This window comes from Streptomyces sp. NBC_01716, from assembly GCF_036248275.1.
In the GTDB taxonomy this organism is placed as follows: Bacteria; Actinomycetota; Actinomycetes; order Streptomycetales; family Streptomycetaceae; genus Streptomyces.
On the sequence record NZ_CP109181.1, the window covers coordinates 8,305,744 to 8,361,555 of the forward strand.

Annotated in this window: 52 protein-coding genes and 3 pseudogenes (2 of these 55 cut by a window edge); 27 read left to right on the plus strand and 28 right to left on the minus strand. The window is 70.2% G+C overall.

Annotated features, from left to right (window positions below; translation table 11 throughout):
* The 4 genes from OIE74_RS36895 to OIE74_RS36910 all read left to right on the plus strand — a co-directional run.
* Positions 1-1,200, plus strand: partial view of a ricin-type beta-trefoil lectin domain protein gene (locus tag OIE74_RS36895; RefSeq protein WP_443076397.1) — the 3' portion only. 141 nt of this gene lie to the left of the window's left edge; 1,200 of the gene's 1,341 nt are visible here — the last part of the coding sequence; its start codon lies beyond the left edge, outside the window; its stop codon occupies positions 1,198-1,200.
* Positions 1,201-1,411: 211 nt separating this feature from the next.
* Positions 1,412-2,197, plus strand: a complete 786-nt coding sequence (locus OIE74_RS36900) for an SDR family NAD(P)-dependent oxidoreductase (RefSeq protein ID WP_329391687.1) — start codon at positions 1,412-1,414, stop codon at positions 2,195-2,197.
* Positions 2,198-2,230: 33 nt separating this feature from the next.
* Entirely contained in the window at positions 2,231-2,734 is a 504-nt protein-coding gene (locus OIE74_RS36905) for a 2,4'-dihydroxyacetophenone dioxygenase family protein (protein WP_329391689.1), read from the plus strand.
* An 81-nt stretch (positions 2,735-2,815) separates the two neighbouring features.
* Positions 2,816-3,784 carry a LysR family transcriptional regulator gene (locus OIE74_RS36910; RefSeq protein ID WP_329391691.1) on the plus strand — a complete coding sequence of 323 codons (969 nt, stop codon included), beginning with the start codon at positions 2,816-2,818 and terminating at the stop codon, positions 3,782-3,784.
* Positions 3,785-3,896: 112 nt separating this feature from the next.
* Here OIE74_RS36910 and OIE74_RS36915 read toward each other — a convergent pair whose 3' ends face one another.
* Complete coding sequence (locus OIE74_RS36915) at positions 3,897-4,829, minus strand: LysR family transcriptional regulator (protein ID WP_329391692.1); 933 nt, start codon at positions 4,827-4,829, stop codon at positions 3,897-3,899.
* A gap of 238 nt (positions 4,830-5,067) precedes the next feature.
* On the opposite strand from OIE74_RS36915, the gene OIE74_RS36920 reads away from it, so the two are divergent.
* From OIE74_RS36920 to OIE74_RS36935, 4 genes are read left to right on the plus strand one after another with little or no spacing between them, the layout of a single operon-like run.
* On the plus strand, positions 5,068-6,408 hold the full coding sequence (locus OIE74_RS36920; RefSeq protein WP_329391694.1) for an MFS transporter: 1,341 nt from the start codon (positions 5,068-5,070) through the stop codon (positions 6,406-6,408).
* Positions 6,405-7,061: an RraA family protein gene (locus OIE74_RS36925; protein WP_329391696.1), complete on the plus strand. Its 657-nt coding sequence runs from the start codon at positions 6,405-6,407 to the stop codon at positions 7,059-7,061. Before OIE74_RS36920 ends, OIE74_RS36925 begins: the two co-directional genes overlap by 4 nt.
* A 4-nt stretch (positions 7,062-7,065) precedes the next feature.
* A complete protein-coding gene (locus tag OIE74_RS36930; RefSeq protein WP_329391698.1) occupies positions 7,066-7,419 on the plus strand; it encodes a PfkB family carbohydrate kinase in 354 nt (117 codons plus the stop codon).
* A gap of 59 nt (positions 7,420-7,478) precedes the next feature.
* The gene (locus tag OIE74_RS36935; protein ID WP_329392565.1) at positions 7,479-8,015 is read left to right on the plus strand and encodes a carbohydrate kinase family protein; all 537 of its coding nucleotides are present in this window, start codon (positions 7,479-7,481) and stop codon (positions 8,013-8,015) included.
* Positions 8,016-8,104: 89 nt separating this feature from the next.
* Here the strand turns inward: OIE74_RS36935 and OIE74_RS36940 are convergent, their stop codons facing one another.
* The 5 genes from OIE74_RS36940 to OIE74_RS36960 form a co-directional block, all read right to left on the minus strand.
* Positions 8,105-9,448 carry an amidohydrolase/deacetylase family metallohydrolase gene (locus tag OIE74_RS36940; protein WP_329391700.1) on the minus strand — a complete coding sequence of 448 codons (1,344 nt, stop codon included), beginning with the start codon at positions 9,446-9,448 and terminating at the stop codon, positions 8,105-8,107.
* 94 nt (positions 9,449-9,542) lie between these two features.
* Positions 9,543-10,013 carry a RidA family protein gene (locus OIE74_RS36945; protein ID WP_329391702.1) on the minus strand — a complete coding sequence of 157 codons (471 nt, stop codon included), beginning with the start codon at positions 10,011-10,013 and terminating at the stop codon, positions 9,543-9,545.
* A 129-nt stretch (positions 10,014-10,142) separates the two neighbouring features.
* Entirely contained in the window at positions 10,143-11,741 is a 1,599-nt protein-coding gene (locus tag OIE74_RS36950) for an aminotransferase class V-fold PLP-dependent enzyme (RefSeq protein ID WP_329391704.1), read from the minus strand.
* A 270-nt stretch (positions 11,742-12,011) separates the two neighbouring features.
* Positions 12,012-12,509: a hypothetical protein gene (locus OIE74_RS36955; RefSeq protein WP_329391706.1), complete on the minus strand. Its 498-nt coding sequence runs from the start codon at positions 12,507-12,509 to the stop codon at positions 12,012-12,014.
* A 296-nt stretch (positions 12,510-12,805) separates the two neighbouring features.
* Complete coding sequence (locus OIE74_RS36960) at positions 12,806-13,432, minus strand: hypothetical protein (protein ID WP_329391708.1); 627 nt, start codon at positions 13,430-13,432, stop codon at positions 12,806-12,808.
* A gap of 125 nt (positions 13,433-13,557) precedes the next feature.
* On the opposite strand from OIE74_RS36960, the gene OIE74_RS36965 reads away from it, so the two are divergent.
* The 5 genes and pseudogenes from OIE74_RS36965 to OIE74_RS36985 all read left to right on the plus strand — a co-directional run.
* Positions 13,558-14,313, plus strand: a complete 756-nt coding sequence (locus OIE74_RS36965) for a VOC family protein (protein ID WP_329391710.1) — start codon at positions 13,558-13,560, stop codon at positions 14,311-14,313.
* A 131-nt stretch (positions 14,314-14,444) separates the two neighbouring features.
* On the plus strand, positions 14,445-14,807 hold the full coding sequence (locus OIE74_RS36970) for a VOC family protein (RefSeq protein WP_329391712.1): 363 nt from the start codon (positions 14,445-14,447) through the stop codon (positions 14,805-14,807).
* A 94-nt stretch (positions 14,808-14,901) separates the two neighbouring features.
* The gene (locus OIE74_RS36975) at positions 14,902-15,885 is read left to right on the plus strand and encodes an aldo/keto reductase (protein ID WP_329391714.1); all 984 of its coding nucleotides are present in this window, start codon (positions 14,902-14,904) and stop codon (positions 15,883-15,885) included.
* Between the two features lie 44 nt (positions 15,886-15,929).
* Entirely contained in the window at positions 15,930-16,358 is a 429-nt protein-coding gene (locus OIE74_RS36980; protein WP_329391716.1) for a pyridoxamine 5'-phosphate oxidase family protein, read from the plus strand.
* 61 nt (positions 16,359-16,419) lie between these two features.
* Positions 16,420-16,802 (plus strand): annotated as a pseudogene (locus OIE74_RS36985) (GNAT family N-acetyltransferase); the annotation flags it as partial.
* Here the strand turns inward: OIE74_RS36985 and OIE74_RS36990 are convergent.
* The 7 genes from OIE74_RS36990 to OIE74_RS37020 form a co-directional block, all read right to left on the minus strand.
* A complete protein-coding gene (locus OIE74_RS36990) occupies positions 16,792-18,072 on the minus strand; it encodes an SGNH/GDSL hydrolase family protein (protein ID WP_329391718.1) in 1,281 nt (426 codons plus the stop codon). The pseudogene OIE74_RS36985 and the gene OIE74_RS36990 overlap by 11 nt on opposite strands.
* Positions 18,069-20,435: a glycosyl hydrolase family 95 catalytic domain-containing protein gene (locus OIE74_RS36995; protein WP_329392566.1), complete on the minus strand. Its 2,367-nt coding sequence runs from the start codon at positions 20,433-20,435 to the stop codon at positions 18,069-18,071. The genes OIE74_RS36990 and OIE74_RS36995 overlap by 4 nt, the downstream gene beginning before the upstream one ends.
* 181 nt (positions 20,436-20,616) lie before the next feature.
* On the minus strand, positions 20,617-22,470 hold the full coding sequence (locus OIE74_RS37000) for an alpha-galactosidase D (RefSeq protein ID WP_329391720.1): 1,854 nt from the start codon (positions 22,468-22,470) through the stop codon (positions 20,617-20,619).
* Positions 22,471-22,545: 75 nt separating this feature from the next.
* A complete protein-coding gene (locus OIE74_RS37005; RefSeq protein WP_443076326.1) occupies positions 22,546-23,466 on the minus strand; it encodes a carbohydrate ABC transporter permease in 921 nt (306 codons plus the stop codon).
* Positions 23,463-24,437, minus strand: a complete 975-nt coding sequence (locus OIE74_RS37010; protein WP_329391723.1) for a carbohydrate ABC transporter permease — start codon at positions 24,435-24,437, stop codon at positions 23,463-23,465. The genes OIE74_RS37005 and OIE74_RS37010 overlap by 4 nt, the downstream gene beginning before the upstream one ends.
* Positions 24,438-24,494: 57 nt before the next feature.
* Entirely contained in the window at positions 24,495-25,808 is a 1,314-nt protein-coding gene (locus OIE74_RS37015; protein WP_329391725.1) for an ABC transporter substrate-binding protein, read from the minus strand.
* A gap of 8 nt (positions 25,809-25,816) precedes the next feature.
* Positions 25,817-26,992 carry an ROK family transcriptional regulator gene (locus OIE74_RS37020; RefSeq protein WP_329391727.1) on the minus strand — a complete coding sequence of 392 codons (1,176 nt, stop codon included), beginning with the start codon at positions 26,990-26,992 and terminating at the stop codon, positions 25,817-25,819.
* Between the two features lie 181 nt (positions 26,993-27,173).
* Between OIE74_RS37020 and OIE74_RS37025 the strand changes: the two genes are divergently transcribed.
* On the plus strand, positions 27,174-29,312 hold the full coding sequence (locus tag OIE74_RS37025; RefSeq protein WP_329391729.1) for an alpha-galactosidase: 2,139 nt from the start codon (positions 27,174-27,176) through the stop codon (positions 29,310-29,312).
* A gap of 43 nt (positions 29,313-29,355) precedes the next feature.
* Here the strand turns inward: OIE74_RS37025 and OIE74_RS37030 are convergent, their stop codons facing one another.
* The 4 genes from OIE74_RS37030 to OIE74_RS37045 form a co-directional block, all read right to left on the minus strand.
* Positions 29,356-29,898, minus strand: a complete 543-nt coding sequence (locus tag OIE74_RS37030; RefSeq protein WP_329392568.1) for a TetR/AcrR family transcriptional regulator — start codon at positions 29,896-29,898, stop codon at positions 29,356-29,358.
* Between the two features lie 22 nt (positions 29,899-29,920).
* Positions 29,921-30,757 carry an alpha/beta fold hydrolase gene (locus OIE74_RS37035; protein ID WP_329391731.1) on the minus strand — a complete coding sequence of 279 codons (837 nt, stop codon included), beginning with the start codon at positions 30,755-30,757 and terminating at the stop codon, positions 29,921-29,923.
* Between the two features lie 107 nt (positions 30,758-30,864).
* Positions 30,865-31,056, minus strand: a complete 192-nt coding sequence (locus tag OIE74_RS37040) for a DUF1918 domain-containing protein (RefSeq protein WP_329391733.1) — start codon at positions 31,054-31,056, stop codon at positions 30,865-30,867.
* 17 nt (positions 31,057-31,073) lie between these two features.
* Positions 31,074-31,265, minus strand: coding sequence for a DUF1059 domain-containing protein (locus OIE74_RS37045; RefSeq protein ID WP_329391736.1), 192 nt, complete (start codon positions 31,263-31,265; stop codon positions 31,074-31,076).
* Positions 31,266-31,395: 130 nt separating this feature from the next.
* Here OIE74_RS37045 and OIE74_RS37050 point away from each other — a divergent pair, with 130 nt between their 5' ends.
* Positions 31,396-31,842, plus strand: coding sequence for a hypothetical protein (locus OIE74_RS37050; protein WP_329391738.1), 447 nt, complete (start codon positions 31,396-31,398; stop codon positions 31,840-31,842).
* Between the two features lie 165 nt (positions 31,843-32,007).
* Entirely contained in the window at positions 32,008-32,637 is a 630-nt protein-coding gene (locus OIE74_RS37055) for a DUF6629 family protein (protein WP_329391740.1), read from the plus strand.
* A 9-nt stretch (positions 32,638-32,646) separates the two neighbouring features.
* Here the strand turns inward: OIE74_RS37055 and OIE74_RS37060 are convergent, their stop codons facing one another.
* Positions 32,647-33,411 (minus strand): class I SAM-dependent methyltransferase, encoded by a 765-nt coding sequence (locus OIE74_RS37060; protein ID WP_329391742.1) that lies wholly within the window; start codon positions 33,409-33,411, stop codon positions 32,647-32,649.
* A gap of 325 nt (positions 33,412-33,736) precedes the next feature.
* Between OIE74_RS37060 and OIE74_RS37065 the strand changes: the two genes are divergently transcribed.
* Positions 33,737-33,940, plus strand: coding sequence for a cold-shock protein (locus tag OIE74_RS37065; RefSeq protein WP_023543681.1), 204 nt, complete (start codon positions 33,737-33,739; stop codon positions 33,938-33,940).
* Positions 33,941-34,022: 82 nt separating this feature from the next.
* Here OIE74_RS37065 and OIE74_RS37070 read toward each other — a convergent pair whose 3' ends face one another.
* Positions 34,023-34,367 carry a PRC-barrel domain containing protein gene (locus OIE74_RS37070; RefSeq protein WP_329391745.1) on the minus strand — a complete coding sequence of 115 codons (345 nt, stop codon included), beginning with the start codon at positions 34,365-34,367 and terminating at the stop codon, positions 34,023-34,025.
* A gap of 210 nt (positions 34,368-34,577) precedes the next feature.
* Here OIE74_RS37070 and OIE74_RS37075 point away from each other — a divergent pair, with 210 nt between their 5' ends.
* On the plus strand, positions 34,578-35,075 hold the full coding sequence (locus tag OIE74_RS37075) for a hypothetical protein (RefSeq protein ID WP_329391747.1): 498 nt from the start codon (positions 34,578-34,580) through the stop codon (positions 35,073-35,075).
* Here OIE74_RS37075 and OIE74_RS37080 read toward each other — a convergent pair whose 3' ends face one another.
* Entirely contained in the window at positions 35,076-36,164 is a 1,089-nt protein-coding gene (locus OIE74_RS37080) for a mandelate racemase/muconate lactonizing enzyme family protein (RefSeq protein WP_329391749.1), read from the minus strand. It abuts the gene before it with no gap.
* A 56-nt stretch (positions 36,165-36,220) separates the two neighbouring features.
* Positions 36,221-37,579: a sugar porter family MFS transporter gene (locus OIE74_RS37085; RefSeq protein ID WP_329391751.1), complete on the minus strand. Its 1,359-nt coding sequence runs from the start codon at positions 37,577-37,579 to the stop codon at positions 36,221-36,223.
* A 189-nt stretch (positions 37,580-37,768) separates the two neighbouring features.
* Here OIE74_RS37085 and OIE74_RS37090 point away from each other — a divergent pair, with 189 nt between their 5' ends.
* The 4 genes from OIE74_RS37090 (at position 37,769) to OIE74_RS37105 (ending at position 42,121) form a co-directional block, all read left to right on the plus strand.
* Complete coding sequence (locus OIE74_RS37090; protein ID WP_329391753.1) at positions 37,769-38,092, plus strand: L-rhamnose mutarotase; 324 nt, start codon at positions 37,769-37,771, stop codon at positions 38,090-38,092.
* An 80-nt stretch (positions 38,093-38,172) separates the two neighbouring features.
* On the plus strand, positions 38,173-38,886 hold the full coding sequence (locus OIE74_RS37095; protein WP_443076327.1) for a GntR family transcriptional regulator: 714 nt from the start codon (positions 38,173-38,175) through the stop codon (positions 38,884-38,886).
* A gap of 342 nt (positions 38,887-39,228) precedes the next feature.
* A complete protein-coding gene (locus tag OIE74_RS37100; protein WP_329391755.1) occupies positions 39,229-40,899 on the plus strand; it encodes a glycoside hydrolase family 13 protein in 1,671 nt (556 codons plus the stop codon).
* A 301-nt stretch (positions 40,900-41,200) separates the two neighbouring features.
* A complete protein-coding gene (locus tag OIE74_RS37105) occupies positions 41,201-42,121 on the plus strand; it encodes a PRC and DUF2382 domain-containing protein (protein ID WP_329391757.1) in 921 nt (306 codons plus the stop codon).
* Between the two features lie 99 nt (positions 42,122-42,220).
* On the opposite strand, the gene OIE74_RS37110 is transcribed toward OIE74_RS37105, so the two are convergent.
* A complete protein-coding gene (locus OIE74_RS37110; protein WP_329391759.1) occupies positions 42,221-43,417 on the minus strand; it encodes a PP2C family protein-serine/threonine phosphatase in 1,197 nt (398 codons plus the stop codon).
* Positions 43,418-43,577: 160 nt separating this feature from the next.
* Here OIE74_RS37110 and OIE74_RS37115 point away from each other — a divergent pair, with 160 nt between their 5' ends.
* A complete protein-coding gene (locus tag OIE74_RS37115) occupies positions 43,578-43,862 on the plus strand; it encodes a hypothetical protein (protein ID WP_329391761.1) in 285 nt (94 codons plus the stop codon).
* 73 nt (positions 43,863-43,935) lie between these two features.
* On the opposite strand, the gene OIE74_RS37120 is transcribed toward OIE74_RS37115, so the two are convergent.
* Positions 43,936-44,880, minus strand: a complete 945-nt coding sequence (locus OIE74_RS37120) for a TauD/TfdA dioxygenase family protein (RefSeq protein WP_329392570.1) — start codon at positions 44,878-44,880, stop codon at positions 43,936-43,938.
* 364 nt (positions 44,881-45,244) lie between these two features.
* On the opposite strand from OIE74_RS37120, the gene OIE74_RS37125 reads away from it, so the two are divergent.
* Complete coding sequence (locus OIE74_RS37125) at positions 45,245-46,027, plus strand: phosphodiesterase (protein ID WP_329391763.1); 783 nt, start codon at positions 45,245-45,247, stop codon at positions 46,025-46,027.
* A gap of 21 nt (positions 46,028-46,048) precedes the next feature.
* Here OIE74_RS37125 and OIE74_RS37130 read toward each other — a convergent pair whose 3' ends face one another.
* Positions 46,049-46,912 carry an NmrA family NAD(P)-binding protein gene (locus OIE74_RS37130; protein WP_329391765.1) on the minus strand — a complete coding sequence of 288 codons (864 nt, stop codon included), beginning with the start codon at positions 46,910-46,912 and terminating at the stop codon, positions 46,049-46,051.
* 97 nt (positions 46,913-47,009) lie between these two features.
* Here OIE74_RS37130 and OIE74_RS37135 point away from each other — a divergent pair, with 97 nt between their 5' ends.
* Entirely contained in the window at positions 47,010-47,747 is a 738-nt protein-coding gene (locus OIE74_RS37135) for a TetR/AcrR family transcriptional regulator (RefSeq protein WP_329391768.1), read from the plus strand.
* Positions 47,748-47,783: 36 nt separating this feature from the next.
* Here the strand turns inward: OIE74_RS37135 and OIE74_RS37140 are convergent, their stop codons facing one another.
* The 4 genes and pseudogenes from OIE74_RS37140 to OIE74_RS37155 all read right to left on the minus strand — a co-directional run bounded on the left by OIE74_RS37140 (position 47,784) and on the right by OIE74_RS37155 (position 54,401).
* The gene (locus tag OIE74_RS37140; RefSeq protein WP_329392571.1) at positions 47,784-49,232 is read right to left on the minus strand and encodes a rhamnulokinase; all 1,449 of its coding nucleotides are present in this window, start codon (positions 49,230-49,232) and stop codon (positions 47,784-47,786) included.
* Between the two features lie 153 nt (positions 49,233-49,385).
* On the minus strand, positions 49,386-51,443 hold the full coding sequence (locus OIE74_RS37145; protein WP_329391770.1) for a bifunctional aldolase/short-chain dehydrogenase: 2,058 nt from the start codon (positions 51,441-51,443) through the stop codon (positions 49,386-49,388).
* Positions 51,444-51,594: 151 nt separating this feature from the next.
* Positions 51,595-52,420 (minus strand): annotated as a pseudogene (locus tag OIE74_RS37150) (nucleotidyltransferase domain-containing protein).
* 136 nt (positions 52,421-52,556) lie between these two features.
* Positions 52,557-54,401, minus strand: a complete 1,845-nt coding sequence (locus OIE74_RS37155) for a hypothetical protein (protein WP_329391773.1) — start codon at positions 54,399-54,401, stop codon at positions 52,557-52,559.
* 349 nt (positions 54,402-54,750) lie between these two features.
* On the opposite strand from OIE74_RS37155, the pseudogene OIE74_RS37160 reads away from it, so the two are divergent.
* A pseudogene (locus OIE74_RS37160) lies at positions 54,751-55,146 on the plus strand (hypothetical protein); the annotation flags it as partial.
* A 411-nt stretch (positions 55,147-55,557) separates the two neighbouring features.
* Positions 55,558-55,812: the 5' portion of a nitroreductase family deazaflavin-dependent oxidoreductase gene (locus OIE74_RS37165; protein ID WP_329391776.1), read on the plus strand. Its footprint extends 150 nt past the window's final position; the window shows 255 of its 405 coding nt (coding positions 1-255); its start codon is at positions 55,558-55,560; its stop codon lies beyond the right edge, outside the window.

The following is a 55,812-nucleotide window of genomic DNA, read 5'->3' on the forward strand; positions in this document are numbered from 1 at the left end:
CTGTACGACTGCAACGGCAGCGGCGCCCAGCAGTGGGACGTCGCCTCCGACGGCACCATCCGCGCGCTGGGCAAGTGTCTGGACGTCAAGGACAACGGCACGGTGAACGGTTCCGTCCTCCAGCTCTGGTCGTGCACCGGCGCCGCGAACCAGAAGTGGACCGTCTCGGCGGCCCGCGACATCGTCAACACCCAGGCGGACAAGTGCCTGGACGTCACCGGCAACACCTCGGCCAACGGCACCAGGCTCCAGCTGTGGACCTGCACCGGCGCCGCGAACCAGAAGTGGACCGCGCCCTCCGGCGGCGGCGGGAACCCCGACCCCGGCGGCGCGCCCATGGCCGTCGCGCCGTACATCTACAACGGCTGGGGCAGCCCGCCCAGCCCCGCCACCGTCCAGAACGCCACCGGCGTCAAGTGGTTCACCCTCGCCTTCGTCCTCAGCAACGGGTACTGCGACCCGCAGTGGGACGGCGGCCGGCCGCTGACCGGGGGAGTGGACCAGCAGACGATCAACACCGTGCGCGCGGGCGGCGGCGACGTCATCCCGTCCTTCGGCGGCTGGAGCGGCAACAAGCTGGAGAGCTCCTGCGGCAGCGCGGGTGAGCTGGCCGCCGCGTACCAGAAGGTCATCAACGCGTACGGTCTGAAGGCGATCGACATCGACATCGAGGCCGCCGCGTACGACAGCCCCACCGTCCAGCAGCGCACCGTCGACGCGCTCAGGACGATCCGGGCCAACAACCCAGGCATCAAGATCTACATCACGTTCGGCACCGGCCAGAACGGCCCCGACACCAGCCTGATCAACCGCGCGGCCTCCTCCGGCCTCACGGTCGACAGCTGGACGATCATGCCGTTCAACTTCGGCGGCAACGGCCAGAACATGGGCGCGCTGTCCGTCCGCGCGGCCGAGGGCCTGAAGACCGCGGTCAAGAACGCCTACGGCTACGGCGACGACGAGGCCTACCGCAAGACAGGCATCTCCTCGATGAACGGCGTCACGGATGTCGGCGAGACCATCACCGTCGCCGACTTCCGCACGATCCTCGCCTACGCGCAGCAGCGTCACCTCGCCCGGCTGACCTTCTGGTCGGTCAACCGCGACCGGCCGTGCACCGGCGGCGGCGCCGACACCTGCTCCGGCGTCGGCCAGGCGGCGTGGGACTTCACCCGCGTACTGGCGCAGTACCGGGGCTGACCCGGCCCCCGATGCCCGGCGACCCCGCCGTGGCCACCCGCCCCGGACACCGATCACCCACGGTGTCCGGGGCGGTTCGCGTTCCCGGGCCGGACCGGACCGGCGGAATCGAATGGGGGTCATCCTCCTCCCGCATGATCGAAGGCTCCGCGCCGCGAAAGCTGTTGGAATCGGATCCGTAACGTCGTGTTTCCGTGCGGAGGGAATGGCAGTGAGCGAGGAGCACCTTGCGCGACCGGTGGGTCACGACGGAGAGCGCGACAGGGCGCACGACACGTCGCGCGCCCCGACCGGGGACCGGCGCACGGTCGTCGTCACCGGCGGCACCAGCGGTATCGGCGCCGCCGTCGCCGAGCGCTTCGCCACCGCGGGCGCCCGCGTTATCGCCGCCGGGCTCGACGCCGGCGGCGCGGCCGGGAGGCTGCCCGAATCGGTCCGCCGCGTCGAGATGGACCTGACTCAGGACCGCGCACTCGAAGACCTCCTCGGCGGAATCGAGCGGCTCGACGTCCTCGTCAACGCGGCCGGTGTGATCGCCCGGGGCCGCGAGTACGAACCCGAGGTCTTCGCCCATGTCGTCGACGTCAACCTCACCGGCACCATGCGCGCCTGCGTCGCCTCGCACGACCTGCTGCGCCGCTCGGGCGGCTGCGTCGTCAACGTCGCCTCCATGCTGAGCTTCTTCGGCGGCCCCCGGGTGCCCGCCTACACGGCCAGCAAGGGCGGTATCACCCAGCTCACCAAGGCGCTCGCCGTCGCCTGGGCGGGGGACGGCATCCGCGTCAACGCGGTGGCGCCGGGATGGATCCGTACGGCCCTGACGGCGGACCTGCGGGCCGACGACGAGGTGGCCCGGCGGATCATCGACCGGACCCCGCTGGGGCGTTGGGGCGAGCCGGCCGACGTGGCCGGCGCCGTGACGTTCCTCTGCGGCGAGGACGCGCGGTTCGTCACCGGAGCCGTACTCCCCGTCGACGGCGGATATCTCGCCGCCTGAACTGCCGGCTCCCCACCCCCAGGAGGAGAGAAGATGACCGACCCGCAAGGCCCCGTGATCCCCCTGTCCACCATGGTCCCGGAGGAGATCGCCGTCGCCGCCCTGCCCGACGACGACCGGATCTGGGTGCCGCAGGCTCCCCACGTCTGGTTCCGCCCGCTGATGTTCAACACCGTCACCGGCCAGTGGTGCAATCTCCTCAAGGTCACGGCGGCGGGGATCGTTTCACGCCACCGGCACCCCGGAGTCGTCTTCGGCTACGTCATCAAGGGCAAGTGGCACTACCACGAGCACGACTGGGTCGCCGAGGCAGGACACTTCGTCTACGAGCCCCCGGGCGAGATCCATACGCTGGCCGTGCCGGCGGACTGCGACGAGATGATCACGTTCTTCAACATCACCGGGGCGATGGCGTATGTCGACGACAACGGGGTCCAGACCGGCTACGAGGACACCTTCACAAAGATCGACATGTGTCGTGCCCACTACACGGAAAATGGTCTCGGCGCCGACTACGTGAATCGGTTCATTCGCTGAACAAACCCTCCATAGCCCCCGTGACCTGCGAGGTAGGCTCCCCTGCCTAGGTGAAGACCTAGGTGAAGGGACGGGGACTCAATGGACATCGGGAGCGTCTACCACTACCGGATCGACTGGATCGCCAGCTTTGTGGCCGTGGCCCACCACGGCGGATTCTCCGCCGCTGCGAAGGCCCTCTACCGCTCACAACCCAGAGTCAGCAGCCATGTCGCGGAGCTGGAACGGCTCCTCGGCACCCGGCTGCTCGACCGCTCCGTGCAGCCCGCCGTCCTCACTCCCGAGGGCCGCGGGCTGCTGCCGCACGCCGAGGAGATCCTGCGCCGGCTCAATGTCCTGGCCGACCTCACCGGAGGGACGATTTCCGGACAGGTCAGACTCGGGGCATACCCGAGCGCTGCCTCGTACCTCTATCCACTGGCCGTACGCGCCCTGCGGATCACCCACCCCCAGGTGCGGCTCGTGCTGCGCGAGGGACCCAGCGTCGCGCTCGGCACCGATCTCGTGAGCGGCGACCTCGACCTCGCGATACGCCCCCTCCATCCGCTCATCAACTCCGATCTGGTCGCCAGCCGGGTGCTCTGGCGCGAGCCCCTCGTCGCCGTCTTCCGCGCCGACCATCCGCTCGCGCGCGTCGGGTCCGTACGCCTCGCGCAGACCGCGATGCTCCCGGTGATCAGCATCGGCGAGAGCGGCGAGGGCCAGGCCCGCCAGTACGAGACCAACCTCGCCTTCGCCAACGCCGGACTCAACCCGGTCATCGCGGCCCAGACGAACCAGCCGCAGACCCTCATCTCCCTCGTACGCCACGGACTTGGCGTCGGCATCACCAACAGCCTCGCCATGACGACCGCGAACACCGAGGGCGTGGCACTGGTCCCCATCGCCGATCCGCAGTGCGAGCGCGCCGTCGCCGCCTGGTGGCGCGCCGGACCGGTCGTCTCACCCGCCGTCGAGGCCGTGCGCGAGGTCATCGGGAAACTGCCGATGCCGCGGTGGCCGTGGGGCGAGGAAGCCGAGTGCGGGCGTACCGCGAAAGCGGGGCGGTGAAACCAGGGCGGTGAAAGCGGGCCGTTGAAACGCGTGCCGGCCCGCATCCCGTTATTCGTTCTCCGAATACCCCGCCTTCGATATCCGAATTGACCGGCGCGGCCCGCGTGGATTACGTCAGCCGCTGAGTACCGGCCGGAATGGGCGCTTCGAGGATTTCCCTCAACAGCGTACGCGCCGCCGGAATCAGCGGCCGATTGGCATCCCAGTGCACCGCGACCCGGCGCCCGCACGCGGCGTCGAGACGCCGGATCGTCACGTCCCTGGTGTCCGCCGTCGACACCGCGAGATGGTTGGTGACCCCCACCCCGAGCCGGCTGCGGACGAGCGAGACGAGCGTCTGCGGCTGGTTCGTCGCCTGTACGGCCTCCGGCTCGAAACCCTGCTCCCGGAAGACCTTGTATGTCTCGAAACCGGGCACGTCCGGTGAGCCGAGCCGCCCGATGGTGATCAGCGGATAGGCCGCGACGGCCGAGACGGGAAGCGGGTCCGGCAGCTCGTCCAGCGGGTGCCCGAGCGGCAGGACGACCGCGAGGGACTCCTGCCAGAGCGCCCGCAGCCGCACCGTGTCACCGACAGGCGGGGCCATGGGCCGCAGGTAGATGTCTATTTCGCCGTGCGAGAGCGCCGAGTCAAGCTCCAGCGTCGACCGTTCGACGAGCACCACCTTGATGGACGGCCGGCTTACCGCGAGATGCTCCAGCAGACCGGGCACGAACGCGGCGCTGGCACTCGGATAGCTCCCCAGCGTCACGACACCCCTGGCCGAATCGCGACGGGTGGCCATCGCCTCCTCCGCCGTCCCGAGCCGGTACAGAATCGCGCGGGCGTGACCGGCGAGCACCTCACCCGCCTCCGTCAGCCGCACCGGCCGCTTGCTCCGGTCGAAGAGCGGCACCCCGGCCTCCCGCTCCAGCGCTGCCACATGCATGCTCACCCGCGGCTGGGAGCGGTGAACGGCCTCGGCAGCGGCACTGAAACTCCCCGTGTCGATGACTCCGAGGAATGAGACAAACCATTCGAGACGAACTTCTGGTCGCAGCATGCCCCTTGCTGTACGCGAGCCGACAGCGGGCAACAAGGTCCGTCGACCGAAGCGAATGAGACGCAATCCGTTTTCCGAATACCCGTATGTGCAACTCGCCCTTCACGCAGGGGATACCGGACTCATACGCTCACGCCACTACCGGGATCAACCAGAGGAGCCCCCACCTCCCGCCCCGGCGACCGATGACTCCCGCCACTGCTCACGTGCACGGACGACGCACGTTCGAGGAGCATTCATGACCGTATCCCCACCCGTCCCGGGCACACCGGCGGGACGTGTCAGATGGACCATGATCTGGCTGGCCTTCGGGGCCGTCACGATCAACTACATGGACCGCGCCAACCTCGGTGTGGCACTGCCCTACATCACCAAGGACCTCGACATATCCAAGACCGCGACCGGGCTGCTGCTCGGCGCGTTCTTCTGGACGTACGCGGCGTTCCTGCCCGGCGCCGGCTGGCTGGTCGACCGCTACGGCCCGCGCCGGATGATGGCCTTCGCCGTCGCCGCCTGGTCGATCGCCACCATGCTGGTCGGCGCGGTCACCGGATTCCTGGTGCTCCTTCTCGTACGCCTGGTGCTCGGAGCCGTCGAGTCGCCCGCCTACCCGTCCAGTTCACAGATCGTCTCGCGCTGGTTCCCGGTGCGCGAACGCGGGATGGCCGCCTCGATCTTCGACAGCGGCGGCCGGGCGGGCACCGCCTTCGCGCTGCCCGTCACCACCGTGGTGATCGCCTGGCTCGGCTGGCGCGGCTCGTTCGTCGCCGCGGGGATCGTCGGTCTCTGCTTCACCGCCTTCTGGCTGAAGTTCTACCGCGACCCCGACGAACACCCCAGGCTGGGCGCCGAGGAGCGCGCGTACATCCGCGCGGGCGGCGCGAACGAGGCGGACCCGACGGTGCCCGCCATGCCCTGGAAGGAGCTGTTCCGCTACCGCACGGTGTGGGGCATGGTCCTCGGCTTCTTCTGTCTCTCCTTCGTGCTGTACTTCTTCATCACCTGGTTCCCGTCCTACCTGGTGGACGAGCGGGACTTCGATCTGCTCAAGCTCGGCTTCTTCGGGATGATCCCGGCACTGGTGTCGATGCCCGCCCAGTGGGCCGGCGGCTGGGTGCAGACCCGGCTGATCAACCAGGGGCGCAGCGTCACGTACGCGCGTAAGTTCCCCATCGTCACCGGGCTGATCCTCTCCTCCGTGATCGTCCTCGCCGGACTCGTCGAGAGCGCCTACCTCGCGCTCGCACTGCTCGCCGTCTCCCAGGCGTCGCTGTGCTTCGCCGCGTCGAGCCTGTGGGCGCTGCCCGCCGACGTCGCGCCGACCCCGGCCAACGTCGGTTCGCTCGCGGGCATCCAGGGCTTCGCCTCCAACGCCGCCGGGGCGCTCAGCCCGGTCGTGGTCGGTGTCCTCCTGGACGCCTTCGGAGGCTCGTACTTCGTACCCCTGGCGACCGCCGCCGCCGTGTCCCTGCTCGGCGCACTCGTCTACGGCGTCGTCATGAAGCACGTGGTGCCGCTCGGCACCGAGCCGGGATCCGCGATCCCGGACCCCGGGAAAAAGACTGGAGAACCCATATGACCAGCTACTCCGAGGCGACCCTTGAGGCCTACAGGTCCCTTGCCACCGCGTCGGTCGCGGACGCCGTCGAACAGCACGGCGCGCGCGGCTATCTCGAAGGAGCTGTCCACCAGGTCGTACCGGGATCGAGGACGCTGGCCGGACCGGCGGTGACGGTCCGGGAGGTGCCCGACCCCGAACTGGAGCCGCCGGTACACGCGTTGGCCGCCATCGACGAGTCCCCGGCCGGCAGCGTCGTGTGCATCGACGCGGGCGCCGCCGACGTCGCCGTGTGGGGCGGGCTGATGACCGCGGGCGCCGTCGCCAGGAAGCTGGCGGGCTGCGTCCTCGACGGCGGGGTGCGCGATGTCACCGAGATCCGCAGGGACTTCCCCGACTTCCCGGTGTACGCCCGGCACGCCGTGCCCGCGACCACACTGGGGCGCTACCGCACGGTTTCGCTCAATGAGCCCGTCGTACTGGGCGGAGTGACCGTACGCCCCGGGGACCTCATCGTCGCCGACCGCGACGGGGTCGTCCGCGTCCCGAAGGACCTCGTCGGCGAAGTCCTCGCCACCGCGCAGGACATCGAGAACCGCGAGAAGGAACAGACCGCGCTGATCCTGTCGTCGGGATCGCTGCGCGACGGCCTCGCCAAGTACAACCGGATCTGACGCGATGCCGGACACCGACCCCTCGGTGCTCTCCATGGGGGAGCCGCTCATCGAATTCAACGCGGCGGCCGAGGGGGCGCTGGAAAGCTCCACCGCCTTCCACACCGGCTTCGGCGGCGACACCTCCAACATGGCGATCGCCGCCCGCCGTTCGGGCGCGAGCACCGGCTACATCACCCGCGTCGGCGACGACGCCTTCGGCCGGGCACTGGCCGAACTGTTGCGCCGGGAGGGCGTCGACACCACCCATGTCGTCGCCGAACCCGGCGGCGCGACCGGCATCTACTTCATCACCCGGCACGGCGACGGCAGGCACGCCTCACCTACCGCCGCGCCGGGTCACCGGCGAGCCGCCTGACTCCCGGGGACGTTCCGGAGCGGGCGGTCGCCGCCGCCAGGCTGCTGCACATCAGCGGCATCACCCAGGCGATCAGCCCATCCGCCTGCGACGCGGCCTTCCACGCCATGGAGACCGCCCGCGCGCACGCCACGCTCGTCTCGTACGACCCCAACCACCGGCCCGCCCTGTGGCCGGCGGCCCGCGCCCGCGCCGTCGTCATGCGCAGCGCCGAGCTGGCCGACATCGTCCTGCCCAACCTGGACGAGGGCCGGCTCCTCACCGGCGCGCACGAACCCGCCGACGTGCTCGGGGAGTTCGCCGCGCGCGGCCCCGCGATCGTCGCCCTGAAGATGGGCGCCGAGGGAGTGCTGCTCTTCGCGGAGGGACGCACCACCCAAGTGCCGGCCCACCCGGTCGTGCCCACGGACGCGACCGGCGCCGGCGACACCTTCGACGGCGCCTTCGCCGCGCGGCTGCTCGACGGGGACTCCCCGCTGGAGGCGGCACACTACGCGGTGATCGCGGCGGCGCTCACCACGACCGGCCACGGCGCGGTGGGCCCCATCCCGGACCGGGAGACCGTCCACGGCCACGCCGGTCATCTCCGTCCCTGACGCTCCCCCTGATCCCGGAAGCACGGGACAGAACAGAGCCGCTCCCGGCCTTCGCGGCCGGGAGCGGCTCTGTCGTTCCGTCAGGCGGGTTACGGGGCCGCGTGCTCCTCGTTGCTCTTGTCACCCACGGCGCCCGGTGTCCACGGCTTCGCCGTCCGGCCGTTGAGGTCCCAGACGACCTCACCCGCGCGCACCGTCAGCTCGGTGACCAGCTTCTCCTTGCCGTCGACCCGCAGGCCGAAGCTGTCCGCGTACCCGAACCTGCCCTTCTCCAGGCCGAAGACCGCGATGTCGGCCGGTGAGCCGACGGACAGATTGCCGAGGTCCTTGCGGCCCAGCGCCTGCGCGGGCTTCCAGGTGGACTCCTCGATGACGTCCTTGAGCGGCTGGCCCATCGTGAGGAACTTGGACATGACGTTGGACATGTCCTTCATGCCCGCGTTCATGCTGTCCGTGTGCAGGTCCGTGGAGATGCTGTCGGGCCAGAAGCCCTCCTTCTTGCCCTCCATGGCGACGTTCCAGTCGAAGCTTCCGCCGCCGTGGCCGACGTCGAAGAGGACGCCGCGGTCGCGGCCCGCCTGGAGCGCCGGGTTGAGCTTGCCGTCGTCACCGAGCTCGTGGCGCAGCCCGGAGTAGACGTGGGAGTAGATGTCACCCGGGCGGAGCCTCTTGGTGAGCAGTTCCTCGATGCTCCGCTCCGGGCTGTCCGACCCGAAGTCGATCATCGCGGGCACACCGGCCATCTCGCCGGCCTTCATCGAGCGCTCGACGGGCTCCCAGGAGGGACCGTTGTAGTGGGCCGTCTTGATACCCCTGATGATCTCGGGGTACTTCTTGGCGACCTCGGCGGCCTCCTCCGCACTCATGTCGCCGAGGTCCTGCTCCTTGTCACCGCCGGCCATGCCCTTGCCGACGATGTTCAGCATCGCCAGCACCCGGGTCTTGGAGGTGTCGACGATGTTCTTCTTGAACAGTTCGAAGTTCTCGGCGCCGGACGAACCGGTGTCGAGCGCCGTGGTCACCCCGGCCCGGAAGGTGAATCCGTCCGGCGGCAGACCGAGCACACCGTTCGCGTAGGCCTCCTGGTCACCCCGGAACAGATGGGTGTGCATGTCAATGAAGCCGGGGGCCAGGTACTTGCCCTTGATGTCGACCGTCTTCTTGGCGCGGGACGGGTCGATCTTCGATCCGACGGCGGCTATCAAGCCGTCCTTGACGGCGATGTCCATGACCCTGTCGCGGTCGTTCTTGGGGTCGATGACATGACCCCTTCGCAGCAGGAGGTCGTAGGTGACCGCGGACGCCGAGGCGTCCGGGCCCGGTGCCGGGTCGTCCGATGACCGGCCGGTGGCGCTGCTGGCGGCCGACGCGCCTGCCACGAGGGTGAGAACCGCGGGGAGTACGGCCCAGGGGGCCCGTGATCTCAGTGTCATGCCAACCCCAATTTCGTCCGGTGACGCGAAGTACGAGCGGTGGTGGTTCGAGCGGTGGTGAGGTGTGCGGCGGTGGTACGAGCGGTGGTGGGGCTCATCGCACGGCGATGCAGTCGATCTCGACGAGGGAGTCCCCGGGGATACCGGCCTGCGCGGCGATCGTCGTGCGGACGCCGGGCTCGGGACCGAAGCGGCCGAGGAAGACCGCGTTCATCCCGTCGTAGTCGTCGAGGGAGTTGAGGTAGACGTTGACCTTGAGCACCCGGTCCATGGACGACCCGGCGGCTTCGAGGTACTTCTCCACCTCGTTGAGCACATGCTCGGTGTGGGCGGTGATGTCGCCCTCGAAGTGCGCGCCGATGCCCGAGATGAAGACCAGGTCGCCGTAGCTGACGACCGGGCTGAACAGCGGGTTCTCCGGCGGCTCGCCGCCACCCGGGTAGTGGATCTCCTTCTCGGGCTTGTGGCGCTTGCGGTCCTCGGTGGCCTTGACGGCCAGTGCCGGGGTCGCGGCCACGGCGGCCACCACCGGAGCCTTGCGGATGAAGTCCCTGCGGTTCGTCACGCTTCCTCCTTCGTCCGGGCCCGCGCGCGCAGGCGTGGGCACGGAACGTCAATGGACTTGCTGCTGGGGAGAGTTGAGATGGGGGAGCGGGGGAGAGATCCCGGCCGGGCCGGGCCGAGAACGCGGGGCTCAGCCGCCGCGCTCGGCCTTCCACGTGGCCTTCAGGTACTCGCCCATGTTGAGATCACCGCTCATCGAGTCGCCCTTGAGCGTCCCCGTGAACGTGAAGTCGAGCGCGTCACCCGACGATTCGCTGAGCGTGCTGCGCACGGTCACCGTCTTGCCGCTGACCGATCCGGTCGCCTTCCTGGACACGTACTCACCGGTGTGGGTGCCGGTGATCCCTGCCCCGTCCTGCGTGAGTTCCAGCCGGTGCGCGCTCGAACTGCCCGCCAGGTACTCGATGTCGAGCGTCCAGGTGCCGGTCGCGTCGACCGACGGCGGACGCGGCGCGGGGGGCGGCTCGGGCGGGTCGGTGAGTATCCGGACCAGCGCGCCCGCGATGATCTTCTCCTCGCCGGGCTGGAGCATGTACGGCGTGATCGACACGCCCGTCCGCGAGGGGTCCTCGCCGCCGGACGCGTTGAGCGCGATCCGGGGCTCGGCCTCGTACAGCGTGTCCGTCACGGTCTGGCCAGACACGCCGAGCTTCTTCTCGTTCCAGGTGATCTTGAGCGACGGCGTGCGGTTCGACAGCCCGTCCGGCTGGCTGACCTCCGTCTTCACACTGCCGATCGCGGAGACCTTGCGCGCGATGGACTTCAGCCAGGACTCCCACCGCTCGTACTCGGCGTCATGGTCGCGCCGCACCCACATCTCGACGGCGGCCAGCATCCCCATGGCCTCTTCCTTGCCGACCTTGTAGCCACGGCCGATGCCGTGGTGGGGCGCGCTGCTGACCCACGCGGCGCGTACGAGATCCTCCCGCCCGAGCAGCAGACCGGCGGACTGCGGGCCGCGGATGGCCTTGCCGCCGCTGTAGGCGACCAGGTCGGCGCCGCGCTCCAGATGGACGTTGGGGATGGTCAGGATCTCGGCGGCGGCGTCGACCAGCACCGGCACGCCCCTGGGCCCGGCGATGCCGGCGACGACGTCCGTGGGGAGTTCGCTCTCGTCGACCCTCGGCCCCGCCATGATGTAGACCAGCGCGGTCCGCGGGCCGATGGCCTGCTCCAGCTCGTCGGGTGTCGACACCTCGACGACCTTCACGCCGACCGCGCTGACCGCGTTCTCGTAGACGTTGCGCGAGTGCGCGGGGATGATCACTTCGGTCTTCTGGAAGCCCGTCAGGTCGGGCAGCCGCACATGCAGATCAGGGTTTCCGCCCGCGACACACGCCGTGGTGGCGTGCGTGAGCGCAGCATGACAACCGGACGCCACCAGGCCGTGCTCGGCCCGGGTGATCTCCGCCAGCCGCTTGCCCACCGCGTCGGCGAGTTCGTCCAGGTGCACGTACTGTCTTGCCGCCGCGTCTATCGCGTCCCGCACCTCGGGCAGCATCAGCGAACCGCTGATGATCGTGTATGTGCCGCGTGCGTTGATCAGCGGCCGTACGCCGATCCGTCCGTAGACGTCCTTCGTGGCCTGGCCGGCCGTTGCCGCCGTCCCCCCGGTGGACTGCGCCAGAGACTCGGTCGCGCCGCCGAGCAGTGGCCCCAGGGAGAGGACACCGCCCGCCACCGCACTGCGTTGCAGAATTGCACGACGGGAAAGAGCATTCTTTGACATTCCGGCTCCCGTGTCGCCTTGTGAGTCAATGTGCGGACCACGGTAAGGAGCCGGGAGGCAACTGTTAAGAGCGTCTTCCAGATGACAGTATTCGATTTCCGGATCGGTGTCTGACCTGCGGTTCAGAATAAATCAGGGCCGAGCGTTGAACAATTTACCGGCGGATTACGTATGGCATGGGGAGTATCCCGGATTCTGCTTCCGGGAACTGCCTGTAACCGTGTGAACCCGCTATGCGCAAGGCGAAGAACTCCGTCCCGGGGGCCCGGCTCAGGGCGCCGGTTCCACTTCCAGGAAGCGCCGGCGGCGCGGGCCGCGGTAGAGCAGCGCCTCCCAGCCCAGCGGGCCCAGCACGGCGGCGCACGCGGTCAGTCGGCTCTCCTCGTCCTGGGCCGCGCCGCTCCCGTGAGGGCCGAGCCATTCCACCCGTACCGTCCCCGGCCGCTCTCCCGGGGCCACCCGGAATCCGGTGGCCGTACGCCGTCCTTCGCCGTCGACTGCGGAGGGCGCGATCCCGGCCGCTTCCAGGGCCAGGGCGATGGCGCGGACCGGCTGATTACGTTCCCACGCGGCGGGAACGGCGCCGGGATCGGAAGCCGTGGTGTTGGTCAGCCGGCGGATCTGCGACAGGCCGCCGAAGGCGACCCGGATCTCGGCCGCGCGGACCTCGGGCGGTACGGAGGGTCGCGGGCCGTCGCCGGTCGCGGCGGCGAAACCGCCCGGCCGTTCCGCGTCCGCCCCGTCCGCCCCGTCCGCCCCAGCAGTCATTCCTGAACAGTAGACCTGAACACAGAAAGAGGCCCCGACCGGACGGGGGAGACCGGTCGGGGCCGTTCAGGCGGGGTGCGGACGGCGGTCGCCTCGCGGCGATAGGCTCCACAGGGCTTCAGCCGAACGATCTTCCCTGTGGGCATTTCTTGATGGGGCCCGGGGACACTGTTCCGTCCACACCCACACTGGTCTCAACGGCGACCGGCCGGCGAATGTTCCCGCGATGTTCCGGTCGTCCCGTCGGGCCCGCGGGAGCCGGCCGCCGAGCAGCCGGGCCAGGCTGCCCGGCCCGGTCACAGGGCCCAGTCCGCCAGGGCCGCCGAGGTTCGTGTACGGCCGAACTCCAGCGTGGTCAGCACCGCGTCCGACGGCAGTTCGAAGACGAGCCACCCACGCGCCGCCCGGCCGGCGGCGAGCGGCACGGACCAGGTCATCATCGGGCCCACCGTCAGATCGGCCGACGCGGGCAGCGGCACATGACGGTGGCCGCCGGCGTCCACGGCCGTGAAGCTGTGCCCGACGTCGTATCCGTACGGCCGCGCCCCCGCGTTGCTCACCTCGGCGAGGACGGCGATCCACTTCCTGCCGTCAGCGGCGCCCGCTTTCCTCGCCATGCCCGCGCCGTTCTCCGAGCCCCCGGCGCCCCCGGCGCCCGCGCCCCGGGACGCCTCGTCGACGACGGCCGTCACCGCCAGCGCCAGTATCGGCTCGTCGCGACCGTCGGGATGGTTCACGAGCACGGTGTCGCCCAGCAGTACGGCGGTCCTGGCGGGCCGTACGGTCCGGGCGGTGGTCCGCCCGTCGTCGGACTTCTTGTCCGGCGCGGATACGCAGCCGGCGAGGGCGAGGGTGCACGCGGCACCGACGGCGACGGCGAGAACCGTCCGACCGAGGGGGCCCCGCCTCGATGAGCCTGTCATGACCGAATGATGGAGCGCCCGATTGTGTGCACGGCGCTCATCCGCAGGTGTTTCCAGGACATTTACTGTCCTGATTGGTGCCTACGTTGGAGCCATCGCCCCGGCGCCTCACGAAGGAGTACAGCATGAGCGTTCTCAGCACCAACCAACCCGAGGGCACCCCCACCTGGATGGAGCTCAGGACCCCCGATCGCAAGGGCGCGCTCGCCTTCTACCAGGCGCTCTTCGGCTGGGAGTACGAGCCGTACCCGACCGGCGACGCCGGAGGCACCGTCTGTCTGCTGCGCGGCCGACCGGTCGCCGGGATCGTCCCGGACACGGACCGGACCACCGCCGTGTGGACCATGTACTTCGCCACCGACGACTGCGACGACACGGCACGCCGGGTCACCGAGACGGGCGGCCGGCTGATCGAGGCACCGGCCGATCTGGCCGACCACGCCCGTACGGCGGTCGCGGTGGACGCGGTCGGCGCCCGGTTCGGGCTCTGGCAGGGCCGCTCCCGGCCCGGCAGCGAGATCGTGAACGAGCCCGACTCGCTGGTCCGCAACGACCTGATCACCCCCGACCCCGGGCCCGCCCGCGCCTTCTACACCGCGCTGTTCGGCTTCACGCTCGACGGCAACGACGAGGTGCCGGAGCTGGACTTCACCTTCCTGCGCCGCCCCGACGGACACGAGATCGGCGGGATCATCGGCAGCTCCGACGTCCCCACGTCCGCCTGGGGGACGCTGTTCGCCGTGTCCGACGCCGACGCCGTGGCGGAGCGCGCCACCGCGTCCGGCGGATCGTCCACCGAACCCGAGGACACCCCGTACGCCCGCATGGCGACCGTCACCGATCCGGCGGGCGCGGTGTTCTCGGTGGGCAAGGCACCGTAGGGATCACGGTGGTCACAGTCCGCGGACGACCGATGAGTCGCGGGCCCGCCGCCGGTCAGCAACGGGAAATCATTCGTGTGCCGGAGGCCCCCCGAGGGGAGCCGAGCGGCCGTCAGCAGGAGGAAACATCTATGTCCGGCACGATTCAGCCGATGGTCATCTCGCCCGCGATCGGCCGGCTGCTGGCCTTCTACCAAGGACTGCTCGGCGCCGTGGAGACGTCGCGCACCCCTGACGAAGGAGCGCCGTTCTTCATCAATCTGCGGGTCGGCGACTCCGATCTCGGGCTGGTGTCGGACGCGGACGTCGACCTCGGCGCGGCGCAGCGGATGCTCCTGAGCGTCGCCGTCTCCGACGTGGACGAGCTGCTGCCCCGCGTCGAGGAGCTCGGCGGGCAGGTGCTCGGGGCCGCCAACGACATGCCGTGGGGGCAGCGGGTCGCCCACATCAAGGACCCGGACGGCAACACCGTCAATCTCACGCAGCAGATCTGAGACCGCCCACCGCCCACTGGCCGCCTCCACGCCTCCCGTCACCCGCCTGCCCCGCCGTGCCGAGCCGCGCGGACACCGCCGTAGCATCGTCCGTATGGACAAGCGCGTACTGGGCAGGACGGGCCGTGAGGTCTCCGTCGTCGGACTGGGCACATGGCAGCTGGGAGCCGACTGGGGTGACGTCGACGAGGCCGACGCCTTCGCCGTCCTCGACGCGGCGCTCGAATCGGGCGTGACCTTCTTCGACACGGCCGACGTGTACGGCGACGGCCGCAGCGAACAGCTCATCGGCCGGTTCCTGAAGGACCGCCCCGACGCCGACGTGTTCGTCGCGACGAAGATGGGCCGCCGGGCCGAGCAGCGTCCCGAGAACTACAGCCTGGACAACTTCCGTACGTGGAACGACCGTTCACGGACCAACCTCGGCGTGGACACCCTGGACCTGGTCCAGCTGCACTGCCCGCCCACGGCCGTCTACTCCACCGACGCCGTCTTCGACGCGCTCGACACCCTGGTCGCCGAGAAGCGGACAGCGGCCTACGCGGTGAGCGTCGAGACCTGCGCCGAGGCGCTCACGGCGATAGCCAGGCCGGGCGTCGCCTCCGTACAGATCATCCTCAACCCCTTCCGGCTCAAGCCGCTCGAAGAGGTGCTGCCCGCCGCCCGGGAGGCGGGCGTCGGCATCATCGCGCGCGTCCCGCTCGCCTCAGGTCTGCTGTCCGGCAAGTACACGAAGGACACGGTCTTCGCCGCCGACGACCACCGCACCTACAACCGGCACGGCGAGGCGTTCGACCAGGGCGAGACCTTCTCCGGCATCGAGTACGCCACGGGCCTCGCCGCCGCCGCCGAGTTCGCGGGCCTGGCCCCCGAGGGCGCCACCCCGGCGCAGACCGCGCTGCGCTGGATCGTCCAGCAGCCCGGCGTCAGCAGCGTCATTCCCGGCGCCCGGTCCGTCGGGCAGGCACGGGCCAACGCCGCCGCGGCCTCTCTTCCGCCGCTGCCGGACGCGACGCTCGGCGCGGTGGGTGAGCTGTACGACCGCCGAATCCGTGCGGAGATCCACCACCGCTGGTAAGGATGGCGGGACAGCCCCCGTACTTCGTACGAAGGAGACATCCCGTGGCCCTCAGCAGAGAAGAACGCGAACAGTTCCTCGTCGAGCCGCACATCGCGTCCCTCGCCGTCGACCCAGGCGAGCAGGACCGGGCGCCGCTCGTCGTCCCCGTCTGGTACCAGTACGCGCCGGGCGGCGACATCTGGATCCTGACGGGCGCCGGCTCCCGCAAGGACAGGCTGATCGTGGCGGCGGGCCGCTTCTCGCTCCTGGTCGAGCGGACCGCGCCGACGGTGCGGTACGTCTCCGTCGAGGGCCCGGTGACGGAGCGGATCCCGGGCACCCGTGACCACATCGTGGAGCTGGCGTCCCGCTATCTGCCGGCCGGGAAGGTCGACGAGTATGTCGCCATGTCGACCGGCGAGCACGGCGATCAGGTCGTCTTCCGGATGCGGCCCCAGCGGTGGCTGTCGTCGGACCTCGGCGCGCTGTGAGCACGCTGAAGGGCGCTGGCGGTGACGATCTGATCGCGGCGGTGACCGAGGATCTCCACGAGCCGGCATCACCTCACTGGTGATCGAACTGGACGGCGCCGTCGTGGGCGCCATCCAGTTCGGCTCCGAGGACGACGCCGACTACCGGCACGCGAACATCGACATCTACCTCGATCCGGCCGCGCACGGCCGCGGGGTGGGCACCGACGCCGTACGGACCCTGGCCAGGCACCTGATCAGGGACCCCGGCCACCACCGCGTCGTGATCGACCCGGCCGCCGACAACGCCGCGGCGATCAGGTGCTACAGCAAGGTCGGCTTCCGGCTCGTCGGGAGCGCGGTCCCGACGGGACCTGGCACGACGGACTTCTGATGGACCTTCTCGCCACCGATCTCACGGAAGCCGATCCCTTCGAAGCCGATCCCACCGGCGTCATCGGCTGAGCGCGGCGTCGCGGTCGCACTCCAGGGACTTCAGCGCGACCGAGTCGGCCATCGCCTGCATCCCCTTGTCGTTGGGATGCAGATGGTCGCCGTTGTCGAACATGGGCAGGATCCGCTCCGCGTCGTACGGGCTGCGCACCACCTTGTCGAAGTCCACGACCGCGTCGACCTCCCCGCTGGTGCGGATCCACTCGTTCACCTCGGCACGTACGGCTTCCCCTTCCGGATCCCACTCCGACCAGCCCTTGAACGGCATGACGGTGGCGCCGACGACACACAGACCCGCCGCGTGCGACCGGTCGATGATCTCGCGGTAGCCCGCCGTCAGGGACGCCGCGGTGACCCCGCTGTGCGACTTGATGTCGTTGACGCCCTCGAACAGGAACACCGTCCGTACCCCGGGCAGCGACAGCACATCACGGTCGAGCCGTTTGAGCGCGCTCTGCGCCGCCCCGTCCGCCAGGACCTGGTTGCCCGAGATCCCCGCGTTCGCCACCCCCTTGACGGTGCTGCCGGCGGAGGCGTCCAGCCGCCGGGCCAGGAAGTCGGGCCAGCGCAGGTTCTTGTCGGTGGTGGACTGCCAGCCGTCCGTGATGGAGTCCCCGAGCGTCACGACGGCGCCCGCCCCGCGGTCCGCGTCCACGGTGACCGCGTCGAGGTAGAACCACGACCCCAGCCGCTCCGTGTACGCCTCGTCCCGCTCCTGGGCCGCGTGGTCCCCACTCGTGGCGTACGACGTTGCGAGCGCCATCCCGTGCCCTGTGGCGGGCCCGCCCGCGTCGCGCACGTACAGACTGACGGCCAGATCGCTCATCGCCGCCACCCTGCCGGGCAGCGGATCGCTGTAGCGGATCTCGCCCGGCGCCAGCGTCACGGACGCCGACCCGTCGAAGCGGAGTTTCCTGTTGCTGCCGGGACGCAGCCGGGCGCCGCTCTCGCGGAGCCCGGCGTACGCGCTGCCGACGACCAGGGGCCGGTCCCCGAACGCGTTGGAGACCCGGACACGAAGTCCCTTGCCGCCCACGCTCGTTCGCACGATCAGCCGGTAACTCCGGTCGCCGGCCGCCTCACCCATCCGGTCCGCGCTCGCCGCCCAGGTGACGGTGGACTTCGCGGGCGCGGGCGCGGGCGGGGGCGGGGGCGGGACGGCGGCGGTGGTGCCGGTGGCCGCCGTGGCGGACGGGACCTGCGCCGGCACGAGCAGGATCGCGGCGAGCGTCAGGACTCCGACGAGACCGTGGCGTACGGCACGGCGTACGGCCCCGCTCATCCGAAGTGCCGCAACGTGACGCTTCTGCCCGAACGCAGGTCCACGTCGTGCGAGACGCCGCCGGCCGTGACCTTCGTCCTGCGTCCGCCGACACTGCGGATCCTCGCTTCCCGGACCTTCCCGTCCCGCCAGGTCAGATCGACGACGAAACCGCCGCGCGCGCCGATGCCCGTGACCGAACCGGACCGCGCCCAGGCCCCCGGCAGCGCCGGAAGCAGTTCGATATGGCCGGGCCGCGAGTAGAGCAGCATCTCGATCATCGCGGCGGGGGTGCCGAAGTTGGACTCGATCTGGAAGATCCCGCGGCCCTTCTCGACCTCGTAGATGTCGAAGAGGTTCATCGCGGTGCCGTTGGTGCCGTCGACGGACGGCCGCAGATTGTTGACGACCAGTTCGTACGCCTTGTCGGCGTCCTTCAGCCGCGCCCAGCACAGGGCGCGCCAGGCGTTCGCCCAGCCGAAGCTCTCCATCCCACGGGCGGTGAGCAGTTCGGTGGCGCCCTTCACCAGCGCTGCGGGCGAGGCGTCGGGACGGATCCGGTCACCGGGGAACAGGCTGATCAGCGGCGAGAGATGACGGTGCGTCGTCTCGCCCAGGTTGTCGGGGGACATCCACTCCTGGAGCCAGCCGGTCTTCGGGCTGACCTCCGGGAGGTAGAGGCGCTCCTGGAGCCCGGCCACGGTCTTCGCGAACGCGGCGTCCCTGCCGAGGAGTTCGCTGGCCTCGCGGTAGTTGACGAACAGGTCGCGGACCACCTCCTGCGCGTAGGTGATGCCCTTCGCGTCCTGCGGGCCGTGCTCCGGGGACCAGTCGTTGTCGGCGACGAGGACCTCGCGGTCCCCGCCCGTCTCCGGGTCCTTGACCGTCATGGTCACCAGCCGGGTCTCCCAGAACTCGCAGGCACCCTTGAGCATCGCGTAGATCTTCTTCACATGCCCGAGGTCCCGCGTGTACTGGTAGTGCTCCCACAGCGTGTTGCACAGCCACGCGTTGCCCGGCGGGTGCCACCACCAGCCGAGTCCGCCGTAGATGTTCGTCGAGTACGCCACGGTCCACCCGGCGACCTTGCCCGAGGAGTTGCGGAACCGGTTGCGCGGGTCGTTGAAGTGAGCCCGCGTCAGCTCCGACCAGACCGGCAGCTGCGCGAGACAGTAGTCGGTGAACGCGTCGAAGTTGCGTGAGAGCGCCGTGCGGTCGGCCATCCAGTAGTTCATCTGGATGTTGATGTCGGTGTGGTAGTCGCCCATCCAGTCCGGGTCGTTGCCGTCCAGCCAGGGACCCTGGAGCGCGACGGGCAGACCGTCCCGTGAGCTGCTGATCATCAGATAGCGGCCGAACTGGAGGTACAGCGCCTCAAGTTCGGGATCGGGCACATCCTGCTGCGTACGGTGCTTCAGCCGCTCCCAGGTGTCGAGCGCCCGCTGCTCGCCCGTGGAGGGGCCGAGCGAGATGCTCATCCCCTCGAACTGGTCGCGGTAGTCGGCGACATGGGTGTGCAGCAGCGTGGTGGCCGAGTGCCGTACGGCGTCCCGGACCTTGGTCCTGGCGAGCGCGGCCGGATCGAGATCCGGGTCGCGGAAGCCGGTGGCGGAGTCGGGGGCGTAGTTCGATCCACCGCTGATGACGACGGTCAGATCGGCGCACCGTGTGAAGACGATCCGCGAGCCGCTCGTGCTGACCGAGCCGCTCCCGCTGCGCGCGGTGACGGCGGCGCCGTACCGCAGGCCGTTGGCGAACTCCGCCCCGAGGAACAGACTGTCGCTCCGGCCGTCCGCCGACGTCGTCTCCCCGTGGGTGCCGTCGAGCGAGATCGTGCCGGTGTAGTGGCCGCCGCCACGCTGCGAGAAGTGGACGACGATCGCGTCGTCCGGGTGGCTGGCGAAGACGCGGCGCTCGTACGTGACGCCCGAGCGGACGTAACCGGAGGTGACCAGGCCCTGGTCGATGTCGAGTTCACGGCGGAAGTCGTTGACCGTGCCCAGATCGTGGTCCGGGATGTCGACGGTCACGTGGGCCAGTTGGGTGAAGCTGCCGAAGTCGGCCCGGCCGTAAGGGAATTGGCCGTCCTGGTCCAGTACGTCGTTGATCCCGCCGGTCCACATGGTGGCGTCGGAGACGAAGAGCAGTTCCTGCCCGGGGTCGTTGCCGACGAGCGCGCCGAGGCGCCCGTTGCCGACCGGCAGGGCGCGTTCGAGCATCGTGGACTTCCCGGCCGGCGCGCGGTACCACATGCGGGTCGTCGACCCCTCGCCATCGGCGAGCATCGGGGAGGCCGCCGGGCGCTTCGGGGGCGCGGAGGCGGCGAAGGCGGGCAGACCGCCGAGCGCGGTGAGGGCTCCGGCGCCGGCGGCGAGGGAGAGCACACGACGGCGGGTGGGGCTCGGACCGTCGCCGGGGCTCGGGTCGGCGCCGGACCGTGCGGAGGCGTGCGGATGCTGATCGTTCACGGGACAACTCCATTCCTGCGGAAGGGAAGTACGCGGGTCACGTGCCGGGGGCGCGCCCGTGAAGACGCGCCCCCATGTCGCTCGTACCGGGCCGGGATCAGAGGCGCGGCACGTCGATCCTGTCGATGTCCGGCGAGTAGCCGTCGCCGCTGTCGAAGGTGAGGGTGTTGCTGCCCGCCTTCAGCGTGACCGGCACGCTGATCGAGTCCGCGAGGGACCAGCCGCCGGTGGCCGGGAAGGCCGTCGTGACCGGGGCCTTGCCGTTGGCCGAGACGCCGATCGACCGCGGGTCGCCCGAGGTGTAGGCGACCTTGACCAGATAGCGGCCGGCCTTCTTGACGACGACGTCCGTGAACTGGACCTTGCCGCCGACGTAGAGGTTGCCGACCTTCTTCGTGCCCGAGCACTCCTCGCAGTCCGCGACGGAGGCCGGGCCGGTGAGTACGTTGCCGGGGGACTCCGCCTCGTACGCGTCGGTCTTGAGCTCGGCACCCTGCGGGGTGACGGTGAACAGCCGCGAGCCGTGTGCCGGTACGGCCTGGGTGATGCCGTCCTTGTGCCGGCCGAGGCTCTCGCGGTTCCACACGTCACGTACGGACGCCTGGCCGGTGAAGCCCAGCGCCTGCCAGTCGGCGGTCACCGGCGAGGGGGAGTCACCCTGGTTGAACAGGGCGACGGTGTAGCCGCCGTCGGGGTTCTCGGACGCCCAGACCTGCTCGTCACCGACCGAGGTGATGGGCTTGGCGGGCTTCCCCGGCTGCTGGTTGATCTTCAGCACATCGCGGTTGGTCAGCAGTGACAGGCCGTAGTCGTCGAGCTTGGTGAGGTCGTCGCCGCTGTAGAGCGGCGACTTGGCGACGGCCCACAGCGTCATGTAGCTCTGCCGCTCGGCCTTGGTCAGACCGCTCATGTCCGCGTTGCCGACGTTGACCGCGTCGAGGTCGTTCCAGCCGCCGGGTCCGGCGTACCGCGTCCAGCCGGGCGTGTCACGCCAGCGGTCCTCGACCGAGTTCTCCCACGACACGAGGGTGTTGCAGTAGCACTCGACGTCCGTGTCGACGCGCCAGCCGTTGGACGTGGCCTTCCAGTCCTTGGCGTAGTTGATGTCGAGCGACCAGGAGATCTCCAGGTGGATGGGCCGCCCGGTGGACTTGATGGCCTTCTGCCAGGCGGCGACGTCCGTGCGGTTGTCGTAGTTGTCACCGCTCTTGAAGGATCCCGGGCCCACACCGTCGAGCTTCAGGAAGTCGTAACCCCAGTCGGCGATGAGCCGCGCCTGCGAGTCGATGTACTTCTGTGCGCACGGCTTGCTGAAGTCGATCTTGTAGGAGCTGTCCCAGCCGTTGGTCGTCCGCAGATCGCTGTGGACGATGTCCCCGGTGGTGCAGTCGTCGGTGTTCCAGATCTTCAGCTTGCCCTCGCCGTACCCCTCCTTCTCCAGCCCCACGGGAAGGTAGATGCCGGCCTTGAGACCCTTGCTGTGGATACGGTCCGCGACCGCCTTCATCCCGCTCGGGAAGCGCTCGGTGTTGGTCTTCTGGCGCCCGTACTCGTCGAACTCCGGTGTCCAGTCCCAGCCACGCCACCAGCCGGCGTCGATGTTGATGTACTCGTACCCGTACTTCTTGAGCTTCGAAGCCAGCGCGTCCGTCTGCTTGTTCACATTGGCTTCGGTGAGATAGCTGTAGTTGCCGTTGGGGTTCACCCCCGGATACGAGGTGGTCTGGAGGCTCCAGCTGCTCCAGCCCATGTAGGGCTTCTCGGCGACGGCGTTCTCGCCGGTGGTGGTGGCGGCCGTAGCCGTGGCGTTCGCCGGGCCGGCCGACGCCGGTGCCCGGTCGGGGAGTTGGGCCTGGGCCGTGGCCGGCACGGCGACCGCCAGGCCGGCCGTGACGGCCAGGACGAGCGCGGCGCGCATGGTTCTCGCGACGGTGCGAGCGGGTGGGCGCATGGGAGGGAGCCTCCTGCTTTCTCGTGATGGGGAGGAGCGGGGGTGGGCGGAGTGGGGGATGGCAGGGGGGCGCGGCTACTTGCCCGCGCCGATCGTCAGACCGCTGATGAACTGGCGCTGGAGCGCGAAGTACACGATCAGCGTGGGAATCGCGGTCATCAGCGCGCCGGCCGCGATGAGGTTGGGATTGGTGAAGTACTGCCCCTCCAGGCTTGCGAGCGCGGAGGTGACGGGACGCTTGTCACCGGTCTCGATGAGCACGAGCGGCCAGAAGAAGTCGTTGTAGATCCAGATCGACTCCAGCGTCGCGAGCGCGGCGAACGCCGGGCGGCACAGCGGCAGCACGATCTGGAAGAACTGCCGCCACACGGGCGCGCCGTCCACGAGCGCGGCTTCGGTGATCTCCTTCGGGATCGTCTTCATGTAGTTGCTCAGCACGAAGGTGCAGAAGCCGCACTGGTAGGCGATATGGATGACGATGATGCCCCAGTAGGAGTTGTAGAGCAGATACGAGTCGCTCATCCAGCCGGGCAGATTCCACTGGAGATAGAGCCGGTACAGCGGGGTGATGAGCACCTGGGCGGGGAGCAGATTGCCCGCGGTGAACAGCATCAGCAGCGCGATGTTCCAGCGGAAGTCGAAGCGCGACACGTAGAAGGCGACCGCCGCGGAGAAGAACAGGGTGCCGAGCACGGCGGGCACGGTGACGAGCACCGAGTTCCAGAAGAAGTGCGCGAGACCCGACTGCGCCCAGGCGTCGGTGAAGTTCTCCAGGCTCAGACCCCTGGGCCAGGAGAGATAACCGTTCTTCGCGGTGTCCTCGTACGGCCGCAGCGAGGTGTAGACCGCCCACAGCAGCGGGACCAGCCACAGCAGGGAGATACCGGCGAGGAAGAGATGACGGCCGGTCTGACGGCGCGGGCGTGAGCGCTTCTCGGGAGGTGTGCCGTGCGGTGCCCGTGGCCGGGCGGCCGGAGGTGTGGCGGTCGCGGTCACTCCCCCTCCTTGTCCTTGCGGAAGTTCTGTACGAGGAAGGTGCAGATGGCGGTCAGCGAGACCAGCAGCATGATCACCGCGATGGCCGAGCCGTAGCCGATATGGCTGGTCTCGCCGACGATGTTGTCGGTGATCAGGAGGGAGAGCAGCTCCATACCGGGCTTGCTGCCGATGCCGCCGCCGAGGACGTACACGATGTCGAAGGCGCGCAGCGACTCCATCGCCGTGACGACGAGGATGACGATGTTGACCGGCTTCAGCGCGGGGAAGACCACGCGCAGGAAGGTCTGCCGCCCGTTGGCGCCGTCGAGCGCGGCGGCCTCCTTGAGGGCGGGGTCGAAGCCTTTGAGCCCGGCCAGATAGAGGATCATGATGTAGCCGGTGTGCCGCCACGCGGACGCCACGAGCACGGCCCACAGATTGAGATCGGGATCGCCGAGCCAGTCGATGTGGGTGCCGGGCGAGACACTGCCGATGATGCCGTTGAGCAGACCGTTGTCCGGGTTGTAGATGATCTCCCAGATCAGCCCGACGACCGCGAGGGACAGCACCATGGGCAGGAAGATCGCGGTCTGGTAGATCCGGGTGAAGCGGATCTTCCGGTCCAGCTGGTACGCGAGGAAGATGCCGAACGGCGTCGGCAGCAGAGCGGTGAACAGCAGCCAGATGACGTTGTGCTGGACGGCCGGCCAGAACGGCGGGTAATTAGTGAAGATCTCACGGTAGTTGGCCCAGCCGATCCAGTCGATGCCGGACAGCGACAGGCCGTCCCAACTGGTGAAGGAGAGCGCGAACGAGGCGAGCGCGGGCAGCCAGACGAAGATCAGCAGGGCCAGCAGCGGTACGCCGACGATGACGCCGAGGAACAGCCGGTCGCGCAGGCCGAGCCGGCGCGGCCTGCGCCGGCGGGCCGCCAGGGCGGGCACGGCCGGCGCGACCGGTTCCTCCGGTGCTTTGAGTGTGGAAGTCATAGGGGTGGGCGTCCCTCGGGCGGGTCGGCGGGTGGCGGCTCGGGTGTGGGGACGGGATCAGCCGGAGAAGAAGCGCGCGCGCTGCGACTCGATCTTCTTCAGCGTGGCCGCACCGTCGTCCGGGTGGCCGAGCCACTGCGTCAGACCGGGCAGGACGACGGTCGAGATGAACCCGGGGTCGCTGTCCCGGTCGCCGAACTGTGTGATGTGCTCGGCCGCGCCGATCAGCTCGGCCGACTTCTTCTGCAGCGCGTTGTACGTGCTGGTGTCGGCCTTGCTGTGGACGGCGACATTGCTCGGGTCGACGCTCATATAGATGCCCTCGGCCTCGGGGCTGCCCAGGAACTCCAGGAACTTGCGCGCGCCCTCGGCGTTCTTGGGCTTGCGGCTGAGCATGAATCCGTCCGTCGGCGCCTCGACGGTGTCCATGCCGTGCGCCGGGTCGATCTCCGGGAACGGGAAGAAGTCGATGTCCTCGCGCAGCGTCTGATCGGTGATCTGCTGGCCGAGGAAGAGCCCGATGACGGCCATGCCGGACTTCTTGTCGAGCAGCGACTGGGCCGCGTCCTGCCATGAACGCCCGCCGGCGCCCGGCTGGTAGTACGGGGCGAGCTCCCGCCACAGGTCGAGCACGGTGCTCATGCGCCGGTCGCTCCACGCGACGTCGCCGCGCATCAGCTCCATGTGGAAGTCGTAGCCGTTCGCGCGGAGGTTCAGATAGTCGAAGGCGCCGAGGATGGACCAGCTGTCGCCGCCGCCGTATCCGGAGGCGATCGGCGAGAGCCCGTCCTTCTTCATCCTCTTGGCCAGCGCGACGAACTGCGCCCAGGTGGCGGGCGGCGTGTAACCGCGCTCCTTGAAGACGCTCTTACGGTAGAAGACGGCCCACGGGTAGTTGTAGAGAGGTACGAAGTAGTACTTGCCGTCGCTGCCCTTGGAGAGCTGCTTCGCGGCCTCGCTGAACCCGGAGCCGATGGTCTCCCACACGTCGTCGACGGGACTGGCGAGCTTCTTCTCCGCGAAGTACTGCATGCGGTAGCCGGCGAACCAGGTGAAGGTGTCGTCCGGAGTGCCCTGGAGATAGCTGGAGATGCTCTTCTGGAAGGTGTCGTGGTCGACCGTGTTGGTCTTGACCTTCAGGTCGCTGTCCTTGGCGAAGGCCTCGGTCACCGCCGCGTACGCCTTCTTGGGCGTGGCGTCGGCGCCGTTGGAGCCGAACGTCACGGTCTTCGGGTCGGCGGCCGGCGGGCCGCCGCCGCATGCCGCCAGGGTGGGCCCGGCGAGTGCGGCCGCTCCGACCCCCATCAGCCCGTTGACGACGCTGCGTCGTCTGGGACCACCGGCTCCGGGTATGCGGCTCTGCTGCGTCATCGCTTCTCCTAGAAGGTGTCGGACCCGATGAAGGTCTGTATCGCGGTGGCCGCGGCCCCGCGCGCCCACTCCTCGAAAGCCAGCGGACGTGTGATCACGTCGCACTGATCGGCGGTACTGAAAGCGGTCGCGGAGAACGCTTCCTTGATCTGGGCGGCGAACAGGTCGTACGCCGCGAGCCCTTCGCCCGAGATGATCACGCGCTCGGGGCCGAGCAGATTCACCACGCTGCCGATCGCCCGGCCGATCGCGGCGCCCGCGTCCGCGTACGCCTCGCGGGCCACCGGGCTGCCGCCGTGCGCCAGTTCGAGTGCTTGGGCGGGGCCGGCCAGCGGCTCGCCCGTGTCCCGCCGGATACGGCGCACGATGGCCGAGTCCGAGGCGATCGCCTCCACGCAGCCGTGGTTGCCGCAGTGGCAGAGCGGCCCTCGCGGGTCGATCGACAGATGCCCGATCTCACCGGCGACGCCGTGCGCCCCCGCGACCACCCGCCCGTTGACCACGAGCCCGCAGCCGATCCCGGCGCCGACGGTGACCAGCGCGAAGTTGGAGAGTCCCACCCCGGCGCCGAACCACTGCTCGGCGACAGTCAGCGCCCGTACGTCGTTGTCCACCGTGACGGGCAGCCCGGTCACCGCCGTCGTGAGCTCGGCGAGGGCGATGTCACGCCAGTCGAGGAAGGGGGAGTAGCGGACAACTCCCGCCGCCCGGTCCACATCTCCGGACACGGCGACCGCGAGACCCTGCACCGGGACGCCGAACCCCTCGGCCTCCGTCCTCAACTCGGCCGTGAGCTCGGCGATCACGGCGATCACGGCGGCGGGCTCACGGCTGGTGAGCGGTACGTGCCGGGCCAGCCGGATCCGGCAGCAGAGGTCCGCCAGGACCGCGATCACCTCGTCGGCCGTCACTTTCACGCCGATGAACAGAGCCCTGCCGCCGTCCACCCGTACCGGGTTGGCCGGCCGGCCGACAGCGGGCGGAGCGCTCTCGTCCGCGGCCTCGACGAAGTATCCGGCCGCCATGAGCGGGCGTACGGCCTTGGTGACCGCGGCCGACGAGAGCCCGGTGCGCCGGGAGAGCTCCACCCGCGAGAGCGGGCCCTGGGAGAGCACGGTGGTGAAGACCAAGGAGGCGGCGGGTGTGGCCGCCGGAAACGCCTCCACCTGGTCGGTCGTTGACATGGCCGGAAACGTAGGTGAGTTAATTTCCTCTGTCAATAAAAAAAGCAGGAACCCTGTGAAGTAGAAGTTGATCAACCCCTCTCCGGAGAAAAGTTCGCCGGAGCAGGGCACTTGACAGCGGATCAAAGGGCGGGATTGGCTACCAGCCGTCACAGTGCTGCCCCCGAACGTGAGGATCTCCATGCCCCAGATCTCCTACGCCCCGGACGCCGCCCTGTGGTTGCTCAGCACTCCGCACACCTCCTACGCGGTGCGGACCGACAGCAGCGGCGCGCCCCGTCATGTGGCCTGGGGCGCCAGGCTGACCCTGGACGAGGCACGGGAGATCGCGGCGCGACCCCACCCGGTGGACCGCGAGGCCAACAGCTTCGAGGGCCGCCCGCCGGTCGGCGAGGAACTGCCCGTCGACGGCGGCGCCCGCTACGGCGTGCCCTCGCTCCAGGTCCGGTTCGCCGACGGCACCCGCGCCGTCGAATGGGCGGCGCTCGGCCACGACATCCGCGAAACCCCCGGCGGGGCCGCCGAGTTGGACCTGCTCTTCCGCGACAGGCACTATCCGCTCGACATCACCCTGCACTACCGCGTGCACCACGACAGCGACGTGATCGAGCGCTGGACGACCCTGCGCAACACCGGCACCGACGACATCGTCGTGCTGCGCGCCGACTCGGCGGCCTGGACCTTGCCGCCGCGCACGGACTACCGGCTCAGCCATGTCACGGGCCAGTGGGCCGCCGAGACCCAACTGCGCCGCGAGAGCCTGGCGTTCGGCGAGACCGTGCTGACCAGCCGGCGCGGCATCACCAGCCACCACCTCAACCCGTGGGTCATGCTGGACGACGGCGGCGCGACCGAGGACCGCGGCCAGGTCTGGAGCGCCGCCCTCGCCTGGAGCGGCAGTTGGCGCATCACCGCCCAGCGCACCTCCGACGGCCGGGCCGGCTTCACCGGCGGCGCCGGACACGACTCCACCACCCTGCGCCTGGGCGCCGGACAGACGCACATCACACCGCGCTTCGCCGGGCTCCACACCGAGGGCGGCTTCGGCGCGGCGAGCCGGGCCTGGCACGCGTACACCCGCGCGCATGTCCTGCCACACCCCGGCGAGCTGCGCCCCGTGCTCTACAACTCCTGGGAAGCCACCGGCTTCGACATCGATGAGAAACGCCAGATGGCCCTGGCGGCGCGGGCCGCCCAACTGGGCGCCGAGCTCTACGTGATGGACGACGGCTGGTTCGGTGCGCGGCGCAGCGACCGGGCCGGACTCGGCGACTGGACGCCGTCACCCGACCGGTTCCCCGAGGGACTTGGGCCACTCGCCGACGAGGTGCACCGCCTCGGCATGCTCTTCGGTCTCTGGGTGGAGCCGGAGATGGTCAACGCCGACAGCGACCTCTACCGCGCGCACCCCGACTGGATCCTGCACTTCCCGCACCGTACGCGCACCGAACTGCGCAACCAGCTCGTACTCAACTTCGCCAGGGACGACGTCGCCGACTGGGCGTACGAGTGGCTCACCGCACTCGTCGCGGACAACGGCATCGACTTCCTGAAATGGGACATGAACCGCCCCTTCAGCGAGGCGGGTCCCGGCGGGGTCGGCCCGGACGGCGACGACCGCCTGTGGAGCGCGTACGTGCACAACCTCTACCGCGTCATCGACCGGCTGCGCGCCGACCATCCCGCGCTGCGCATCGAGGCGTGCAGCGGCGGCGGCGGGCGCGTGGACCTCGGCATCCTGTCCCGTACCGACCAGGCATGGCCGTCCGACAACACCGACGCGGCCGACCGCGTCGGCATCCAGCACGGCTACAGCCAGCTCTACCCGGCGTCGACCATGGCCGCCTGGGTCACCGACGTACCCAACGAACTCACCGCGCGAACCGTGCCGTTGGCCTTCCGCTTCCATGTCGCGATGGCCGGGGTGCTGGCCGTCGGCGGGGATCTGACCCGCTGGCCGGACGAGGAGATCGCGGAGGCGGCCGGGTTCGTGGGCGCGTACAAACAGGTCCGCCATCTGGTCCAGCACGGTGTCCAGCACCGGCTGCGGGGGCCGGTCGACGACGGCCCCGCGGTCGTGCAGTACACGTCGCCCGACCGGGCCGAGGCCCTGGTGCTCGCCTGGCAGCGGGCGCCGCGCCGGGGGCGCCCCGAGCTGCCCGTCCATCTCGCCGGGCTCGAACCGGGCGCGGTCTACCGGGACGTGGCGACGGGGGTGCGCCACCACGCGACGGTGCTCATCGAGCACGGACTGCCGCTGGAACTGCCGGCCGGTGACTGGGCCAGCACGGCGATCCATCTGATGCGCGTGTCGTCCTGACGCTGTCGGGATCCTGATACGCACCGCGCTTCGCCGTCGCGTATCAGGACTTCGACATGGCGCGCAGGCCCCGGTCGGCGAAGGAGATCAGCCACTCGAAGCTCTCGTCGATGTCGGTGCTCCACTGGAAGCCGTTGGCCGCCTGGAGGGTGGCGAAGCCGTGGCAGAGGCTGCGGAGCATACGCAGCGCGTGGTTCACGTCCGACTCCGCTATGTCGTAGCCGCGCAGGACCGCCATGAACGCGCCGAGCAGCCGCTCACTCGCGACGGCCATCGGATCGTCGGGGCCGGTCGGTTCCACGCCGACCGTCGCCGCGTACCGGCCGTGGTGTTCCAGTACGAAGGCGCGGAAGGCGCGCGCCGCGGCCGCGAGGGCGTCGCGGCCCGCGTATCCCTGGACCGCGATGCCCACCGCGTCGGCGGCCTCGCTCGACGCCAGTACCGCGATGCGCCGGTTGAGGTCCTCCTGGCCGCCCACGTGCTTGTAGAGGGACGGGGTACGCACGCCCAGCCGCTCGGCCAGCAGCCCCATCGTCAGGTGGGCGAGGCCCACCTCGTCGGCGAGGGCGGCACCGGCCGCGACCACGGCCGCCGGGTCCAGTCCTGCCCTAGGCACGCGCGGCGTCCGAGCGGAGGAAGTCGAGCGTGAGCGAGACGACCTGGTCGGGGAACTGATCGTGCGGGTAGTGCCCGGCGCCCTCGATCATCTCCAGGCGGCCGAGGCCGGACGGCAGGGCGTCGACGATCGCCGAACCCTCGGCGTGCGGGTCGGCCCAGTCGGGATCGACCGTGCCCATCACGACCAGAACGGGGCAGCGGACGTTGCCGAGCTGTGCGCCTGCGTCGGTCGGGGCGCTGCGGCCCATGCCCTGGAGGGCCTTCATCCTGCCCGGTTCGCGCAGCAGGGACTCGATGCGGCCGAGCCGCTCGGGCCAGTCGGCCGGCTTCGTACCGGGGTAGGCGACGTCGAGGTACGAGCGCCAGAGCGGCACGCTGCCGAACGCCCCGGCGCCGAGCAGCCGAAGCATGCCCTGCCGGAAACGCCTCACCCGCAGGTCGCCGATGCGGATCGACTGCTTGCGGGTGAACGGCGCCAGCTCGACGACCGCGGTGATCAGCGAGGGCTCCTCTGCCGCCGCGACGGTGGCGGCGCCGCCGGAGATCGAGTGGCCGACGAGAACGGCCGGGCCGCCCAGGTGGCGGACCACGGCGAGCAGATCGCCGGCGATGGCGGTGCGGCTCCAGGCCGGCCAGCCGACGCTGGACTCGCCGCAGCCGCGCAGATCGACGGCAGCGACCCGGTGGCCGGCCGCCACCAGCCGCGGGATCACGGCGCGGTACGCGGTGCGGCTGTCGCCCATGCCGTGCGCGAGAACGATCAGGGGGCCGGAGCCGGCCACCTCGTAAGCGAGGGTGCCGCCGTCGACGGCGAGGTACTCGGTCATGACATCTCCAAATGGCTAATGCGGTTAGCTAAAAGCTAATCGCATTAGCCGAAGCTGTCAATGCCCGACCGGAACCCGGGCCACGGCGCCAGGTCGCGACGGCGTGGCTACCGGTCGTCAGGATGCTCCACCTGGGAATCAGGACCCGGCACCATGATCAGCTCATGACCACGCTCGTCACGCACCCGGAACGGCGGTGAATGAGGAGGTCCCAGTACCTCGACGACCTCCATCACGCGGTCGTGCTCGCCCACGACCCGCCCGTGCACCACGAGCCGGTCACCCTTGTCTGCTTCCATGAATCCGCCCTTCGGCTTCAGGCGTGCTGAGGGACCTCGTCCTTCAGCGTGGACCGGATCTGCTCCCGCAGTTCGGGCCTGTCCTCATGTCCGTGCACGCTCACCGCGTGATCGCCCGCGGCGCGGACCACTTCCTCTTCCTCACCGGAGATCGTGAGCGTGCAGTTGGTCTCGCTCGGGAAATCCCTGCAGTCGGCTACTTTGCGCATGACACGCCTCCTCCCTTCCAGTGTCCGCCTGTCGCCGGACATACGCGACTGGCGCGGCGTCGCCGGCGGGGACGGACCACGTTGGTCGAGCCCGGTGTTTCGGGCCGCGTCGAGCGGCAACACGAACCTCATGACTGAGGACAGCGCAGCGAAAAGAAACGCGAACGGTACGGCGGCGAAGCTCGGCGCGGGCAAGACCGCAGCCGCCAAGGCGCGGCGGACCACCAGCGACGCCGCCGGCCGTGCCAGGACCGAATCGGCGCTCGCGGCCTCGAAGGCCAAGTCATCCGTGCGGGCCGCCGAGGAGTCCGCCGAAGCGGGTGTGCGGTCGGCCGGCGAGGCGACGAAACGCGCGGCCACCGCCGGCTGGGAAAGCAGCCGTCAGGCCGTCGTGTCGACGGCGGGCAAGGCGGCCTCCACGGCCACCACCGTGTGGACGGTCGTCAAGCACCGCAAGGCCATCGCGGCGGGAGCCGCCGCCGGTGTCGCCGTCCTGGCCGGCGGAGCGTTCGCCCTCGGGCGGCGGACCGCCAAACCGCGAGGCCCCCTCTCCAAGCTCACCGGAGGCCGGATCTGACCCACAGCGCAGCCTCACCACGGAGGACCGACGGACCGCCGCCGGTCCTCCGTGCCTGGGTCTGACAGCCGTGTCACCCGCTCGGGCGCTCCCCGGAACCGTACGATCGGACCCGTTATGCGGTGATCACACCATCGCCGCCCCTTTCGGTCCCTGGATGCCACGATGTGCTGGAGCGCGACCGCCGACCTCACCGCTGGTGTCTTCATCAGCGCGATCGGAGCGGTCTGTGTCGCCCGCGTACGCCGGGTCCGCGATCTGCCGCTCGCCGCGCTGCCCCTGCTCCTGGGCGCCCACCAGATCGTCGAGGCCGTCGTATGGGACTCCGGCGGCGGCGCGGGGCCCGCCACCACCGCCTGGGCCGTCATCGCGCTGCCCCTGCTGGCCATCTGGATCCCCCTGGCCGTACTGCTCGCCTCGCCGCCGGGCTCCCGCCGCAGGCTGGCCGTGCCCGTCGCCTCCGGAGTCGCCACCTCGGGCGTGCTCTCCTACTACCTGGCCACCCGGGAGGTGACGGCCGACATCCGCGGCCACACCATCGGATACGCCGTCCATCTGCCGCAGCCGGAGATCGCCGTGGCCGGCTACCTCCTCGCGACCATCGGAGCGCTGCTGCTGGCGGCCGACCGGACGGTGCGGCTGCTCGGCGTCCTCGTGGCCGCCGGAGCGGTGATCTGCGCGGTGATCTGGCGGATGGAGTTCGTCTCGACCTGGTGCGCCTTCGCCGCGCTCGCCTCCCTCGTCATGCTCCGCTGGGCCTGGCGGCGCCCGGCAGTCCCGGGCCCGGCGGTGTAACGCCGGGGCTCACGGCCGGTGCGCGACCACCATGCGACAGCGCGGGCTGCCGTCAGGCCGCCGCCCCAGGCGGTCGAGCGCGACGAGATCCACCTCGAAGCCCGTACGGGTCAACTCGTCCATCACGTCGGCGAGCCGGAAGGTGCGGTAGTACATGACGAACGGCGGATGCCACATCGCGTTGCGCGCCCGCATCGCCGCGTCGAAGCCCCAGAGCGTCCAGTACAGCCGCGAACCGACGCGCGGCGGCGCCGGCACGGGAAAGACGAAGACGCCCCCGGGCCGCAGGACTTCACGCACCCGCGTGAAGAGCGCGGGGCGCTCCGACGGCAGGAAGTGGCCGAACGCGCCGAAACTCACCGCCACGTCGAAGGCGGGGCGGAAGGGGAGCGCGCGGGCGTCGGCGCGTACGAAGTCGACGACCGGCCCGCCGGTACCGCCCTCGCTCGAACCGCCCCCGCCCGCCCCGCCCTTGGGCAGTACGGCGGACCTGGCGGTGGCCAGCATGCCGGCGCTGAAGTCGACACCGGTGACCCGCTCGACGCACACCTCCCGCAGGACGTCCACACCGGCTCCGGTGCCGCAGCAGATGTCCAGCCCGGCGCGGAAGGGGCCGAGGGGCCCGAGGGCGTCGGCCACGGCGTCCAGCACGCCGTCCGGGGTACGGAACGGGGTCAGGTCGAACTTCGGCGCGAGCAGGTCGTAGCCACGCTCGGTCGACGAGAGCGCCTGCACGGTCAGTTCGCGAAGGGTCGGGCCCTGTGGGGTGAACATCACCTCTCACCCTACCGACAGTTTCGACACGCCCCGCGGGGAGGGGACATTCACGGACGCTTCCCTCTCCCGGAGGACATAATGCGGCTCGCGGCGTGCGGTCACTGCCCTGTGCGGGTGTTGTCGGACGTCACGCTTGATCGTTTCTGTGGTCTGGAAGCGAGGAGACGTGTAGCGTCAGTTTTAGCTGTCGTGGTTCCGAAGTACTTTGTCGCCCGTGATCACAGTCGCGGGCGATTCGGCTGTTCAACGTCTCTGAGGACCAGGGCGATCACCTCCGGTTCCCGCACGGTGCGGGGGCCGTTATGAGTCCTTTGGAGGACACATGGCCAGCGGTACCGTCAAGTGGTTCAACTCGGAAAAAGGCTTCGGATTCATTGAGCAGGACGGTGGAGGCCCCGACGTCTTCGCCCACTACTCCAACATCGCCACCCAGGGCTTCCGTGAGCTCCAGGAGGGCCAGAAGGTGACCTTCGAGGTCACGCAGGGTCAGAAGGGCCCCCAGGCGGAGAACATCGTCCCCGCCTGAGGACATCTCGCCCAAGGACACACCTCCGTGTCCGCCGGTGCCCCGGCAGCGTCCTGCCGGGGCACCGGTGCGTGACGAGGTATCAGGAAGTGGTGACCAGCGAGGTGTAATAGGTGCTCAGGCCACCGAGATACGCGGGGTCTCTGGTGTCGTGATCGCGCTCGAACACCGGAGCACCCTTGACGGTCGCCTTCGTACAGCCGACGCGAATCACCCGCGCGGCCGGATCGATCGAGGTCACCAGCCCGGCGGGAATGACCAGACTCTTTCCGAAGACCCACATCCCGGTGTCCACCACCAGGTGTTCGAACGGTGAGCCCTCGGACTGTCTGTCCACACTGCCCACCGTTCCGTCGGTCGCATGGACGCTGTAACCGGTGAGGTCCATACCCGGCACATGGCCCGACTCGACAGCGAATACCCACATGTCACCCATCCCGGCCCTCACTCTCGTTTCGACTGTCGCGGCGGGATCACCGCTCAAAGTGCACTTGCCCCTCGTGCCCACCCAGCAACCACGCATGGTTCAGCAAGGTGTTACCCGACGGTCGGCTCCGGGGCGGACACGCCGGCAGAAGTACCATCACGGGCAACCGGGGGCGCCACCCAGACGTCATACAGAGAAAGTGAGCCATTCATGTCCGGCACTGCCGTCACCGAGTTCACGAGCGTCCAGTCGCGGTACGAGGCCCAGGTCGCCGCCGACCTGGAAAGCAATGTGGCGGAGCGGGAACGCCTCCGTGGTGAGATCGAGTCGCTTCAGAGCCAGTTGGAGACACTGGAGCGGGACCGCGCCCTGCTGCTCGGCGTGCGCCGGGTGTTCACCGACGGCGCAAGCCCCGACGCCGGGCCGAGCGTGAGAGTGCCGGGGCCGCGTACGGCGAAGCAGCCCAGTCTCGCCCAGTTGGTGGGCACACTGCTGGCCGCGCACGGTGAGCCGCGCTCGGCCGCGGAGGTCGCCGCCGAGCTGGCCGCGGACCACCCGGCGCGCAACTCCGACATCAATGTCGTACGGAACGCGCTGGAACAGCTCGTCGCCAAGTCCGGGGCCCACCGCACCAAGCAGAAGAAGTCCGTCTTCTACTCCCACGCGGGACCGGACGCCGCCGAGGCCCCCGCCCCGGCGGCGGACTGATCAGGCGACGCGCAGATCCGCGATCGCGTCCTCGTCCCACTCGATGCCGAGACCCGGGGTCTCGGGCGGCACGACACAACCGTCCTCGATCACCATCGCGCTACGGGTGATGGCGCCGAGCTGCGGTATGTGCTCCACATACATCCCGGCGGGAACGGCACACGCCAGGCTCGTGTGAAGCTCCATCAGAAAGTGCGGGGCGACCGGGATGTTGAAGGCCTCGGCGGCGTGCGCGACCTTCAGCCAGGGCGTGATGCCGCCGACCCTGGCGGCATCGACCTGCACGATGCCCGCCGCCCCGGCCGACAGATACTCGGCGAAGTGGCCCACGCTGTAGATCGATTCGCCCACGGCGACGGGGACGGTGGTCGATCGGGCGAGCCGTACATGGCCAGCGACGTCCTCGGCGGGCAGCGGCTCCTCGAACCAGGCGATGTCCAGCGGCTCGAAGGCACGCGCCCGGCGGATCGCCTCGGCCCCGGTCAGTGACCGGTTGGCGTCGACCATGATCTCGAAGGCGGGCCCGGTCGCCTCCCGTACGGCGGCGAGCCGTTCGGCGTCCTCGACGGCGCTCGGCCTGCCGACCTTGAGCTTCACGCCGCGCAGCCCGGCGGCCTGGGCCGCCTTGGCGTTCTCGACCAGTTCCCCGGTGGGCAGATGGAGCCAGCCGCCCTCGGTGTCGTACACGGGCAGCCGCTCGTGCGCGCCGCCGGCCAAGCGCCACAGCGGTTCACCCGCGCGCAGACAGCGCAGATCCCACAGGGCCGTGTCGACGGCGGCCAGCGCCAGGGATGTCAGCGCGCCGAACGCGGTCGCGCGGGTCGAGGCGAGCATGCGCGCCCAGACCGCCTCGACGTTACGGGCGTCGGTGCCCGGCAATGTGCCGGCGAGGTGATCGCGCAGCAGGGCGAGGACGGAGCTGCCGCCGGTGCCGATGGTGTAGGAGTAGCCGGTGCCGCGCAGCCCGTCGTCCGTCTCGATCGTGACGAGGACGGTCTCCTGGCGTACGAACGTCTGGCTGGCGTCCGTACGCAGTGTCTCGGGCTCGATGAAGACGAGCGCGCAGTCGACGCTCTTGATCCTGCTCATGGAGGTGCTTCTTTCGTTATCGGTGGCGCGTGGTCGCGCGTGGCCGCGTCTGGTCCTCAGGAAGCGGTCGCGACGGGCGGGGGAGTGGCCCGGTCCTTTCGGCGCCAGTCCTCCTCGATCTCTTCCAGCGAGCGGTTCGCCGTCTCCGGTACGCGCGTCAGTACGAAGGCGAGCCCCACCGCCGAGATCGCGGCGTAGATGCCGAAGACCCAGAAGCCGATCGCCGCCAGGATGTCCGGGAACGTCAGTGAGAAGAGGAAGTTGAAGAGGTACTGAGTGAAGGTGACGACGCCCATGCCCAGCGCGCGGGCCCGCAGCGGCAGGATCTCCGGGATGTAGAGCCAGAAGACGGGCCCGAGTCCGAACCCGAACGCGAAGGTGAAGACGAACACGCAGACGATGTCGAGCGCCGCCGCGTGCGGGAACAGCGCGAGCAGGATCAGCGGCGGGACCTGGCCGCCGAGACTGAGCGCCAGCAGCTTCACCCGGCCCAGCCGGTCGATCAGCGGGAGTGACAGGGCGGTCGATATGACCAGTGCGCCGCCGACGCTGTAGTTGGCGATGATGCCGGTGTCGGCGGAGTGTCCGGTGGCCTCGGCGAAGACGGTCGGGGCGTAGTACACGACGGCGTTGATGCCGGTGAAGACCTGGAAGAAGGTCAGTACGAGTCCGATGCTCAGGGCGGGGCGGTAGCGGTGCAGCAGCTCCCGCAGCCCGGCCTCCTGGTGGCCGAGGCTCCGCCTGATCTCACCGGCCTCGGTGTCGGCCTCCTTCTCGGAGGTGCGCAGCCGCAGCAGGACGGCGCGGGCCTCGTCGTCGCGGCCGCGCAGGATGAGCCAGCGCGGGCTCGCCGGGCTGAGGGCCATGCCGACCAGGAAGAAGACCGCGGGCAGCGCCCCCAGGCCGAGCATCCACTCCCAGGAGCCGGAGGAGCGCAGGGCGTCCCCGGTGCCGTACGCGATCAGGATGCCCACGTTGACGCTGAGTTGGTAGAGCGCGCTGATCAGCCCGCGGGTGCGCTTCGGCGCCAGTTCGGTCAGATAGATCAGGCCGAACATGTTGGCCAGGCCGACGGCGAGGCCCAGGACGAAGCGGGATATCAGCAGGGTCACCACGTCGGTGGAGAACGCGCAGCCGAGCGATCCGAGAATGAAGACGACACCGGCCACGAGCAGCAGATGGCGGCGGTCGAAGCGTTTGGCGGCCAGGGACCCCGCGACGATCGCGGGCAGCGCGCCGAGCAGGATCAGGCTGGTCACCAGCCCCTGTTCGGTCGAGGAGAGACCGAACCGTTCCGCGGCGAAGGGCAGGGCCGTGGCGATGGCACCGGAGTCGTATCCGTACAGCAGCCCGGCCATGCCGCCCAGGACGGCGACGGCTTTGACGAACCGGGGGAGTGGTGGGGGAGCGGCCATGACGCCTCCAGAGGCAGCCGAATTTTCCTATAGGAAATCTGAAGCATCTGGAGGTTAGCCATGTGCCACGGCCGCACGTCAACCGTTGTGCGGCGGGAATTTCCCAGGTTCCTGGGCTTCTCTGCGTGAGGCTGTTCCTATAGGTTCCCGCTGGTAGAGATTCCCGCGGCGGACGGTGGTGGAGGGCTGATGCAGCGCATCGCACAGGTGATCAGGGTGCGGCCGGAGAAGCTGGAGGAGTACCGGGAGCTTCACCTGGCGGTGCCGGAGCCCGTACTCGCCAGGCTGCGGGCCTGCCGGATCGCCAACTACTCGATCCACCTGCTGGGCGACCGGCTCTTCGCCTACTTCGAGTACCACGGTGACGACCTGGCGGCCGATCTCGCGGCGATGGCCGCCGACGAGGCGACACGGGAGTGGTGGAAGCTGACCGATCCCTGCCAGGAGCCGGTCCCCGAGGCGGGGCCGGACGACTGGTGGACCCGCATGGAGCAGGTCTTCGTCATGGAGTAGCCCTGTCGAACTCCGAACCCGGTGGAGGCCAGCCCTATAGGATACGGAGGACAGCTCGCGCGGCATGAGGAGACCTGACCTTGTCGGACACGATTTCCGGCCGGACAGAGGGCACGGAGGGCACCGGTGCCCCGCGACCGCCGCGCCAGGTGCTGGCCGACAGCGTGTACGAGGCCATCAAGGCGATGGTCATGGACCACGAGATCGAGCCGGGCGCCCGTGTCGGCATCGAGTCCCTGTCCCGGACGCTGGAGGTGTCACCCACACCCGTACGCGAGGCGCTGGCGCGACTGGAGTCCGACGGGCTCGTCACGAAGCGCTCGCTCGCCGGCTACCGGGCGACCGAGCTCCTCACCCCGCAGGGCCTTGAGGAACTGTTCGAGATGCGTCTGCTGCTGGAGCCGCGAGCGACCGCCCTGGCCGCCGTGAACGCGGACGAGGAGCAGCTCGACGCCATCGAGAATCTGGTGGAGGAAATGCGGGGCCGGCCGGGATCCGGCGATCGGTATGTCGTCTACCGCGAGTTCGCTGCCGCCGACCAGCGCTTCCACGACACGATCGCGCGCGCGGCGGGCCGTTCGCTGCTGGCGGACGCGGTGGAACGGCTCCACTCGCATCTGCACATCTTCCGCCTCAGCGGCATCCCGGGCGCCGGCCCGCTGACCCTCGCGGAGCACGACCGCATCCTGCGCGCGATCCTGCGCCGCAACCCTGACCGGGCGGCGGAGGCCATGACGGATCACCTGCGCCGCAGCCTGGAGCGTCAGCGCACCCGCCGGGGCCCGGACGCCTGACGGCCCGCCCCGGACCGCACCGTGAGGGACTGGCGGAAGCCGGTGTGTACGCTCGCTCTGTACGGCGGAGCCGGGGCAGCGTCGCCCGCACGCTCGGCCATCCGCCGGAACTCCCCGAGGTCGCGGCCGGCCCGGTGTCGGGCCCGGATCCCCGGGACGACGTCCGTGAGCTCCGCCGGACGTCCCTTCCGTAACCATCGAAGATCCGGCCTTCAGCCTGACGCCCGCCGGTGACAGGCTGTCTCCCGTACGAGACACCACCCGTCGCACGCATCACTTACGCACCAGGCACCGCCCGCACCACTGGCACCACCGGCCCGAAGACATGCACGAGAGGCACCCGTGATCCCGAACACCCTCGACACCCCTGGCGGCCATCTGTCCCGGCCCGCCCCCGACTGGTGGCGCGAAGCCGTCGTCTACCAGGTGTACGTCCCGAGCTTCGCCGACGCGGACGGCGACGGGATCGGCGACCTCCGCGGGATCACGGACCGGCTCGACCACCTCGCCGGTCTCGGCGTCGACGCCCTCTGGCTCACCCCGTTCTACCCCTCGCCCTGGACCGACGCGGGCTACGACGTCTCCGACTACCGGGGCGTCGACCCGCGCCACGGCACCCTCGACGACTTCCGCGGCCTCGTGCGGCGCGCCCACGGCCTCGGTCTCAAGGTCATCGTCGATGTCGTGCCCAATCACTGCTCCGACCAGCACCCCTGGTTCGTGGAGGCGCTCGCGTCACCCCCCGGCTCACCGGCGAGGGACCGCTTCATCTTCCGCGAGGGGCGGGGCCCGGACGGGAGCCTGCCGCCGGCCGACTGGAAGTCGAAGTTCGGTGGCGGCGCCTGGACACGGGTGCCGGACGGCCAGTGGTACATGCACATCTTCTCCGCCGAGCAGCCCGACCTGAACTGGGAGAACCCCGACGTCCTCGCCGATTTCGAGGGCATCCTCCGCTTCTGGCTCGACCTCGGGGCCGACGGCTTCCGTATCGACGTGGCCCACGGCCTGCGCAAGGACCTCGTGGAACCCCTGCGGGACACCGGCGGACGCGACTCGGCCTCCCTGAACTCCCCGCCCGAAGGTGAGAACCATCCCTTCTGGGACCGTGACGAGGTCCACGACATATACCGGACCTGGCGCAAGATCATCGACTCCTACGCACCTCCCCGTATCACCGTCGCCGAAGCGGGAGTCAGCGCGTCCCGGCTGCCCCTCTACACCCGCCCCGACGAGCTCCATCAGGCGTTCAACTTCTTCCATCTGCGCTGTCCCTGGGACGCCGAGGAGTTCAGGACGGTCATCGACACCTCCCTCACCGGCGCCCGCGCGGTCGGCACCCTGCCCACCTGGGTGCTCTCCAACCACGACGTCGTACGCCACCGCACCCGCTACTCCCTTCCCCAGGGCATCGACTACCGCGCCTGGCTGTCCGGCGGCGGCAACGACCCCGCGCCGGACGACGCGCTCGGCCACCGCAGGGCCAGGGCCGCCGCGCTCCTGACCCTCGCACTCCCGGGCAGCGCCTACCTCTACCAGGGCGAGGAACTCGGCCTCCCCGAGGTCTCCGACCTGCCCCTCGACGCGCTGCGCGACCCCATGTGGGAGCGGACCGGACGCACCACCAAGGGCCGCGACGGCTGCCGTATCCCCATCCCGTGGACCCGCACGGGCAGCAGCCACGGCTTCGGGCCCGGCGGCAGCTGGCTCCCTCAGCCGGAGGGCTGGGGCGACCACGCCGTGGAGGCCCAGACCGGGCGGCCCGACTCCTTCCTTGAGCTGTACCGCACGGCAGTGTCCATACGCACCCGCTTCCGTGGCGACGAGTCGTTCGGCTGGCTGCCCGCACGGGAGGGCGAACTGGCCTTCCGCAAGGGCCGGTTCGAATGCCGGATCAACCTCTCCGCACGCTCTCTCCCGCTGCCGGACGGCGAGGTGCTGCTCGCCAGCGACAGCCTGGAGGAGGGCGTGATCGCCCCGGACACCGCCGTGTGGACAGCGGCGACAGGCGGCTGATCAATTCGTCGGTATCGTCCTCGTCGGTATCATCCGGCTCCTTTCCGTCGTCGTATCTGTACAACGCGTGAGCACAGGCGGGCGCTCCCCGGCGGGTGTCACCCGAATGGCTGAACCCGCGCGGCGATCTGCTTCGAGCCCAGCAGGGCGCGTCCGACGCCCCTTTGTCCCCCGGACGGGCCAGAGGGGCGTTTTCCCTGGTTGCCGCCCGCCGTCAGCAGGTGCCGCATGGAAATACGCGAGTCAGCCGACGCGCGGGGATACCGGACCCCGCCGGCTCGCCGCCAAGGAGTGATCACTGATGGCAGCCGACGATGTCTTCCACCACGTGGGTGAACTCACGGGTCTGACGGCCTACGACGCCGCCGGGGAGAAGATAGGCAGTGTCGAGCAGGCGTACCTCGACAACCAGACGGGGCGTGCCGAGTGGGTGACCGTCAAGACCGGCATGTTCGGCATGAAGGAGTCCTTCGTGCCGCTGGCCGGCGCGACCCGTGACGAGAGCGGTCTCCAGATCCCTCACGCGAAGGAACTGGTCAAGGACGCCCCCCGTATGGACGCCGACGAGCATCTCGACGTCGCCCAGGAGCAGGAGCTGTACGACCACTACGGCCTCGCCCGTCCCAGCGGGCGCAGCGGGACTCCGGGCATGACCCAGGCACCCGGAACCGCGGCCACGGAAGGCAGGGGCGGGGAGGACACCATGAGTGGCGAAACCAAGAGCGAAGCGGGTCAGGGCCGCACCGAGGCCACCCCCCAGGCCGGGACCACCGGTCGTACGGAGGCCCCCGAGGCCGCCACCGCCGGTGCCACCGGTGGCGGCGAAGACGAAATGGTGCGTTCGGAGGAGCGTCTGCGGGTCGGCACCGAGGAGCACGAGTCGGGCCGGGCACGGCTCCGGAAGGTCGTGGTGACCGAGAACGTCACCACCACCGTGCCGGTCACCCACGAGGAGGTCCGTATCGTGCGCGAGCCCATCAACCCGGGCGACCGCAACATCGGCCGCTCGCCCATGGGCAACGCCGAGGCCGAGGTGATCCTGCACGCCGAGGAGGCGGTCGTCCGCAAGGAGGCCGTGCCGGTGGAGCGCGTGCGCATGGAGACCGAGAAGGTCACCGAGCAGAAGGAAGTCTCGGCCGACGTCCGCAAGGAGCAGGTCGAGTTCGACGCCCCCGGGCAGGACGAGCGGGGACGTGGCGGCGGCCGGGGCCCCAGCCACTGAGCGGCAGACCCCAGGACCGCCACAGGAAGAACCGCATGGCGTGGGCCCACCGGTTGTCCGAGTGGACCCGCGCCGCGTTCCGCGCCCGCGAAGGGGCTCTCAGGCGTGCGGCGGGCGCCATTCGACCAGCAGCAGCGTCGCGTCGTCGCGCAGCCGGTTGTCACTCGCGTCCAGAATCGAGTGGATGAGCCGCCGCAACGCCTCGGGAGCCAGCTCGCCGGCAGCCGTCGCCCGGATGATGGAGTCCGTGAAACGGTCGAGTCCGAACTCCGTACGGTCGCTCAGCCGCGACTCCACGACGCCGTCCGTGTAGAGCAACACCCGGTCCCCGGGCTCCAGTTGTGCTTCGTGGATCGTCCGGAGGGTCTCGCAGAACCTCACCCGCAGTCCCATCGGCGGCTGGGGGGAACGGTCCAGCTCACCATGGAGCACACAGCGCCCCCGGATCAGCAGCGGGGAAGGATGCCCGCAGTTGCACCACCGGAACAGACCGCCCGCGAGATCCAGCTGGGTGACGATCCCGGTGCAGTACTGGTCGGGCAGCCAGCGCGCGAGCGCCTGATCGACGGTGTCCACCAGTTCCAGCAGATCCCCGCCGTCCCTGCGGGCGGCCCGGCAGCCCGCCAGCGCGACGGCCGTGGTCAGGCCCGCCGCCAGGTCGTGGCCCATCGAGTCGAAGATGTCGACATGCAGGCTCGTCCGGGTCAGCGAGTGGTCGTAGGCGTCGCCGCCGACCTCGTACGCGGGTTCCAGCACCGCCGTCGACAGCGCGTCGGCGTTGCCGATGGTCCGGGGTGGCAGGAAGGCGCGCAGCATCTCGGCCGGCAGCTCCATCCGCTCGGTGCGGGACCGCCGCACCAGGCTGTCGCTGTACGACCGCTTCGACGTGATAGCCATGGCCAGCACGGCCGCGACCATCCGGCAGCGGCGCAGGCGTACCGCGTCGATGGCGGGCGCGCTCACACCGAGCACGCCGAGGCGCTCCGCCCCGTCGATCAAGGGCAGCCAGGCCGTGAGACCCCGGCCCTCCGACTCCTCGATCCGCAGGTTGAGGGAGCGATACGTCTGCCCGCCCGGCGTGGAGTCCACGTCGAGACTGGGCATCCCCTCGGTGAGCGGGACGAGGTGCCGCTGCTGGATGTCGACCAGATAGACCACGATCCGGTCGATTCCCATCGCCGTGGCGCAGCGGTTCACCAGCTCCGGCAGCTCCGTCGGGGCCGCGGTGTGCGTTTCGGCGAGAAACTCTTCGAACAGCTGCTCACCGGGGTCCGGGCCCGCGTTCTCACTCGGCATGGCGACCGCCTCCTCAATGGCAGGCTCCTACCAGCATCGCAAATCGGCCCCGGTCGGTGCATGCGGCCGTACGCACGGCCGGACGGCCGGACGGGCTGTGTCAGGGGTGACGCGCCACGATCGCTGGGCAGCGCCGGAGCCGCCCTGATAGGGAGGGGGCATGAGTGAAGAGACACCGATCCCCCCTGTCCTGACCGTCATCGCCGCCAGCACCATCGAGCCGAACGTCGTCGGCGAAGGCGCCGCCGACCGCAACTCGTGGATGGTGATCGAGACGGCCGAGCAGGGCCAGCTTCTGCTCAATCTGCCGGGCCCGCTGTACCGCGCGATGGAGCAGGCGCCCTTCCTGGCCGCCAACGAGGCCGGGCCCGGCCGCCTCGCCCTCACCGATCGTGAGATCGCCGCCTACCGCGAGCGCATCGCCGGTCTCACGGAGAAGCCGTAGCGGTCGCCGTGGCCGGCGGAGCACCTCTGGCGGCGGGCGGCGGGCGGCGGGCGGCGATCGGACGCGAGGCGGATCAGTACGGGCGGTCGCCCGCGATGGCGACCCGTTCGGCGATCCGCCGGTGCGTGCCGTAGTCGGCGACCGCGTAGTGCTGGGTGGCGCGGTTGTCCCAGAAGGCGATGTCGCCCGCCTGCCAGCGGAACCTGACCTGGTACTCCGGCACATGCGCCTGCTGGAAGAGCAGCCGCAGCAGACGGTCGCTCTCCTCCCGCGGGAGCCCCACGATCCGGGTGGTGAACGACGTGTTGACGAACAGCATCCGCCGGCCCGTCTCCGGATGCGTACGCACCACCGGGTGCTCCACCGGCGGGAAGACGTCCTGGAACCTGGCCAGGTGCTCGGCGGGGGAGTACCGCGCGAAGCCCGGCACGAAGTCGTGAACCGCACGGGCGCCGTCGATACGGTCCTTCACATCGCGCGGCAGATTGTCGTACGCCACCGCCATGTCGGCCCACAGGGTGTCGCCCCCGGCGGGCGGCACCTCACGCAGCTGCAGTACGGCGCCCATCGCGGGCCGCTCCCGGAACGTGACGTCCGTGTGCCACACGTTCTCGAAGGTCGGGACGGCCGTACGGTCGAAGCGCGCCACGTCCTTCGCGTCCCCGGCCGTCGCCACCAGCGGATTGGTCTCCAACTCGCCCCAGGCGACGGCGAAAGCGCGCTGCGCGTCGGAGGTCAGACGCTGCCCCCGGAAGAAGAGGACCTTCCACTCCAGGAGGGCCCGGTTGAGCTCGTCCCGCAGCGCGGGCGACGGCGGGACCGACAGATCCAGGCCCCGGATCTCGGCGCCGATCGTCGCGGACTGCGGGACGAGCTCGAAGAGTTCGTACGGCCGGTCCTCCCAGCCCTCGGGAACACGGCGCAGCTCCCGTTGCCCCTCGTACAGTCCGTCGGCGGGGACATGGGGATGCCGGAGGGCGGGAACGACCGAAGCGTTGGACGCGGATACGGGGGCGATGGTGGTCACGAGGCTCCTCGGGAGTACGAACCGGTGGGGAAGGAGGACGGCCCGCAGCGGCGCGGGGGCGCGGGTGTCGGGTCCGTCCGGGCAGCGGCCGTCAGGACCGTGACGGAACGGAGGCGGGCGCTACCGAAGGTCAGCGACAGCGACAGCAACAGGCGGGCGGGGATCCCACCCGGCCGCGGCGCAGCAGAAAGCTGAGGCCGCGCGGCGCGCACTCACCGCGGGGACCGCTGTGACGCGGCTCCACTGCACGGTAGTTCGAGTACGGACCCATGACAGGCACCGTACCTCAGCCATTGTCCCGGCGACATAAGCGGAACGGACGCCGGGGTTCGGCAGGCACGGGCAGGGTGTGCGTATGGCCCTCTCCGTCGCACACCTCAGTGACCCGCACCTCAGGACCGGCCCACGGGGCGGTGCACCGGCCGAAGGGCTGAGCCGGGCGCTCGGCCGGGTACTCGTGCTCGATCCACGGCCGGACTGCGTGGTGATCACCGGGGACTTGGTGGAGCGCGGAGCGCCGGACGAGTACGCGGTCCTGCGCGAGGTGATCGGACGCTTCCCGCTGCCGCTGTTCCTGGTGACGGGCAATCACGACGAACCCGCCGCACTGCTCGACGAGTTCGGCGGGACCGCGCTGATGGGCGGGGCCCACGAGGCGTACTACGCGGCCGAGTTGCCCCGGCTCACCGTCGTGGCCCTCGACTCCTCCGTGCCCGGCGAAGGCGGCGGACGTCTCGGCGCGGGCCAACTCGCCTGGCTCGACGAGGTCCTGGCCCGCAGGCGGGACGTTCCGGCGTTCGTGTGTCTGCACCACCCGCCGGTGCCTGTCGGCATTCCCTTCCTGGACGGGATGCGGCTGGCCGACGGCGACGCGTTCGCCGAGGTGCTCGTACGGCACGCGAACGTGGCTCGTGTGCTCGCGGGCCATGTCCACCGCCCGGTCACGACCACGTACGCCAACAGCACCCTCGCTGTCGCCCCGAGCACCCATCTCCAGAGCGGACTGGCCCTGCGCGAAGGTGTCCCCGGCTATCTGCCCGAGCCGACGTCCTTCCTCCTCCACCTGCTCGCGGGCACGTCATGGGTCACCCACACCGTGCCCGTCAGCCACGCGGCGGCCCCGCTCGCCGGCTACTGAGAGCCCACGCCGCCGGGACGCTCAGCGCGGGGTGACGGTTTCCGCGAGGAAGGAGCGTATCGGCGTGGCGTCGCGACCGAGCAGGTCCGTCAACACCGGTCCGGTGGTGGCGAATTCACCGCGGCGCGACGCGTGGAACATGCCCAGCAGCAGGTTCGCCCGGTCCTCGGGTACGCCGTGTCCGATCAGGCCCGCCATCCATTCCTCGTCGTCGGCGACGACACGGCGGACGGTGCGGCCGGTGAGTTCGGTGAGGATGCCGGCGATGTCTTCGAGGTCGAGCGCCTCCGGCGCGGTCAGTGGCGGGGTCGCGCCGTCGAACCGGCCTTCGTCCGTGAGGATGGCCGCCGTCGCCTCGGCGAGGTCGTCGTGCGTGGTCCATGTCACCGGCCCGTCGGCGGGTGCGACGAGTTCGCCCGTTTCGAGTGCCTGGCCCAGGAGGAGCGGGACGGTGCTCGCGTAGTACCCGTTCCGCAGCGACGTGAAAGGCGTGCCCGTCGCCGCCAGGTACCGCTCGGTCGCGGCGTGGTCGGGCATCGGCGCGAACAGCGAATCGGGGGCGGCACCCTGGTGGCTGGTGTACAGGACGCGCTTGGCCCCGGCCGCGCGGGCGGCGTCGATCGCCGCGGTGTGCCGGGCGATGGCCGCGTCTCCGGTCACGCCCGCCGAGACGATGAGCACCTGCGTGGCGCCCTCGAACGCTTCGGCGAGAGAGCCGGGGTCGGTGAAGTCGCCGCGTCGCACGCGAACACCATGTGCGACAAGACCGGCGGCGCGGTCCGGCTCGCGCACGCTGACGCCGACCTCCTCCCCGGGGATCCGGTCGAGCAGCCGCTGGACGACCTTGGAGCCGAGGCGGCCGGTGGCGCCGGTGATGATGATCATGATGTGTCCTTACGTCGTCGCCATTGTTATCGATGGAAGCGTGGTAGTGATTCCGACGATAGTACATCGATAACGTCGATGCGTTATCGTTGAACACATGGTGGAGACGAAGCAGGGCGGGACCGGCAGAAGCGAGACGCGCGCGAACCTCGTGGAGGTCGCGGCGCGGCTCCTGCGCGAACAGGGTCCGGCCGCCGTCACCACCCGTGGTGTCGCCCAGGCCGCCGGCGTACAGGCGCCGACGATCTACCGGCTGTTCGGCGACAAGGACGGCCTGCTCGACGCCGTCGCCGAGCATGTCTTCGCCGCGTACGTCGCGGGGAAGGCGCTCGCCGACGACAGCGGCGACCCCGTCGCGGATCTGCGGGCGGGGTGGGACGTGCACATCGGCTTCGGCCTGGCCAACGCCGCACTGTTCGGCCTGCTCGTCGCCCCCGGCCGCGCCTCCCGCTCACCGGCGACGTCCGCGGGGCTGGAGGTCCTGCGCGCACGAGTACGCCGAGTCGCGGCGACCGGCCGGCTCCGCGTCGCCGAGCACCGCGCCGTGGAACTCATCCACGCCGCGGGCACCGGCGCCGTACTGACCCTGCTCGCCATGCCGCCGCAGGAGCGGGACCCCGGCCTCGCCGACGCGATGTACGACATGGTGACGCGGTCGATCCTCACCCGGCCCGCCGGGCCCGAGCCCGCCGCCGAGCCCGCCCCCGCGCCCACCGGGGACAGCACGACGGCGGCCGCCGTCGCGTTCCGGACCGTGGTGCCCCGGCTGCCGAAGCTGACCGACATCGAGCGCGCACTGCTGTCCGAGTGGCTGGACCGGGCCGTCGAAAGCTGATCCCGCACCCGGCCGGGCCCGTTCAGCCGGGTCCGCTCAGTCGAGTCCGATCCGCGCCGCAGCCGCCGACCACGCCCGCGCGTCGCCGCGTGGCTCGTACCGGCGCAGCCGTTGCGTTCGTGCCACCAGGCGGCGCATGTCAGCGCGGTCTCCGACGAGGCCCTGGGCGCGTGCCTGGACGAGGACGTTGCCGAGCGCGGTGGCCTCGGCCGGGCCCGCCACCACCGGCAACCCCGTGGCGTCCGAGGTCAGTTGGCAGAGCAGTTCGTTACGGCTGCCGCCACCCACCAGATGCACCACGCGGATGTCGGTGCCCGACAGCTCGGCCGCCGCGCGCAGCGTCGCGCGGTGCGCCAGCGCGAGACTCTCCAGGACGCAACGGACCGTCGCCGCCCGGTCGGCGGGCGGCTGCTGGCCCGTGCGGGCGCAGTACGCCGCGATGCGGGCCGGCATGTCACCCGGGGTGAGGAACGACGGATCGTCCGGGTCGACCAGCGCGGCGAACGGCCGCGACCGGGCCGCCCCTTCCATCAGCGGCGCCAGATCGGCGGGCAGCCCACGCTCCCCCCACGTGCGCAGGCTCTCCGACAGCAGCCACAGCCCCATCACGTTGCGCAGGAATCGGTAACTGCCGTCCAGCCCCAGCTCGTTGGTGAAGTTCGCGGCCCTGGAAGCCTCCGTGACCACCGGCTCGGTCAGTTCAAGACCGGCCAGTGACCACGTACCGCACGACACGTACGCGAAGCCAGGCCCGGTCGCGGGGACGGCGGCCACGGCCGAAGCCGTGTCGTGCGAGGCCACGGCCGTGACCGGAGTGGACTCCGGCAGCCCGGTCTCGGCCGCCACGTAGGGCAGCAGCGTCCCCGCCGTGTCCCCCGGCCGCCGGATGGCCGGGAAAAGGCTCCGGTCGATGCCCAGCCGGCCCATCAGCTCGTGCGACCAGTCACCCGCGCGCGCGTCGAACAGGCCCGTGGTGGACGCGTTCGTGGCCTCCGCCCCGACACTGCCAGTGAGCCAGTGCGTCAGCAGATCGGGAATCATCAACAGCGTTCTGGCCGCCGCCAGTTGAGAGCTCCCGGAGGCCGCGGCGAGCTGGAACACCGTGTTGAACGGCAGATGCTGCAATCCGGTGATCCGGTACAGCTCCCCGGCCGGGACCGTCCCCCAGACCCGCTCACCGACCCCCTCGGTACGGGTGTCCCGGTAGTGGTGCGGATTGCCGAGCAACTGGCCGTCCGCGTCCAGCAGTCCGTAGTCCACCGCCCAGCTGTCGATGCCGACCGAGGCGATGCCGCCGTACGTACGGGCCGCCCGGCCGAGACCGTCGAGCACCCCCTGGAAGAGCGAGAGCACGTCCCAGCGCAGGCTGCCCGGCAGCCGCACCGGCCGGTTCGGGAAGCGATGGACCTCGATGAGGTCGAGCGCCCCCCGATCGGACCCGCCAGGCCGGCCGGACCCGCCGGACCCACCCACGCGCCCCGCCATCACCCGCCCACTGGTGGCGCCGAGGTCGACGGCGACGAAGACCGGGGCGTCCGCGCCCGGGGCGGCGGCCCGCGCCTCAGCCGCCCGCGCTTCCGTCCCCTGTGCTTCGCTGCCGTACGACACGGCGGTGCCCCCCAACTCCCTCTCAGCGCCTCAACGCAGGAACGCCGCGGCGACACCCGCGTCGACGGGAATGTGCAGCCCGGTCGTATGCGTCAGGTCGCCGCCCGTCAGGGCGAACACCGCGTTCGCCACATGCTCCGGCAGCACCTCACGCTTGAGCAGCGTCCGCCCGGCGTAGAACTCACCCAGCTTCTCCTCAGGCACCCCGTACACGGCGGCCCGCTGCGCCCCCCAGCCCGCCGCGAAGATCCCGGACCCGCGCACCACCCCGTCCGGGTTCACCCCGTTGACCCGGATCCCGTGCTCACCCAACTCCGCCGCGAGCAGCCGCACTTGATGAGCCTGGTCGGCCTTCGTCGCCGAGTAGGCGATGTTGTTGGGGCCCGCGAACACCGCGTTCTTCGAGGCGATGTAGACGATGTCCCCGCCGAGCCCCTGACGGGTCATCACGCGCGCCGCCTCCCGTGAGACCAGGAACGAGCCGCGCGCCATGATGTCGTGCTGGAGGTCCCAGTCCCGGGCGGTCGTCTCCAGAAGCGGCTTCGAGATCGAGATGCCGGCGTTGTTGACGACCAGGTCCACCCCGCCGAAGGCGAGCGCGGCCTCGCGGAAGGCGGCGGCGATGGCCTCCTCGTCCGTCACGTCGACGGTGACCGCCAACGCCCGGTCCGGGCCGCCCAGTTCACCCGCGACCTCCGCCGCGCCCGCCGCGTTCACATCGGCGACCACGACGCACGCGCCCTCCGCCGCCAGCCGGTGCGCGATGGCCTTCCCGATACCCGACCCGCCGCCGGTCACCAGCGCGACCCGGGCCGCCAGCGGCTTCGGAGCCGGCATCCGCCGGAGTTTCGCCTCCTCCAGCGCCCAGTACTCGATACGGAACTTCTCCGCCTCGTCGATCGGCGCGTACGAGGAGACGCCCTCGGCACCCCGCATCACATTGATCGCGTTGAGATAGAACTCGCCGGCCACCCGCGCCGTCTGCTTGTCCTTGCCGTACGAGAACATGCCCACGCCCGGCACCAGCACGACCGCCGGGTCGGCGCCCCGCATCGCCGGCGAGTCGGCGTCCGCGTGCCGGTCGTAGTAGGCGGCGTACTCCGCGCGGTACTCCTCGTGCAGCCGGGCGAACCGGGCCGTCACCTCGTCGAGCGGCGCGGAGGCCGGCAGATCGAGAACCAGCGGCCGGACCTTCGTACGCAGGAAGTGGTCCGGGCAGGAGGTGCCGAGGGCTGCGAGCCGCGGGTGTTCCGCGCGGGCCAGGAAGTCCAGCACCGGCGCGCTGTCGGTGAAGTGACCCACCTGGACCCGGTCCGTGGAGGCCAGTCCGCGCAGCAGCGGGGCCAACTCCGCAGCGCGGGCACGCCGTTCGTCGTCGGGCAGCGCCCCGTACCCCTCCAGGAGGGGGCCGAACGGCTCCGGCCCCGCTCGCTTCACGAGGAACTCCTCGGCCTCGCGGATGATGCTCAGCGAGTTCTCCTCGCACTCCCGCGAGGTGTCACCCCACGCGGTGATGCCGTGGCCGCCGAGCACACAGCCGATCGCCTGCGGGTTGGCCCGTTTCATCTCGGCTATGTCCAGGCCGAGTTGGAAGCCGGGACGGCGCCAGGGCACCCACACCACCCGGTCGCCGAAGCACTCCGCCGTGAGAGCCTCGCCGTCGGCCGCGCAGGCGAGCGCGATGCCGGAGTCGGGGTGCAGATGATCGACATGCGCGGCGTCCACCAGACCGTGCATGGCGGTGTCGATGGAGGGAGCCGCGCCGCCCTTGCCGTGGAGGCAGTAGTCGAAGGCGGCGACCATCTCGTCCTCGCGCTCCACGCCCGGATACACCTCGGCGAGCGCGCGCAGCCGGTCGAGCCGGAGCACCGCGAGCCCCGGCCCGGTGAGGGTGCCCAGATCCCCGCCGGAGCCCTTCACCCACATCAGTTCCGTGTCGGCGCCGCTCACCGGATCGGGGGCCAGGCCCTTGGCGGAGGTGTTGCCGCCCGCGTAGTTGGTGTTGCGCGGGTCCGCGCCCAGGCGGTGGGAACGCGCGAGGAGTTCGGCGGCGGGCAGGGGCTGACCGGCTTCGGGGGAGGGCGTCATCAAGAGGCTTCCTTCGATCCCAGATCGATGAATGAATCGATTCATTGAGAAGGTAGGCGGCGGCGCCGACGCGTGTCAAGGTTGGGTGAGTCCTCGGAGAACTACTGCCGCGCGGACTGAACCGTTCCAGGTCAGACGCCGCCCGCTCCCGTCACCCCCTGGCCAGCAACTCCGCGATCTCGTCGTGCAGCTGAAGCGGCAGCCCGGTGCCCCAGCGCGCCGAGGCCTCGGCCGCCAGGTCCCGGCTCCACCGCCAGCTCCACCGCCGCCGACCGTAGTTCGGCGGGCCGCGCCCCGCCGGTCGTGCGGAGATGGCGTGCGCGGTCGGCCTCCGGCAGGTCCCGCTCCAGCGCGCGGCTCGGCGTCAGCCAGTGCGCCGTGGAACCGCGCAGCAGCCGGCACAGCTTCAGCTGGAGCGGTGAGACGACGGCATGCAGCAGGTTGTACGCGCGGGCGGTCTCGCCCCGCGCGGCCACATGCGCCAGCATCAGCGTCCAGTTGGCGAGCTCGTCGCAGAGCTCCTGCGCCGTGGACACCGGCTCCGGCGGGCGGAATTCGGCGAGCCGCCGGGCCGCGGCGGTCAGCCGCCCGCCTCGGTCGAGCAGGACGGCGGACTCGGGGTCGGGAAGATGCACCGCCCCCTCCCAGGAGGAGATCAGATCGATGCCGGTCCCCGCCGCGTCGACATGGAACTCCCCGCGCATCAGGTCCTCGAAGACGACGGCGAGGATGCCGTGCATATTGGTGTGGGCCAGCTTCAGCGGGGCCAGCCGCCTGACGAACTCCCGTCCGTCGAAGCTCTCCGCGTCCGCGTCCCGTACGAACAGATACGCGTCGATGTCGGAGTGCGCGTCCGACTCCCCGAGGGTCCAGGACCCGTACAACAGCACACCGTCCAGGCGCGGTTCGGCCTCGGCGAGCTCACGCAGCAGCTCTACGCGGCGGTTCAGGACAGGGGAGGGCGATACGTAACGCATGAGGGAAGGTCTCTCCTGGGTCTGGGTGACGGCACACGAACGCGGCCCGGTGGCTGCCGGGCGGCCGGGGCGTGGTCTCGGACCACGTTCGTGTGCTCAGGTCATACCCATGCCGGAGATCCTAGGTGAGCACGTCCTACCTGGACAGCAGCGGCTCCAGCGGCGGCAGCGGAATGTCCGGCAGGTCGGGGAGGTCGGGGACGAGCGGCGGGATGGAGCCCAACGGGTCGGTCTCGACGACATAGCTGCAGTACGTGTACGAGTAGCCGGGATCGATCGACATCCCGTCCGTCGTGCTCGTGACGTCGTCCGCCGCGTCCCCGGAGTGCTTCAGGAGGAAGTGGTAGTCACCCACGGGCAGTCGCAGCGTCTTCCTCGGGTAGTTCTTGCCGGAGTCCTTGCAGGCCCTGTCCACGGCGTCGTAGCTGGAGTAGTTCACACAGCCGCCGCACGCCTTGATCTTGACCGTGCCCGTCACGGGCCCCGTGTAGAGGATCTCCACCGCGTCCGACGCGTCGTTGCTGATCACCACTTCGAGACGGGGACCGCCCGGCGCGTTCGCGGGCGGCAGACGGTCGCCGGCCGCGCCGCGTTCCGTGGCGATCTCGGCGGCGATGGCGATGTCCCGCGCCCTGTCCCTGCGTGAACTGTCCTTGTAGGTGGACCTGAACGAGGTCAGCGTCTCCAGGGCGAGTTCGAAGTCCTTGTCCTTGAACTGGTCGACACCGCAGGCGTATGTCCCCGACTCCACGGCCGACGCGGCGGTCTTCTTGAGCGCGGCCGTGTCCGTCTCGAAGGTGCCGACCATCGTGGAGATGCTCTCCAACTCGGTGGTGGTCGAGCAGGGATCGGTTCCGCCCAGCTTCCCGGAGCGGTCCTTGATCGCGGCGGTCACGGCCGGCTTCACCGCCGCCGCCTGCTCCGACTCAGGGAACAGCGAGATGAGTTCGGCCAGGTCACCCCGGTCGGAGACCGGCTTGCTCGACGCCAGTCCCAGCTTCCCGCACTCCAGGAGCGAGGTGGCCAGCGGCTGGTCGGGCCATTTGGCCAGCTCGCCGAGCAGGTCGGCGCCGATCGAATCGGGCACGTCGCGCAGGTAGGCGAGGGCGTCGACGGCGTCGCAGTAGTTCTTCTCCGTATAAGGGACGGACACGGCGTTGTAGAACGTGGTGAGCCGCTTCGGCACGAGCTTGCCCGCCCTCGAATCCCCCTCGTTCTCGCCGAGTTCGCGGTAGACCGTGAGGGCGGCGGTGAAGCCCGCACTCTTGTCCTTGCTGGTGCCGCTGCCCTCGCGCGTCGCCTCGACCTTCTTGTCGGCCACGGCGAGCCGGTCGAGAAGCATCCGCTCGACGGCCTCGTCCTGGGCCGCGTCGTAGGCGACGGCCCCGCCCACGGGTATCACGAGCAGGACCAGGGCCACGGCGACGGCCAGGGCGGGCCGCAGAGCGGGGAGCACCAACGGGGGCCGTGCGACAGGGACTCGGGCGCGCCGCGCGCCGTCGACGGCCGCGGCGATCAGCACCAGGGCGTACAGCGCGACAAGCGGTCCGGGTGCGCCGTTGGTGTCGGCGGGCAGCACGAGCAGCAGGAACAGCGCGGTCGCGGCCAGGCTGAGTCCGACCCGGAGCCAGTCGCGGATCAGGACGTAACCGAGCCCCAGGCCGGTCAGGTTGAGGAGCGCGACGGCGGCGACATGACCGGACGCCGGCGGCGGACCGACGGGCTGGGGAGGAGCGGCGGGCGGCGGAAAGCCGAAGGCGGGCGGCTGGGCCGGTGGCGGCGGTGTCACCGGGGGCTGGTCGGGTCGCGTCGGGGGCGGTGAGGCCGGCGGCGGTGGCGTCAGCGGCTGCGCCGGTACCGACGGCGGTACGGCGTCGCTGGGTTCGCCGGCGCCCGTAGCCGAAGTATCCGGGTCGCTGCCGGCTTCGGAGCCGGAGCCCCCGCCCGTACCTCTCTCGTCACTGTCTCTGCCCGTGGCCATGTGCCCCCCTGTGGTGTTGTGCCGCAGTCTCCCACTGCTACTTCATACAGTGAACGTCAAGGTCGGTGCCGTGCAAGGCGGTTGGGAACGATCGCGGTATCCGCCCCGCGCGGCCCGACTCCCGCGGTCGAACCGAAATTCGGCCATGAAGAGGGATTGGCGCACAAGAAATCTGGCCAGAATGATGCCGTGACAGTGAGTCTGCGAACTACATAATAATACGTTGGGGCGCTCCCAAAGATCATTGATTCTGCTCTCCGGGAATCGCCCTTGCCGCCGTGCACCGTCAGTATCCTGCAATATGTCCCAGGCCACCGGGCCACCAATGAACGGTGCGAGGAGAGCGGCCGTGCATGATGAATTCCTGTGCCATGTCACCGCCTACGGAGTCAGTGGCGGTCAGCGTATAGGCGTACCCCTGGGAACGTATCGCGCCCCCACTCTGTCTCTTGCACTGTGGTGGTTACGGGACCGGGCGACATGGATTGCGGAGCGTCTCGATCCGAGCCCCGACAACGACAATTTTCCCGCCGAGGCACTCGCCCCGCTGGCGGACAACGTCCCTGACGTACCACAGATGTTGCGGGCCTGGCGCGACAATCGGGCCCATCAGGACCGGGTCGCGGAACATCTGGCGGCGGGACATCTCATTCGAGTGGCCACACGCGACGAAACCACGGAATACGAACTGCTCGCGGAATCCGTTGACGCGCTGCGGATGGACCGTGCCAGCCCCTCGCTGATCGACGAGACGGAAATCCAGGACGTGTACGCCGACGACGGCGCCTACCGGCGGACTTCCGTCGCCGGGGAGCAGGAGTACGAGTACGGGCGTGCGCAGGAGAGGCAGGAGAGTGAGTACCGTTACGCGTACGCATATGTAAAGCCGTCGGAAGGCGCCGGGAAATGGCGCAGGTCCGACGACTCCTTCGCCGACACGTTGCAACTGGGCAGGCTGCCCCGCTAATCGCGGGACGGGCGTCTCGGAATAACTTCTTCCGCGCCGTCGTTCCCCGTCTCGGAACACGTGGCGCGCGGCGCGCGCCGCACAACGGCCGCTCTCGCGCGGCCGTTGCTACGGTCGGATTCGCACGGGCCCGGGGCCCTCCCCACGCGGGATGCCACGGGCGAGGCGATCCTCGGAAGGAGACGGCAGATGCTGTTCGGCAAAGAGCATGTGAAGCGCTACCAGGAGACGGACGGCGAGGTGGGACACATCTGGGAGAACGGCACGACCACGCTGATCCTCACCACCACCGGCCGCAAGAGCGGCGAGCAGCGCAGCACCCCCCTCATCTACCGTGACCACGGTGACGACGTGATGGTCGTCGCCTCCCACGGCGGCGCCGACGTGGATCCGCAGTGGTACCGCAACATCCAGGCGGACCCCGAGGTCCGGGTACAGGTGAAG

What these genes read in the sequence shown, in the direction of transcription:
- OIE74_RS36990 (WP_329391718.1), bottom strand. Translation starts at nt 18,072, where the DNA reads ATGAGCGGGGCCGTACGCCGTGCCGTACGCCACGGTCTCGTCGGAGTC.
- OIE74_RS36970 (WP_329391712.1), top strand. Translation starts at nt 14,445, where the DNA reads ATGTCCGGCACGATTCAGCCGATGGTCATCTCGCCCGCGATCGGCCGG.
- OIE74_RS37040 (WP_329391733.1), bottom strand. Translation starts at nt 31,056, where the DNA reads ATGGAAGCAGACAAGGGTGACCGGCTCGTGGTGCACGGGCGGGTCGTG.
- OIE74_RS37105 (WP_329391757.1), top strand. Translation starts at nt 41,201, where the DNA reads ATGGCAGCCGACGATGTCTTCCACCACGTGGGTGAACTCACGGGTCTG.
- OIE74_RS37015 (WP_329391725.1), bottom strand. Translation starts at nt 25,808, where the DNA reads ATGACGCAGCAGAGCCGCATACCCGGAGCCGGTGGTCCCAGACGACGC.
- OIE74_RS37080 (WP_329391749.1), bottom strand. Translation starts at nt 36,164, where the DNA reads ATGAGCAGGATCAAGAGCGTCGACTGCGCGCTCGTCTTCATCGAGCCC.
- OIE74_RS37085 (WP_329391751.1), bottom strand. Translation starts at nt 37,579, where the DNA reads ATGGCCGCTCCCCCACCACTCCCCCGGTTCGTCAAAGCCGTCGCCGTC.
- OIE74_RS36915 (WP_329391692.1), bottom strand. Translation starts at nt 4,829, where the DNA reads ATGCTGCGACCAGAAGTTCGTCTCGAATGGTTTGTCTCATTCCTCGGA.
- OIE74_RS37010 (WP_329391723.1), bottom strand. Translation starts at nt 24,437, where the DNA reads ATGACTTCCACACTCAAAGCACCGGAGGAACCGGTCGCGCCGGCCGTG.
- OIE74_RS37060 (WP_329391742.1), bottom strand. Translation starts at nt 33,411, where the DNA reads ATGTTCACCCCACAGGGCCCGACCCTTCGCGAACTGACCGTGCAGGCG.
- OIE74_RS37115 (WP_329391761.1), top strand. Translation starts at nt 43,578, where the DNA reads ATGAGTGAAGAGACACCGATCCCCCCTGTCCTGACCGTCATCGCCGCC.
- OIE74_RS36975 (WP_329391714.1), top strand. Translation starts at nt 14,902, where the DNA reads ATGGACAAGCGCGTACTGGGCAGGACGGGCCGTGAGGTCTCCGTCGTC.
- OIE74_RS37055 (WP_329391740.1), top strand. Translation starts at nt 32,008, where the DNA reads ATGTGCTGGAGCGCGACCGCCGACCTCACCGCTGGTGTCTTCATCAGC.
- OIE74_RS37135 (WP_329391768.1), top strand. Translation starts at nt 47,010, where the DNA reads ATGGTGGAGACGAAGCAGGGCGGGACCGGCAGAAGCGAGACGCGCGCG.
- OIE74_RS36960 (WP_329391708.1), bottom strand. Translation starts at nt 13,432, where the DNA reads ATGACAGGCTCATCGAGGCGGGGCCCCCTCGGTCGGACGGTTCTCGCC.
- OIE74_RS37130 (WP_329391765.1), bottom strand. Translation starts at nt 46,912, where the DNA reads ATGATCATCATCACCGGCGCCACCGGCCGCCTCGGCTCCAAGGTCGTC.
- OIE74_RS36930 (WP_329391698.1), top strand. Translation starts at nt 7,066, where the DNA reads ATGCCGGACACCGACCCCTCGGTGCTCTCCATGGGGGAGCCGCTCATC.
- OIE74_RS36910 (WP_329391691.1), top strand. Translation starts at nt 2,816, where the DNA reads ATGGACATCGGGAGCGTCTACCACTACCGGATCGACTGGATCGCCAGC.
- OIE74_RS36950 (WP_329391704.1), bottom strand. Translation starts at nt 11,741, where the DNA reads ATGTCAAAGAATGCTCTTTCCCGTCGTGCAATTCTGCAACGCAGTGCG.
- OIE74_RS36905 (WP_329391689.1), top strand. Translation starts at nt 2,231, where the DNA reads ATGACCGACCCGCAAGGCCCCGTGATCCCCCTGTCCACCATGGTCCCG.
- OIE74_RS36940 (WP_329391700.1), bottom strand. Translation starts at nt 9,448, where the DNA reads ATGACACTGAGATCACGGGCCCCCTGGGCCGTACTCCCCGCGGTTCTC.
- OIE74_RS37110 (WP_329391759.1), bottom strand. Translation starts at nt 43,417, where the DNA reads ATGCCGAGTGAGAACGCGGGCCCGGACCCCGGTGAGCAGCTGTTCGAA.
- OIE74_RS37125 (WP_329391763.1), top strand. Translation starts at nt 45,245, where the DNA reads ATGGCCCTCTCCGTCGCACACCTCAGTGACCCGCACCTCAGGACCGGC.
- OIE74_RS37025 (WP_329391729.1), top strand. Translation starts at nt 27,174, where the DNA reads ATGCCCCAGATCTCCTACGCCCCGGACGCCGCCCTGTGGTTGCTCAGC.
- OIE74_RS37020 (WP_329391727.1), bottom strand. Translation starts at nt 26,992, where the DNA reads ATGTCAACGACCGACCAGGTGGAGGCGTTTCCGGCGGCCACACCCGCC.
- OIE74_RS37140 (WP_329392571.1), bottom strand. Translation starts at nt 49,232, where the DNA reads ATGGCGGGGCGCGTGGGTGGGTCCGGCGGGTCCGGCCGGCCTGGCGGG.
- OIE74_RS36965 (WP_329391710.1), top strand. Translation starts at nt 13,558, where the DNA reads ATGAGCGTTCTCAGCACCAACCAACCCGAGGGCACCCCCACCTGGATG.
- OIE74_RS36955 (WP_329391706.1), bottom strand. Translation starts at nt 12,509, where the DNA reads ATGACTGCTGGGGCGGACGGGGCGGACGGGGCGGACGCGGAACGGCCG.
- OIE74_RS37035 (WP_329391731.1), bottom strand. Translation starts at nt 30,757, where the DNA reads ATGACCGAGTACCTCGCCGTCGACGGCGGCACCCTCGCTTACGAGGTG.
- OIE74_RS37155 (WP_329391773.1), bottom strand. Translation starts at nt 54,401, where the DNA reads ATGGCCACGGGCAGAGACAGTGACGAGAGAGGTACGGGCGGGGGCTCC.
- OIE74_RS37000 (WP_329391720.1), bottom strand. Translation starts at nt 22,470, where the DNA reads ATGCGCCCACCCGCTCGCACCGTCGCGAGAACCATGCGCGCCGCGCTC.
- OIE74_RS36925 (WP_329391696.1), top strand. Translation starts at nt 6,405, where the DNA reads ATGACCAGCTACTCCGAGGCGACCCTTGAGGCCTACAGGTCCCTTGCC.
- OIE74_RS37145 (WP_329391770.1), bottom strand. Translation starts at nt 51,443, where the DNA reads ATGACGCCCTCCCCCGAAGCCGGTCAGCCCCTGCCCGCCGCCGAACTC.
- OIE74_RS36920 (WP_329391694.1), top strand. Translation starts at nt 5,068, where the DNA reads ATGACCGTATCCCCACCCGTCCCGGGCACACCGGCGGGACGTGTCAGA.
- OIE74_RS37065 (WP_023543681.1), top strand. Translation starts at nt 33,737, where the DNA reads ATGGCCAGCGGTACCGTCAAGTGGTTCAACTCGGAAAAAGGCTTCGGA.
- OIE74_RS37090 (WP_329391753.1), top strand. Translation starts at nt 37,769, where the DNA reads ATGCAGCGCATCGCACAGGTGATCAGGGTGCGGCCGGAGAAGCTGGAG.
- OIE74_RS37050 (WP_329391738.1), top strand. Translation starts at nt 31,396, where the DNA reads ATGACTGAGGACAGCGCAGCGAAAAGAAACGCGAACGGTACGGCGGCG.
- OIE74_RS37070 (WP_329391745.1), bottom strand. Translation starts at nt 34,367, where the DNA reads ATGTGGGTATTCGCTGTCGAGTCGGGCCATGTGCCGGGTATGGACCTC.
- OIE74_RS37045 (WP_329391736.1), bottom strand. Translation starts at nt 31,265, where the DNA reads ATGCGCAAAGTAGCCGACTGCAGGGATTTCCCGAGCGAGACCAACTGC.
- OIE74_RS37075 (WP_329391747.1), top strand. Translation starts at nt 34,578, where the DNA reads ATGTCCGGCACTGCCGTCACCGAGTTCACGAGCGTCCAGTCGCGGTAC.